The organism is Pseudomonas sp. Eqa60 (assembly GCF_018326405.1).
Taxonomy (GTDB): Bacteria; Pseudomonadota; Gammaproteobacteria; order Pseudomonadales; family Pseudomonadaceae; genus Aquipseudomonas; species Aquipseudomonas protegens.
In genome coordinates this window covers 1,710,327-1,766,603 of the sequence record NZ_AP024342.1, presented here as the reverse complement: position 1 = coordinate 1,766,603, position 56,277 = coordinate 1,710,327, and the positions used below count along the sequence as shown (strand labels likewise).

51 protein-coding genes and 1 pseudogene (2 of these 52 running past the window's edge) are annotated in these 56,277 nt (G+C 65.3%); 21 read left to right on the top strand and 31 right to left on the bottom strand.

Going from position 1 to position 56,277, the window contains the following annotated elements; genetic code table 11:
• Positions 1-977 carry the 3' portion of a VWA domain-containing protein gene (locus KI242_RS07945; RefSeq protein ID WP_011059854.1) on the top strand. Its footprint begins 202 nt before the window's first position, so 977 of the gene's 1,179 nt are visible here — the last part of the coding sequence; the start codon falls outside the window, past its left edge; the stop codon is at positions 975-977.
• A gap of 71 nt (positions 978-1,048) precedes the next feature.
• Here KI242_RS07945 and KI242_RS07940 read toward each other — a convergent pair whose 3' ends face one another.
• From KI242_RS07940 to KI242_RS07925, 4 genes are all read right to left on the bottom strand, one after another.
• Positions 1,049-1,966, bottom strand: a complete 918-nt coding sequence (locus KI242_RS07940; protein WP_212806041.1) for a biotin-dependent carboxyltransferase family protein — start codon at positions 1,964-1,966, stop codon at positions 1,049-1,051.
• Entirely contained in the window at positions 1,963-2,667 is a 705-nt protein-coding gene (gene pxpB / locus KI242_RS07935) for a 5-oxoprolinase subunit PxpB (RefSeq protein WP_077933550.1), read from the bottom strand. Before pxpB ends, KI242_RS07940 begins: the two co-directional genes overlap by 4 nt.
• Positions 2,664-3,416, bottom strand: coding sequence for a 5-oxoprolinase subunit PxpA (locus KI242_RS07930; RefSeq protein ID WP_015634555.1), 753 nt, complete (start codon positions 3,414-3,416; stop codon positions 2,664-2,666). The genes pxpB and KI242_RS07930 overlap by 4 nt, the downstream gene beginning before the upstream one ends.
• Before the next feature lie 72 nt (positions 3,417-3,488).
• Complete coding sequence (locus KI242_RS07925; RefSeq protein ID WP_011059850.1) at positions 3,489-4,772, bottom strand: MFS transporter; 1,284 nt, start codon at positions 4,770-4,772, stop codon at positions 3,489-3,491.
• Positions 4,773-4,909: 137 nt separating this feature from the next.
• Between KI242_RS07925 and KI242_RS07920 the strand changes: the two genes are divergently transcribed.
• Positions 4,910-5,830, top strand: a complete 921-nt coding sequence (locus tag KI242_RS07920) for a LysR family transcriptional regulator (protein WP_011059849.1) — start codon at positions 4,910-4,912, stop codon at positions 5,828-5,830.
• Positions 5,831-6,042: 212 nt separating this feature from the next.
• Here the strand turns inward: KI242_RS07920 and KI242_RS07915 are convergent, their stop codons facing one another.
• From KI242_RS07915 to KI242_RS07905, 3 genes are read right to left on the bottom strand one after another with little or no spacing between them, the layout of a single operon-like run.
• Positions 6,043-6,585, bottom strand: a complete 543-nt coding sequence (locus KI242_RS07915) for a DUF2937 family protein (RefSeq protein ID WP_011059848.1) — start codon at positions 6,583-6,585, stop codon at positions 6,043-6,045.
• 10 nt (positions 6,586-6,595) lie between these two features.
• Positions 6,596-7,372, bottom strand: coding sequence for a class II glutamine amidotransferase (locus KI242_RS07910; protein ID WP_011059847.1), 777 nt, complete (start codon positions 7,370-7,372; stop codon positions 6,596-6,598).
• Positions 7,373-7,405: 33 nt separating this feature from the next.
• Positions 7,406-7,903 (bottom strand): hypothetical protein, encoded by a 498-nt coding sequence (locus tag KI242_RS07905; protein WP_011059846.1) that lies wholly within the window; start codon positions 7,901-7,903, stop codon positions 7,406-7,408.
• A 100-nt stretch (positions 7,904-8,003) separates the two neighbouring features.
• Here KI242_RS07905 and KI242_RS07900 point away from each other — a divergent pair, with 100 nt between their 5' ends.
• Both KI242_RS07900 and KI242_RS07895 read left to right on the top strand, forming a co-directional pair.
• Complete coding sequence (locus KI242_RS07900; RefSeq protein WP_212806040.1) at positions 8,004-10,058, top strand: S9 family peptidase; 2,055 nt, start codon at positions 8,004-8,006, stop codon at positions 10,056-10,058.
• 102 nt (positions 10,059-10,160) lie between these two features.
• Complete coding sequence (locus KI242_RS07895; protein ID WP_041116532.1) at positions 10,161-10,634, top strand: cyclic nucleotide-binding domain-containing protein; 474 nt, start codon at positions 10,161-10,163, stop codon at positions 10,632-10,634.
• 38 nt (positions 10,635-10,672) lie between these two features.
• On the opposite strand, the gene KI242_RS07890 is transcribed toward KI242_RS07895, so the two are convergent.
• Positions 10,673-10,984, bottom strand: coding sequence for a hypothetical protein (locus tag KI242_RS07890; RefSeq protein ID WP_011059843.1), 312 nt, complete (start codon positions 10,982-10,984; stop codon positions 10,673-10,675).
• A 75-nt stretch (positions 10,985-11,059) separates the two neighbouring features.
• Between KI242_RS07890 and KI242_RS07885 the strand changes: the two genes are divergently transcribed.
• From KI242_RS07885 to KI242_RS07870, 4 genes are all read left to right on the top strand, one after another.
• Entirely contained in the window at positions 11,060-11,746 is a 687-nt protein-coding gene (locus KI242_RS07885) for a hypothetical protein (protein ID WP_015634551.1), read from the top strand.
• 49 nt (positions 11,747-11,795) lie between these two features.
• Entirely contained in the window at positions 11,796-12,173 is a 378-nt protein-coding gene (locus KI242_RS07880) for a YajD family HNH nuclease (RefSeq protein WP_011059841.1), read from the top strand.
• Positions 12,174-12,370: 197 nt separating this feature from the next.
• Complete coding sequence (locus tag KI242_RS07875) at positions 12,371-12,838, top strand: RNA methyltransferase (RefSeq protein ID WP_011059840.1); 468 nt, start codon at positions 12,371-12,373, stop codon at positions 12,836-12,838.
• 82 nt (positions 12,839-12,920) lie between these two features.
• Positions 12,921-13,292 carry a DUF2892 domain-containing protein gene (locus KI242_RS07870; RefSeq protein ID WP_011059839.1) on the top strand — a complete coding sequence of 124 codons (372 nt, stop codon included), beginning with the start codon at positions 12,921-12,923 and terminating at the stop codon, positions 13,290-13,292.
• 44 nt (positions 13,293-13,336) lie between these two features.
• Here the strand turns inward: KI242_RS07870 and KI242_RS07865 are convergent, their stop codons facing one another.
• On the bottom strand, positions 13,337-14,572 hold the full coding sequence (locus tag KI242_RS07865) for a hypothetical protein (RefSeq protein WP_015634550.1): 1,236 nt from the start codon (positions 14,570-14,572) through the stop codon (positions 13,337-13,339).
• 45 nt (positions 14,573-14,617) lie between these two features.
• Positions 14,618-15,067, bottom strand: coding sequence for a YcgN family cysteine cluster protein (locus tag KI242_RS07860; protein WP_015634549.1), 450 nt, complete (start codon positions 15,065-15,067; stop codon positions 14,618-14,620).
• Between the two features lie 274 nt (positions 15,068-15,341).
• On the opposite strand from KI242_RS07860, the gene KI242_RS07855 reads away from it, so the two are divergent.
• Positions 15,342-15,935, top strand: a complete 594-nt coding sequence (locus tag KI242_RS07855) for a nitroreductase family protein (protein ID WP_011059836.1) — start codon at positions 15,342-15,344, stop codon at positions 15,933-15,935.
• A 113-nt stretch (positions 15,936-16,048) separates the two neighbouring features.
• On the opposite strand, the pseudogene KI242_RS07850 reads toward KI242_RS07855, so the two are convergent.
• The 4 genes and pseudogenes from KI242_RS07850 to KI242_RS07835 all read right to left on the bottom strand — a co-directional run bounded on the left by KI242_RS07850 (position 16,049) and on the right by KI242_RS07835 (position 19,309).
• Positions 16,049-16,980: pseudogene (locus KI242_RS07850) on the bottom strand (D-2-hydroxyacid dehydrogenase).
• Between the two features lie 120 nt (positions 16,981-17,100).
• Positions 17,101-17,394 (bottom strand): YcgL domain-containing protein, encoded by a 294-nt coding sequence (locus KI242_RS07845; RefSeq protein WP_011059834.1) that lies wholly within the window; start codon positions 17,392-17,394, stop codon positions 17,101-17,103.
• A complete protein-coding gene (gene rnd / locus KI242_RS07840; RefSeq protein WP_011059833.1) occupies positions 17,391-18,524 on the bottom strand; it encodes a ribonuclease D in 1,134 nt (377 codons plus the stop codon). The genes KI242_RS07845 and rnd overlap by 4 nt, the downstream gene beginning before the upstream one ends.
• 122 nt (positions 18,525-18,646) lie before the next feature.
• Positions 18,647-19,309 (bottom strand): class I SAM-dependent methyltransferase, encoded by a 663-nt coding sequence (locus tag KI242_RS07835; RefSeq protein WP_011059832.1) that lies wholly within the window; start codon positions 19,307-19,309, stop codon positions 18,647-18,649.
• A gap of 163 nt (positions 19,310-19,472) precedes the next feature.
• On the opposite strand from KI242_RS07835, the gene KI242_RS07830 reads away from it, so the two are divergent.
• The gene (locus KI242_RS07830; RefSeq protein WP_011059831.1) at positions 19,473-20,261 is read left to right on the top strand and encodes a transporter substrate-binding domain-containing protein; all 789 of its coding nucleotides are present in this window, start codon (positions 19,473-19,475) and stop codon (positions 20,259-20,261) included.
• Here the strand turns inward: KI242_RS07830 and cynR are convergent.
• A complete protein-coding gene (gene cynR, locus KI242_RS07825) occupies positions 20,234-21,124 on the bottom strand; it encodes a transcriptional regulator CynR (protein WP_011059830.1) in 891 nt (296 codons plus the stop codon). The genes KI242_RS07830 and cynR overlap by 28 nt on opposite strands.
• Positions 21,125-21,233: 109 nt before the next feature.
• Between cynR and KI242_RS07820 the strand changes: the two genes are divergently transcribed.
• The 5 genes from KI242_RS07820 (at position 21,234) to KI242_RS07800 (ending at position 25,837) form a co-directional block, all read left to right on the top strand.
• Complete coding sequence (locus tag KI242_RS07820) at positions 21,234-21,893, top strand: carbonic anhydrase (protein ID WP_011059829.1); 660 nt, start codon at positions 21,234-21,236, stop codon at positions 21,891-21,893.
• Between the two features lie 36 nt (positions 21,894-21,929).
• Positions 21,930-22,400 carry a cyanase gene (cynS, locus tag KI242_RS07815; protein WP_123430218.1) on the top strand — a complete coding sequence of 157 codons (471 nt, stop codon included), beginning with the start codon at positions 21,930-21,932 and terminating at the stop codon, positions 22,398-22,400.
• Positions 22,401-22,608: 208 nt separating this feature from the next.
• A complete protein-coding gene (locus KI242_RS07810; protein WP_212806039.1) occupies positions 22,609-23,793 on the top strand; it encodes a cyanate transporter in 1,185 nt (394 codons plus the stop codon).
• 16 nt (positions 23,794-23,809) lie between these two features.
• A complete protein-coding gene (locus KI242_RS07805; protein ID WP_019093309.1) occupies positions 23,810-24,718 on the top strand; it encodes a DMT family transporter in 909 nt (302 codons plus the stop codon).
• Between the two features lie 180 nt (positions 24,719-24,898).
• Positions 24,899-25,837, top strand: coding sequence for a LysR family transcriptional regulator (locus KI242_RS07800; RefSeq protein ID WP_072451020.1), 939 nt, complete (start codon positions 24,899-24,901; stop codon positions 25,835-25,837).
• A gap of 3 nt (positions 25,838-25,840) precedes the next feature.
• Here the strand turns inward: KI242_RS07800 and KI242_RS07795 are convergent, their stop codons facing one another.
• The 7 genes from KI242_RS07795 to KI242_RS07765 all read right to left on the bottom strand — a co-directional run bounded on the left by KI242_RS07795 (position 25,841) and on the right by KI242_RS07765 (position 32,660).
• Positions 25,841-26,206 carry a 5-carboxymethyl-2-hydroxymuconate Delta-isomerase gene (locus KI242_RS07795; RefSeq protein ID WP_011059824.1) on the bottom strand — a complete coding sequence of 122 codons (366 nt, stop codon included), beginning with the start codon at positions 26,204-26,206 and terminating at the stop codon, positions 25,841-25,843.
• Between the two features lie 82 nt (positions 26,207-26,288).
• Positions 26,289-27,476, bottom strand: a complete 1,188-nt coding sequence (locus tag KI242_RS07790; protein WP_015634542.1) for a low temperature requirement protein A — start codon at positions 27,474-27,476, stop codon at positions 26,289-26,291.
• A gap of 229 nt (positions 27,477-27,705) precedes the next feature.
• On the bottom strand, positions 27,706-28,626 hold the full coding sequence (locus KI242_RS07785; RefSeq protein WP_011059822.1) for a LysR substrate-binding domain-containing protein: 921 nt from the start codon (positions 28,624-28,626) through the stop codon (positions 27,706-27,708).
• A gap of 99 nt (positions 28,627-28,725) precedes the next feature.
• Positions 28,726-30,060 carry an MFS transporter gene (locus KI242_RS07780; protein ID WP_041752004.1) on the bottom strand — a complete coding sequence of 445 codons (1,335 nt, stop codon included), beginning with the start codon at positions 30,058-30,060 and terminating at the stop codon, positions 28,726-28,728.
• A 66-nt stretch (positions 30,061-30,126) separates the two neighbouring features.
• The gene (locus tag KI242_RS07775; RefSeq protein ID WP_212806038.1) at positions 30,127-31,059 is read right to left on the bottom strand and encodes a 3-keto-5-aminohexanoate cleavage protein; all 933 of its coding nucleotides are present in this window, start codon (positions 31,057-31,059) and stop codon (positions 30,127-30,129) included.
• Between the two features lie 99 nt (positions 31,060-31,158).
• Positions 31,159-31,947 (bottom strand): SDR family oxidoreductase, encoded by a 789-nt coding sequence (locus tag KI242_RS07770; protein ID WP_011059819.1) that lies wholly within the window; start codon positions 31,945-31,947, stop codon positions 31,159-31,161.
• A complete protein-coding gene (locus KI242_RS07765; RefSeq protein WP_011059818.1) occupies positions 31,944-32,660 on the bottom strand; it encodes a GntR family transcriptional regulator in 717 nt (238 codons plus the stop codon). The genes KI242_RS07770 and KI242_RS07765 overlap by 4 nt, the downstream gene beginning before the upstream one ends.
• 297 nt (positions 32,661-32,957) lie before the next feature.
• On the opposite strand from KI242_RS07765, the gene KI242_RS07760 reads away from it, so the two are divergent.
• From KI242_RS07760 to KI242_RS07745, 4 genes are read left to right on the top strand one after another with little or no spacing between them, the layout of a single operon-like run.
• Complete coding sequence (locus tag KI242_RS07760; protein ID WP_212806037.1) at positions 32,958-35,078, top strand: 3-hydroxyacyl-CoA dehydrogenase NAD-binding domain-containing protein; 2,121 nt, start codon at positions 32,958-32,960, stop codon at positions 35,076-35,078.
• A gap of 17 nt (positions 35,079-35,095) precedes the next feature.
• Positions 35,096-36,277: an acetyl-CoA C-acyltransferase gene (locus KI242_RS07755; protein WP_015634539.1), complete on the top strand. Its 1,182-nt coding sequence runs from the start codon at positions 35,096-35,098 to the stop codon at positions 36,275-36,277.
• A 10-nt stretch (positions 36,278-36,287) separates the two neighbouring features.
• Positions 36,288-37,475 (top strand): acyl-CoA dehydrogenase family protein, encoded by a 1,188-nt coding sequence (locus KI242_RS07750; RefSeq protein ID WP_041116513.1) that lies wholly within the window; start codon positions 36,288-36,290, stop codon positions 37,473-37,475.
• 10 nt (positions 37,476-37,485) lie between these two features.
• Entirely contained in the window at positions 37,486-38,619 is a 1,134-nt protein-coding gene (locus tag KI242_RS07745; RefSeq protein WP_212806036.1) for an acyl-CoA dehydrogenase family protein, read from the top strand.
• A gap of 313 nt (positions 38,620-38,932) precedes the next feature.
• Here KI242_RS07745 and KI242_RS07740 read toward each other — a convergent pair whose 3' ends face one another.
• The 3 genes from KI242_RS07740 to KI242_RS07730 are packed head-to-tail and all read right to left on the bottom strand — an operon-like array spanning position 38,933 to position 43,040.
• Positions 38,933-39,901 carry a nitronate monooxygenase family protein gene (locus KI242_RS07740; RefSeq protein WP_212806035.1) on the bottom strand — a complete coding sequence of 323 codons (969 nt, stop codon included), beginning with the start codon at positions 39,899-39,901 and terminating at the stop codon, positions 38,933-38,935.
• A gap of 31 nt (positions 39,902-39,932) precedes the next feature.
• Positions 39,933-41,288, bottom strand: coding sequence for an MFS transporter (locus KI242_RS07735; protein WP_212806034.1), 1,356 nt, complete (start codon positions 41,286-41,288; stop codon positions 39,933-39,935).
• A gap of 48 nt (positions 41,289-41,336) precedes the next feature.
• The gene (locus tag KI242_RS07730; protein ID WP_212806033.1) at positions 41,337-43,040 is read right to left on the bottom strand and encodes a long-chain fatty acid--CoA ligase; all 1,704 of its coding nucleotides are present in this window, start codon (positions 43,038-43,040) and stop codon (positions 41,337-41,339) included.
• A gap of 322 nt (positions 43,041-43,362) precedes the next feature.
• Here KI242_RS07730 and KI242_RS07725 point away from each other — a divergent pair, with 322 nt between their 5' ends.
• Positions 43,363-43,812, top strand: a complete 450-nt coding sequence (locus tag KI242_RS07725; protein WP_019093300.1) for a PaaI family thioesterase — start codon at positions 43,363-43,365, stop codon at positions 43,810-43,812.
• A gap of 158 nt (positions 43,813-43,970) precedes the next feature.
• A complete protein-coding gene (locus tag KI242_RS07720) occupies positions 43,971-44,759 on the top strand; it encodes an IclR family transcriptional regulator (protein WP_015634531.1) in 789 nt (262 codons plus the stop codon).
• A 197-nt stretch (positions 44,760-44,956) separates the two neighbouring features.
• On the opposite strand, the gene KI242_RS07715 is transcribed toward KI242_RS07720, so the two are convergent.
• The 6 genes from KI242_RS07715 to KI242_RS07690 form a co-directional block, all read right to left on the bottom strand.
• Complete coding sequence (locus KI242_RS07715) at positions 44,957-47,944, bottom strand: GLUG motif-containing protein (protein WP_212806032.1); 2,988 nt, start codon at positions 47,942-47,944, stop codon at positions 44,957-44,959.
• 143 nt (positions 47,945-48,087) lie between these two features.
• Positions 48,088-49,230: a fimbrial protein gene (locus tag KI242_RS07710; protein WP_236202940.1), complete on the bottom strand. Its 1,143-nt coding sequence runs from the start codon at positions 49,228-49,230 to the stop codon at positions 48,088-48,090.
• 220 nt (positions 49,231-49,450) lie between these two features.
• Complete coding sequence (locus tag KI242_RS07705; RefSeq protein ID WP_212806031.1) at positions 49,451-52,486, bottom strand: GLUG motif-containing protein; 3,036 nt, start codon at positions 52,484-52,486, stop codon at positions 49,451-49,453.
• A 75-nt stretch (positions 52,487-52,561) separates the two neighbouring features.
• On the bottom strand, positions 52,562-54,313 hold the full coding sequence (locus KI242_RS07700; RefSeq protein WP_212806030.1) for a ShlB/FhaC/HecB family hemolysin secretion/activation protein: 1,752 nt from the start codon (positions 54,311-54,313) through the stop codon (positions 52,562-52,564).
• Positions 54,288-55,046 (bottom strand): fimbria/pilus periplasmic chaperone, encoded by a 759-nt coding sequence (locus KI242_RS07695; protein WP_212806029.1) that lies wholly within the window; start codon positions 55,044-55,046, stop codon positions 54,288-54,290. Before KI242_RS07695 ends, KI242_RS07700 begins: the two co-directional genes overlap by 26 nt.
• Positions 55,046-56,277: the final stretch of a fimbria/pilus outer membrane usher protein gene (locus tag KI242_RS07690; RefSeq protein ID WP_169892597.1), read on the bottom strand. 1,351 nt of this gene lie beyond the right edge of the window; 1,232 of the gene's 2,583 nt are visible here — the last part of the coding sequence; its start codon lies beyond the right edge, outside the window; the stop codon is at positions 55,046-55,048. Before KI242_RS07690 ends, KI242_RS07695 begins: the two co-directional genes overlap by 1 nt.

Here is a 56,277-nt window from a genome sequence, read left to right as displayed (position 1 = left end):
GCCTGGAAAAACTCGACGACCACCTGCAGGCGCTGATCCCCGAGGATTGGCTGCGCAAGGAGTTCGAGCGCTCGCTGACGGATGAAGAGCGGGCGCAGATCCAGTCCCTGGGCGGCCTGGACAAGCTCATCGAAGAGTTCAAGAAACGCCTGGAAGAACAGAAGGAACGCCATGCCGGCGGCAACAAGTGGATCGGCACCGGCGGCACCAGCCCGTTCGGCTCCGGTGGCTTCAACCCGGAAGGCATCCGCGTCGGCGATGCCGGCAAGCGCCAGGGCAAGGCGGTGAAAGTCTGGGACCAGCGCGAGTACAAGAACCTCGACGACTCGGTGGAACTGGGCACCCGCAACATCAAGGTGGCCCTGCGCCGGCTGCGCAAGTTCGCGCGCCAGGGTGCGGCGGAGGAGCTGGACATCGACGGCACCATCGACCACACCGCCCGGGATGCCGGGCTGCTGAACATCCAGATGCGCCCGGAACGGCGCAACAGCATCAAGTTGCTGTTGCTGTTCGACATCGGCGGTTCCATGGATGCCCACGTGAAGATCTGCGAGGAACTGTTCTCGGCCTGCAAGACCGAGTTCAAGCACCTGGAGTACTACTACTTCCACAACTTCATCTATGAGTCGGTGTGGAAGAACAACATGCGCCGCGGCTCCGAGCGCACCTCGACCCAGGACCTGCTGCACAAGTACGGCGCCGACTACAAAGTGATCTTCGTCGGCGATGCCGCCATGGCGCCCTATGAAATCACCCAGGCCGGCGGCAGCGTGGAGCACTGGAACGAAGAAGCCGGCTACGTGTGGATGCAGCGCTTCATGGAGAAGTACAAGAAGCTCATCTGGATCAACCCCTATCCCAAGGACACCTGGGGCTACACCGCTTCGACCAATATCGTTCGCGAGTTGATCGAAGACCAGATGTACCCCCTGACCCTGCGTGGCCTGGAAGAAGGCATGCGCTTCCTGTCCAAATAAACCCGTTCGCCAGCAAGCCGGCTCCTACAGGGCGATGTAGGAGCCGGCTTGCCGGCGAAGCTTTCAGCCCCTCACCCGAACCGGCGCAGGAACGCCACCTGCTGCCGATGCGCCGTCTCCTGTACCACCGGCGCCAGGCGCACTTCGCTGCCCGGCAGGCACTGCGCCAACCGCGCCAGTGATAGCGGCGTCAACGCTCCCAATCGCGGATAGCCGCCAATGGTCTGCCGGTCATTGAGCAGGATGATCGGCTGGCCGTCCGGCGGCACCTGGATCGCCCCCAGGGGAATGCCCTCGGAAATCATCGGCCGGCCCTGGTACTGCAAGACCGGCCCGAGCAAGCGCGCGCCCATGCGGTCGGCCCGGCTGTCCAGGCTCCAACTGCTATTGAAGGCATCGAACAGGCTCAAACCGCTGAACTGGCCGATTTGCGCCCCCAGGATCACCTCCAGCGGTGCAGCGGATTGCCAATCCGGCAGTTGCTCCGCCGACAGGCTCTTGAGCGCACCGCCAGCTCCCGAATAACTCAACACCCCACCCTCGCTCAGGGCGCGGCCATAACCATCGGGGCCACCCAGGGCTTCACGCAACACACTGGCGCAACTGCCCAACACCTTGGGCGCGTCGAAACCGCCAGGGGCGGCCAGATAGGCCCGGGCCCCAGAAAATGGCTGGGTGAATTGCAGCCGCTGGCCCTTTTGCAGGATGAAACTGCGCCCCGGGGTCAAAGGCCGCTCATCCACATAGGCCCCAAGATCAGCCCCGGCCAAAGCCAGCAGGCAATAGTCCTCGGCCTGCAGGGTGAAACCGCCCAGGGTGATTTCCACCACCGGCGCATCCAGGGCATTGCCCAGCAGCCAGTTGGCCCAGGACATCGACACCCAGTCCAGCGCCCCGCCCTGGGTCACGCCCAGGTGGCGCACGCCAAAGCGCCCGGCATCCTGCAGCAGGCACAGCGGGGTGCTGGCCTCGATCGTCAGTCGGCTCATGCAGGCACCTCCAGTGGCGTGTCATCGCCCCCCAGGCGCAGGAACTCGGCCCGCTCCACTGGGGCAAAGCGCACCCGGTCCCCCGGTTGCATCAGGCTGTAGCCGTCGCGCTCGCGGTCGAACAACCGGCTCGGGGTGCGGCCGATCAGGTTCCAGCCCCCGGGTGATACCACCGGGTAAGCCGCGGTCTGCCGTTCGGCGATCCCCACACTGCCCGCCGCCACCCGCTTGCGCGGGGTGTTCAGCCGCGGCGCCGCGAGTGCCTCCTCCACCAGCCCCATGAAGGCAAACCCGGGAGCGAAGCCCAGGGCAAACACTTGATATTCACGCTGGCTGTGACGCTCGATCACCTCGGCCACCGACAGCCCGCTGCGCCGGGACAACAGCACCAGTTCCGGCCCGACACTGAGGTCGTACCACACCGGCAGCACGTGCTCGCGCCCGGCCTGGGTGGTGCCGGGCGTCAGGTCGGTCAAGGCGACCTCGATCCGCTGCCGGGCCTCGGACGGGCTCAGGGCCAGCAAATCGTAATGCACCATCAGCGTGGTATAGGACGGCACCAGATCGACCAGAGACTCGCCGAAGGCCCGCCGCAGCCCTTCGGCGGCGGCCAGCATCCAGGGCATGTTGTCCTCGGCGATCACCTCGAACAGCCGCACCATCAGGCAGTCGATGGCAACTACTTCAACCTGTGGCTTCATAGGCCGGACTGCTGGTTCAGGGCCTCGCGAATGCGCTGCACCGCCGCCACCGAACTGGCGTTGTCGCCATGCACGCACAGTGTGTTGGCGTGCAGCAGCAAGGCGCTGCCGTCGCTGGCGGCCAGGGGCTCGCCGCGGGCGATGGTCAGGGCCTGCTGGAGGATGGTTTGCGCGTCATGGTGCACCGCCCCCGGCAACTGCCGCGACACCAGATGCCCGGCGTTGTCGTAGGCGCGATCGGCAAAGGCTTCGAACCACAGGGTCACGCCGTACTCATCGCCCAGGGCCTGGGCCGCGCTGTTGTCGCGGGTGGCCATGAGCATCAGCGGCAGTTGCGGGTCGTAGGCTGCCACGGCCTGGATCACCGCCCGCAGTTGCGCAGGCTTGGCCATCATGTCGTTGTACATCGCGCCATGGGGTTTGACGTACTCGACCCGGCCGCCCTGGGCTCGGCAGATGCCGTCCAGCGCACCGATCTGATAGTGCAGCAGGTCCTGGATTTCCTCGGGCGAGTAGCTCATGGAGCGGCGGCCAAAGCCGGCCAGGTCCTGGTACGCCGGATGGGCACCGATGCGCACGCCATTGGCCAGGGCCAGGGCCACGGTCTTGCGCATGATGCCCGGGTCACCGGCGTGGAAACCGCAGGCGATGTTGGCGCAGTCGATAAAGGGCATGACTTCGGCATCCAGGCCCAGGGTCCAGTTGCCAAAGCTTTCGCCGATGTCGCAATTCAATAACAGGCGGCTCATGGTCAGTGTTCCTGTGTTTTTTATAAGGGGTCAGCTGCGGGGCAGCGCTGGCAATGCCCGGCAGATTATCAGTTAGCGTGCCTCAAGTTCCTTGCCGCGGGTTTCCGGCAGGCTCAGCGCTGCCAGCACCACCACGCCGTAGGACACCGCGGCAAAGGTGCCGATGGCCGCGCCCAGCGGCACATGCTGGCTGAGCAGGCCGATCAGCAGGGGGAACAGCGCCGCCAGCGCCCGGCCGCTGTTGTAGCAGAAACCCTGGCCGGAACCGCGGATGCGGGTGGGGAACAGTTCGGTGAGGAACGCTCCCATGCCGCTGAAGATGCCCGAGGCGAAAAAGCCCAGGGGAAAGCCCAGCCAGAGCATCACCGCGTTGCTCACCGGCATTTGCGTATAGAGCAGGACGATGGTGAAAGAGCCGGCGGCGAACAGTACGAAGTTCTTCTTGCGCCCGAGAATATCGGTCAGGTAGGCGCTGATCACATAGCCCATGTAAGAGCCGAAGATCACCATGGCCAGGTAGCCGCCGGTGCTCAGCACGCTCAGGCCGCGCTCGGTCTTGAGGAAGGTCGGCAGCCAGAAAGTGATGGCGTAGTAGCCGCCCTGGGCCCCCGCCGCCAACAGCGATGCGCGCAGGGTGGTGCTGAGGATCCCCGGGGCGAAGATCTCGTAGAACCGGGCCGGGTTGCTGGGCTCTTCCCGGGCCCGGGTTTGGCGATAGACCTCAGGGTCCTTGACCAGGCGGCGGACGAAAATCACGAAGATCGCCGGCAGGATGCCCAGCAGGAACAGCCCGCGCCAGGCGTCTTCCGGCGGCAGCAGGGAGAACAGCAGCGCATATAGCAACGCCGTTATGCCCCAGCCCAGGGCCCAGCCGGACTGCACCATGCCCACCGCCTTGCCACGGTTCTTGGCACGGATCACCTCGCCGATCAGTACCGCCCCGGCGGTCCACTCGCCACCGAAGCCGAAGCCCATCAGGGTCCGGGCGATCAGCAACTGCTCGTAGTTCTGCGCCAGGCCACACAAAAAGGTAAAGAATGCGAACCACAGGACCGTGAGTTGCAACGTGCGCACCCGGCCAATGCGGTCGGAGAGGATCCCGGCGATCCAGCCCCCCAGGGCGGAGGCCAGCAAGGTACTGGTATGGATCAGCCCGGCTTCGGCGGAGGTGATGCCCCACAGTGCGATCAGGGTCGGGATCACGAAACTGAGCATCTGCGTGTCCATGCCATCCAGGCCATAACCGAGCTTGCAGCTCCAGAATGTCCGGCGCTCCTGCTGGTTGATGTCCCGGTACCAGTCAAACGGGCCGGCGCGGCGCGGGGCCTTGGCGGCCAGTGTTTCGGGCGCACTCATGGCGATCTCCAGGGTAATTTATTGGTGTTGTTCTGGGCCCCGACGACGCATATCGTGGGTTGGCGCATTCTTCGGCTCGAGCGCCAACTGCGTCCAACTAATAAAAACTGCCCTTATGCATAAGAAAAGTTGATCCCATGAACCTCAAGTTCCTCGAAACCTTCGTCTGGGTCGCGCGGCTGAAGAGCTTCAGCCACACCGCGGAAAAACTCTTTACCACCCAGGCGGCGATCTCCAGCCGCATCGCGGTGCTGGAGGGCGAACTGGGCGTGAAGCTGTTCCTGCGCGACTCCCGGGGCGTCAGCCTGACCCCGGAAGGCGTCAAGGTGCTGGAGCACGCCGAGCAGATGCTCGACACCCTGCAGGTGCTGAAACAGTCCATCCAAGCGCCGTCGAGCAAGGTCGGGCGGGTTCGCATCGGGGTCATGGATACGGTGATCCACACCTGGCTCAGCCCCCTGGTGGCAGAGATGATGGACCACTACCCGCAAGTGGAAATCGAGCTGGTGGCCGACACCTCACTGAACCTGTGCGACCAGCTGCAAAAAGGCTTTCTCGACCTGGTGCTGCAAACCGACCTGCTGCGCCAGGAAAGCATCCGCAGCCTGGAACTGGCCAGCTATCCCATGGGCTGGATCGCCGCCAGCAACTCGATCTACAACCGCGACTACGCCAACGTCGCCGAGCTGGCCCGGGAACGGATCGTCACCTACTCGAAGAACTCCCTGCCCCACCAGCAGGTGCTGAGCCTGATGCAGGCCAACGGCGTGCTGGCGCCGCGGCTCAACTGCGTCAACTCGGTGTCGGCCATCACCCGCCTGCTGCGGGACGGCTTCGGCATCGGCGCCCTGCCGCCGGTGCTGGTGCGCGAGGAACTGGCCCGGGGCGAACTGACCCTGCTGGCCATCGAACAGCGCCCGCCGAACCTGCAAGTGGTGGTGTCGTGGAGGGTGGGAGTGGAATTGGTGGAGGACATAGTCGAGCTGTGCCAGCGCGTGGTGCAGCGCTATGGGCAGAAGGTCGGCGCGGATTACCTGGTGCTCAGCGAACCCCAGTGAACATCACCATCGCCCCCCTCGTAGGAGCTGGCTTGCCAGCGACCCGCGCGCTGCGGTGTGTCAGGCACGCCGCTTTCGCCGGCAAGCCGGCTCCTACACAGAAAACAAAATCGATACGGCTCCCGTAGGAGCTGGCTTGCCAGCGAAGGCGATCTTCAGTCAGGCGCAAGCCACGCGGCCCCCTTCGCCGGCAAGCCGGCTCCTACAGGGGGTCAGAGGCCTTTGAGGTCGCGCTCTTCAATCGGGCGGCTCTGGCGCAGGCGCTTGCCGCCCAGCACTACCCAGTCGATCAGCCGGTACAGGCATTCCAGGCCGAAGGACAGCAGCAAGGCGCCACTGATACCCCAGATCATGGCTTCCGGGGTCAGCAGGATCTGGTAGCTGTAGCCGTCCCAGGTTTCCTTGCGGATTTCCGGGTCGGGGGCCAGGGCCACTTGCAGCAGGCGGATGTACCAGGGCCCCTGCATCGCCTGGTATTGCTTGTCCAGGGCCAGCTGGCGGCTGAGCAAGCCGCTCAGGCTCTCGGCATCGCTGCGAAACACCGGATCGTCGCTGGCCCGGTAATGGGCCACCAGGGCGTTCATGTCGCCCTTGAAGAATTGCTGCGCGGTGCCCTGGAAGCCCTGCAGGCTGTGCTGCGACTCGATCAGATGCGCCTCGACGCGCTTGGCGTAATCACTGATGAAACCCGGCACTTGCACACCGATCAACAGGCCGGCGGCGAACAGCACCAGCCGCAGATAACTGAGCAACATAGGGATGTCCTTATTCGGTCTGGCCATGGCTGACGCATTCACCGCGCCGCCACAGGCTCCACTGGCCCGGCTGGTAGCGGGTCCAGGTTTCGTTTTCGGTCAAGGGTTCAGTGGCGATCACCGTGACCACGTCGTTGGGCGTGGTTTCGGCCTGGAAGTCGACGATCACATCCACATCCTTCAGCCGCGCCGGGCCGAATGGGGCGCGCCGGGTGATCTGCGCCAGTTTGGTCGAGCAATAGCAGAACAGCCAGTCACCGTCGCTGAGCAGGCCATTGAACACGCCCTTGCTGCGGTATTCGCTGCAGGCCTGGATCAGGGTCGGCAGCAGTTCCTCGATTTCCACCGGCTCGGGAAAGGCGGCCCGCACCCGGTTCAGCAGGTCACAGAAAGCCGCTTCGCTGTCGGTATCGCCCACCGGGCGGTAGAAGCTGGCCTGGGGCTGGAAATCCGCCAACTGGCCATTGTGCGCAAAGCACCAGTTGCGGCCCCACAGCTCGCGGACAAAAGGATGAGTATTGGCCAGGCAGACCTTGCCGACGTTGGCCTGGCGGATATGGCCGATCACCACTTCGCTCTTGATCGGGTAACGCTGAACCAGGTTGGCCACTTCCGACTCGCTGCTGGCCGCCGGGTCCTGGAACAGGCGCAGGCCGCGGCCTTCATAGAAAGCGATGCCCCAGCCGTCGCGATGGGGGCCGGTGCGGCCGCCGCGCTGCATCAGCCCGGTAAAGCTGAAGACGATATCGGTCGGTACATTGGCGCTCATGCCCAACAACTCACACATGCTCGGACTCTCGCTTCAATGCCGGGGGCAGCGTTACAAACGCGGTTCGACCCGCGTATTCAGGGGGGTGCCGGCTGCAGGCTGGCGGCCGTAACGGTCATTGCCGGCGCCACCGAAGGGCTGGTCATCCTCCACTTCGGCAGCCTTGGCGGCAGCTTTCGCCGCTTCGTTGCGTTCCCGGCGCTCCCTGGCCGCGCGCTCGATGGGCCAGCGGATCAGCACGAACAGCAGGTAGACGCCAAAGGCGATCATGCCGTACATGAACAGGTCGGATACCGCACGCCAGGCGTTGTTGCCGACCTTGAAGGCTATATCCAGGGCGGTGATGGCCACGGCCGGGGCAAATTTTTCCTTGACCGGGTCGATGATGGTCGGGCTGAACAGCAGCACCGCCACCAGCACTCGCAGCGGTTCGCGCAGCCAGCGCCACATCCAGCGGGTCAGGCGCATCCACACCAGCAGGCAGCCCAAGGCGGCGAAGGCATAGAGCCCCCAGGCGATCAGATAGTCGTTCTCGGTCATGGTGTCCATGGCAAGGCAGGCAAAGAGGCGCTTATGATAACGACTTTTGCCGTGTCAGGCTGCACCGCCGTCTGCCCAGCCCTCATTTGTCATCGCCCGAGAGCCACCCATGCCCTTAACCGCCAACGACAGCAGCGCCCCGATTGCCCACAAGGCCGAAGGCGCTGACCCGTATGCCTGGCTGCAGGAACGCGACACCGACGCGGTGCTCGATTACCTGAAGGCTGAAAACAGCTACCTGGACGCCCAGTTGGCGCATCAGGGGCCCCTGCGTGAAACGCTGTTCCAGGAGATCAAGGGGCGGATCCTCGAAACCGACCTGTCCCTGCCCTCGCCCTGGGGCCCGTACCTGTACTACACCCGCACCACCGCCGGCGACGAATACGCCCGCCACTACCGCTGCCCGCGCCCGGCGGACGACAGCCTGACGGTGGACGAAAGCCGCGAGCAACTGCTGCTGGACCCCAACGCCCTGGCCAATGGCGGCTTCTTCTCCCTCGGGGCCTTCAGTATCAGCCCCGACCACCAGCGCCTGGCCTACAGCCTCGACACCACTGGGGAGGAAATCTACACCCTGTTCGTCAAGGAGCTGGCCAGCGACAAAGTCAGCGAGCTGTCCTTCGACAACTGCGACGGCAGCATGACCTGGGCCAACGACAGCCTGACCCTGTTCTTCGGCGAGCTGGACGATACCCACCGCCCGCACAAGCTGTTGCGCTACCGGCTGGATGGCACCGCCGCCGAGGAAGTGTTCCACGAGCCGGACGGACGCTTCTTCCTGCATTGCTACCGTTCCAGCTCCGAACGCCAACTGCTGCTGTCCCTGGGCAGCAAGACCACCGGCGAGACCTGGGCCCTGGACGCCACGCAGCCACAGCTGCCGTTCACTTGCCTGGCGCCGCGGGTCGAAGGCCATGAATACGATGTCGACCACGGCCTGCTGGACGGCCAATGGACCTGGTTCATCCGCAGCAACCGCGACGGCATCAACTTCGCCCTCTACCAGGCAGAAGACAACGGCGCGATCCCCGAGCAGGACGACTGGCAACTGCTGGTGCCGCACAACCCCGAAGTGATGCTCGACGGCGTGACCCTCAACGCCGGCGCCATGACCCTGAGCCTGCGCGAAGGCGGCCTGCCGATCATCGAAGTGCACCCCCGGGACCTGCCGGTATACCGCGTGCAACTGCCGGATGCGGCCTACAGCCTGCACGTGCAGAACAGCCTGGAGTTTTCCAGCGAGCGCATCCGCCTGCGCTACGAGGCCCTGAACCGCCCGGCCCAGGTGCGCCAGTTGCAACTGGCCGACGGCCAGCAGCAGGTGCTGAAGGAAACCCCAGTACTGGGCCCGTTCGACCCCGATGCCTACGTCAGCCAGCGCCTCTGGGCCACCGCCGCCGACGGCACCCAAGTGCCCATCAGCCTGGTGGTCAAGCGCGACTGCCTGGGCCAGCCGACGCCGCTGTACCTCTACGGCTACGGTGCCTACGGCGAAAGCCTCGACCCCTGGTTCTCCCACGCCCGCCTGAGCCTGCTCGATCGCGGCGTGGCCTTTGCCATTGCCCACGTGCGTGGCGGCGGCGAGCTGGGTGAGGCCTGGTACCGCGCCGGCAAGCAGGAACACAAGCAGAACACCTTCAGCGATTTCATCGCCTGCGCCGAACACCTGGTCGCCCAGGGCCTGACCAGCGCCCAGCAGTTGGCCATCAGCGGCGGCAGCGCCGGCGGCCTGCTGATCGGCGCGGTACTCAACCAGCGCCCCGAGCTGTTCAAGGTCGCTATCGCCGAAGTGCCCTTCGTCGATGTGCTCAACACCATGCTCGACCCGGAGCTGCCGCTGACCGTCACCGAATATGACGAATGGGGCAATCCCGAAGAACCCGAGGTCTACGCACGGATCAAGGCCTACGCGCCCTACGAGAACGTGCGCGCCCAGGCCTACCCTGCGCTCCTGGTGATCGCTGGCTACAACGACAGCCGCGTGCAGTACTGGGAAGCGGCCAAATGGGTGGCCAGGCTGCGGGCCACCAAGACCGACGACAACCCGCTGCTGCTCAAGACCGAGCTGGGGGCCGGCCATGGCGGCATGAGCGGGCGTTACCAGGGATTACGTGATGTAGCCCTCGAATACGCCTTTATCCTGAACATTCTGGGCCTGGCCTGAGGAACTCCCGGCGGCGTACCTGTCTTAACCCAGAACGCCGCCGGCAACCGCCGGACCGGGCCTGCGCCCGTGCAACAGACACAAGAAAAAGACCGTGATCCCATGTCCGAACCCACCTTACTGAACAACGAGATCCGCGACTGGCTGATGGACTGCGGCCTGTTCGACCAGTTGTTGCCCGCCGACTTCAACGCTGCGGCCGGCTACTTCAGCATCAGCAGCATCGCCGAGGGCGAAGCGATCTTTCATGAGGGCGATGCCGGCAGCTTCATGTGCATCATCCACAGCGGCCAGGTGGCGGTGCAAAAGCGCAACCACGACGGCCAGCTGCTGACCATCGCTACCCTGCGCAGCGGCCGGGCCTTTGGCGAAATGGCGGTGCTCGATGGCGAGCGACGTTCGGCTACCTGCGTGGCCGCCAGCCAATGCCAGTTGCTCAACCTGGGCAAGGACTCCCTGGAGAAGATGCTCAACGATGCGCCAAAGATCGCCGCCAAGATCATCCGCGCCCTGGCCGTGTCGCTGTCAAAGCGGCTGCGCATGGCCGACGGCCAGTTGCTCGCGCAGCAGATCTGAGCCCCGGGGTACCCTCGCCACATCACCCGCTACCTCCATCAACCCTGAACCTTGGGTTTGCTGTCGTTCTGCTCCAGCCCTGGCAGGGTCTGGTCCTTGGGCGGCTTGGGCATGTCGATCGGCGGCAGCAGGGGCGCGCTGCCACTGCTGCCGGCTTTCGGCGTGCTGGGCGGGGTGACTTGCGGATAAGGCGTAGGGGTCGCGGTGCCCGGGGTGCCGAGGGTCGGCGCCGGGGTCACCACCGGGGCGCTTTGCGGCTCGTCGGCCAAAGCCGGGCCGGCACCAAGCGCCAGGGCTGCGGTGAGGGCGAGCGCCGCTTGGGCAATCACCGTTAGAATAGTGCGCTTCATCAATGGCTCCATTGCTATTGTCTGGCGTCAGGCTACTCCCAACCGGGGCGTTTTGCCTTCCTCAATGAGATCTCCATGAAACGTTTCGTACTGCTGGACACTACTGCGATTCCTGAAAACGGCGGTGCCTTGTGCCTGTTCGAATACGGTGAGGATTTCGTCATCAAGATCCAGGGCGGCGACGGCGGCCAGTTGATGAACACACGCATGCACGGTTCCGAGGACGCCCTGGCGCAGATCCCTTGCAGCAAGGTCGCCGGGCGCCCGAACTCACGGGTGCTGATCGGCGGCCTGGGCATGGGCTTCACCCTGGCCGCGGCTCTCAAGCACCTGGGCAAGAGCGCCGAGGTGGTGGTCGCCGAGCTGGTGCCCGGGGTGGTGGAATGGAACCGTGGCCCGCTCGGCGAAAAGTCCGGCCGGCCGCTGCTGGACCCGCGCACGGTGATCCGCCTGGAAGACGTGGCCAAGGTCCTGCAGGCCGAGCCCCAGGGCTTCGACGCGATCATGCTCGACGTCGACAACGGCCCCGAAGGCCTGACCCAGAAAGCCAACAGCTGGCTCTACTCCAGCGCCGGCCTGGCCGCCTGCGCCCGGGCCCTGCGGCCCAAGGGCATTCTTGCGGTGTGGTCGGCCAGCGCCGACCGGCAGTTCTCCGAGCGCCTGCGCAAGGCCGGCTTCAAGGCCGAGGAAGTACAGGTCTTCGCCCATGGCAATCGCGGCACCCGGCACACCATCTGGATTGCCGAGAAGCTCAAGGCCTGAGCTAAACTTTGTCCATTACCGTCATTAGTCCTTCTACAAAGGTGAACCCATGAGTTCGTCCACTCCCCCGTCCAACACCGCCAAGCTGGACCGTATCCTTGCCGACGCCCAGCGCGACCGGGAAATGGGCTACCGCGACAAGGCGCTGAAAATGTACCCCCATGTCTGCGGCCGCTGCGCCCGGGAGTTCTCCGGCAAGCGCCTGAGCGAGTTGACCGTGCACCACCGCGATCACAACCACGACAACAACCCCCAGGACGGTTCCAACTGGGAACTCTTGTGCCTGTACTGCCACGACAACGAGCACTCGCGCTACACCGACCAGCAGTACTTCGGCGAAGGCTCCCTGAGCACCCCGAAAGTCGCCAAGGCGACCCACAACCCGTTCGCCGCCCTGGCCGGGTTGATGAAGAAAGACCCGGAGTAAGCACCAGCCGCCGGGCATATTGTGGCGAGCGAGCGTGCTCCCGTTCGGCGGCAAGGCAGCCGTAAACCCTGTGTCCCCGGCCGGCCTGCTATACCGCATTGGCCGGCGTCGGGAGCAAGCTCCCTCGCCACAACAAGCCACCGAGCCGTGGGCAATCCCCGTATAATCGCGCTCTTTTCCCCCAAGGCGCTTTGTTCGTGGCAAACAAAAGGTACAGTTGCATCGGTTTGTATAACCCCAAGTCACCGGAGAACGTCGGTTCGGTGATGCGCGCCGCCGGCTGCTATGGCGTCGCCTCGGTGTTCTACACCGGCAAGCGCTATGAGCGGGCCCGCGACTTCGTCACCGACACCAAGAAGGTCCACCAGGACATTCCGCTGATCGGCATCGACGACCTGAAGAAAATCCTCCCCCTGGGCTGCATACCGGTGGCCGTGGAACTGGTCGAGGGTGCCCGCCCACTGCCCGAATACACCCACCCGGATCGCGCCCTGTACATCTTCGGCCCGGAAGACGGCTCCCTCGACAAGGAAATCCGCGACTGGTGCGAGGACGTGGTCTACATCCCCACCACCGGTTGCATGAACCTGGCAGCGACAGTCAACGTGGTGCTCTACGATCGCCTGGCCAAGGGCAACAACACCCGCTCCGGTCCCAAGTTCTGAGCACACGCCGGTCATTGCCCGGGAACCTGTGACGCCTTCGTGCAGTCAGCCTTGTATCCCTTACCGCCCTTGGAGACAGATCATGAGCGAGCGCAAACAGCTGCAAACCATCGAGTCGACCCCGTTCCAGAGCCAGCCCACCCAGAATGTCCAGGGCTGGGAGCGCATCGGCTCGCTGGCCGGCGGCGTGGTGATGATGGGCAAGGGCCTGCGCCGTGGCGGCGTATTCGGCCTGATCCAGGTAGCCATCGGCGGCGTGGCCCTGGCCCGGGGCATCACCGGGCACAGCTCGGCGAAAAGCCTGCTGGAGAAAAGCCGCCAGGACATGAACAACGTGCGCAACAAGATCGAACGCGCTGCAGAAGAGCTGCGCAACCTGAAAGCCGATGCCGAAGCCGCCGGCCGCAACGCCAAGGCCGCCAGCAATGATGAAGTGAAGGTGCCCAAGGCCTGAGGCCGGGGCGTCCTCATGGACGCCTGGGCCCCAGCCGCGCCGGGTCAGCGCAGCAGGCTGGTGTCGAGGACCCTGGAGGGCTCGCCCAGCACGCTTTCACTGAGCTGGATGAATTCGGCGGTGCTGACGCTTTCCAGGCGCATCGCCGCTTGCAGGACATCGTCCAGGGAGCGCTTGTTGCGGGTCTTGAGGCGAATCTCCCGATCCAGCTCCTGCAATAGCAACACCGCCTTGGCCACTGTGGCGCTGTCCACCTGTTCGCCGCGCAGGCTGGTGACCTTGTGGCCGTCCCGGGCCAGGCGCTTCCCCAGCACCTGGTAACGTTCATCGCTGATGCCACCGGCACGGCGCAGCAGCTCGATGGCGTAGTACTGCGCCAGCCCTTCACTGATCCAGTCGCTGCGCTGGCTGTCGTTGATCCGTGCCAGAGATTGCACCAGCTCCCGCAGCAAGGGGCTGGCGCCGCTCTCGCTGACCAGCGGCAGGCGGCTGTGCAGGAACAGTGAATCGCGCCCGGCCAGGCTGCCGCGCCACATCGGATCGGCCGCGCCGACGATCAACAGCTTGCTCGGCTGGCGGGGAAACACCGCCTGCACCTGCGGCCAGACAAAGGTCAGCAGGGTCAGCACATCCATGCGCCGCATGCCCTGGCCCAGTGGCGAGACCACGCTGACGTCGGTTTCCCCCAGGCGCGTGCGGCGGCTGCCCAGGGTGCCGGCGAGCATCCAGCCGGCGGGACGGTCGAACAGCCGCGAGGGGTTGTCGATGCGAAAACGGTGCTTGCCGATCCGCGGCCAGGCGGTCTCGATGCTCTTCCAGCCGGCGGGCAGTTCGAAATCCAGGCGCGCCACCAGCTCGATGCCGTCCTGCTGGTCCAGGTGCGCCGGCGGCACCAGGGTTTCGCCGCGCAGCAGGGCCCAGTTGGCAGTACTGCGGCTGTCATAGCTGCCCTTCTTGATGCTGTGGTTCAGGCGTACCCGGTAGCTCAGGCTGGCCTTGCCGCTGGCCGGACGCCAGACCCCACGCTGACCGCCGGCACCGGCGGGGGCGGCCTGCCATTGGCCGTCGGCCTTGAAGTCGCTGTAGTCGCCGGTCGAGCCCAGATCGAAATCCAGGCTGCGCAGCGCCGCGCCGTCGGCCAGGGTCAGGCGCACTTCGGCCTGATCGCTCTGGGGCAGGAAGCGCACGTGATAATCCAGATCGACCTTCTTCGCCGCAAACGCCGATGCGCTCAATGCCAGCATCGCAGCGGCCAGCGCCAGCTTCGCCCCCACCCTCATACCCTCTCCTTGCTATTGAAACCTTGAAGCCGGCGCGGCGAACCCTCAGCCTGCGCGGAAAATCAGATGATCCTCCCAATCCTCTTCCGCCACGCTGCCTTCGGCGAGCATGCGGCCGGACTGGGAAATACGTTCGTGGTGCACCGCATCGCGGTCGCCGCACACCAGGTGGTGCCACAGGGGCAGGTCCTTGCCCTCGCTCACCAGGCGGTAGCCGCAGGTGGGGGGCAGCCACTTGAATTCGTCGGCCTTGCCCGGGGTCAGCTGGATGCAGTCGGGCACCGAGTCGCGGCGGTTGGGGTAATCGCTGCACTGGCAGGTCTTGAGGTCCAAAAGCTTGCAGGCGATGCGCGTGTAATAGACGCTGTTGTCGTCCTCGTCTTCAAGCTTTTGCAGGCAGCACAGACCGCAGCCATCGCACAACGACTCCCATTCGTCCTGGTCGAGTTGTTCGAGGGTTTTGCGTATCCAGAAAGGTTCGACTTTGGCGGCCATGGCTCAAGCATCAATATCCGAGGGTGAAAAGGCCGCCAGTCTAGTGCCGAAGAACCGGCGGGCCAAGCGCTGGCGACTGTCGGTAGGCCGGGACTTGTCAGCGGGCCATGGGCACAGTAGCTTTGCCCCTCGGACCGACCCGCGTCCGTGTGCCATTAACGCTTGACCGCGTTGCACCCGGCAAACCGCACGGGGTCAGGAATACCCCTTCGCTCAGCTCATCTGCGCTTGCCGGTTTATTCCACTCATCTCACATGCTGCCAGGAGTTTTTCCATGAGCGCCAACACTCGCGTTGCCGACTACGCCATCCACCCGCAGTTCACCCAGCGCTGGTCGCCCCGGGCCTTCACCGGCGAAAGCATCCCCGAAGAAACCCTGCTGAGCTTCTTCGAAGCCGCACGCTGGGCGCCTTCGGCCTACAACTCGCAGCCCTGGCGCTTCCTCTATGCCCGCCGCGACACGCCGAACTGGGAACGCTTCCTCGGCCTGCTCAACGAATTCAACCGTGGCTGGGCGCAACACGCTTCGGCCCTGGTGATCGTGATTTCCAAGACCACCTTCACCGTGCCCGGCGCCAGCGAGGAAACCCCGGCCCTGTGGCACACCTTCGACACCGGTTCGGCCTGGGGCCACCTGGCCCTGCAAGCCAGCCTCAGTGGCTGGCACACCCACGGCATGGCCGGTTTCGACCAGGAACTGACCCGCAAGGAACTGAAGATCCCCGAAGGCTATGCCGTGCACGCCGCCGTGGCCGTGGGCAAGCTGGGAGACAAGTCGACCCTGGCCGACTACCTCCAGGCCCGGGAAGAGCCAAGCCCGCGTCGCCCCCTGAGCGAAACCGTGGCCGAAGGCGATTTCAGCCTCTAAAGCCGCGATCGCCTCTGTAGGAGCGAGCTTGCTCGCGAAGCCCTGAAGGGCGCCGCGCTTGCCTGGCAAGCACGGCTTTCGCGAGCAAGCTCGCTCCTGCGATCAGGTCCGTTTCAATAGCCCCGGGCGAAATCCACTTCGCCGCGCAGGGCCTGCCCAGCCTGATAAGCCCGCAGGTTGTCGGCGAACAACTGCACCATCAATTCCGGCGAGGTCGGCGCCGAACTGTGGCCCGTCAGCAGCAAGCCCCAGGCGGTCCAGAACGGATGCCGTTGCGGCAAGGGCTCCTGGCGGCAGACATCGATCACCGCCCCCGCCAGATGCCCATCCTTGAGGGCCTGCACCAGGTCCGCATCGACCACCGCCACGCCCCGGCCAACATTGATGAACAACCCCGTGGGCTTGAACTGCTTGAACAGCGCCGCGTCGTACAGGTCGTGAGTGCTCGGGGTGTTGGGCAGCAGGTTGACCACGTAGTCCACCTCCCCACCAGGCGCCCCAGGTCTTGCAGGCCGGCCACTTCGATAAAGGGCGCCTGCTCCCGGGGCTGGCTGGCGATGCCGTACAGCTTCACGCCAAACGGCAGGAGGAACTGCGCCACGCTCTGGCCGATGTCGCCGGTGCCGACGATCAGCACCTTGCGCCCCACCAGGCTCTGGCCCAGGCGGTTGTCCCACTTGCGCTCGACCTGGCTCACCAGGCGCGCCAGCACCTCGCGCTCATGGCCCAGGATGTAGGTCAGCACGTACTCGGCCATCACCTGGCCGAAGATGCCCACGGCCCGGGTCAGGCGGTAGTGCCGCGGCAGGCCGTCGGCCAGCAGCGGGGTAATGCCGGCCCAGGTGGATTGCAGCCACTGGGGCTGGTGCCCCTGGCGCAGCAGGGTGGCCAGCAGGTCCGGCTGCCCCAGCCAGACCGGACAATCCGCCGCCAACCGTGCCAGCTCGGCGGAGTCGCCACTGGTCAGCACTTCCAGCTCCGGGGTCGCCTGACGCAACAGGCGGGCATAAACAGCGTGATCGTGTTCGGCAATCAGAACGCGCATGGCTCAAACCTTAAAAAACGGTGCAGGCAGCCGCCGACGGAGAATCGCTCCATCGATCAAGGCGGCTGCCAGGTCAGTCAGTTGCACTTACAAGGAGGCCCGGGACCGGGCGCCTACAGGTCAGACCGGATCATTGCGACGCAGCAGCTCTTCGGGCAAGTGCTCGATGTACTCGTCTTCTGCCGGTGGCATCTGCAGGTGGTAGCCCTGCTTGTCGAGGTTTTCCAGCACCTGGTGGATGTCCTCGCGGGACAGCTTGCGCTCCGGGCTCAGCACCAGGTCGAAGGCATGTTGCGGCTTGCCGAAGGCCAGCAGCAGGTTTTCCGGCACGCGTTCCAGAGCCTCGCTTTTGAGCACGTAGAGGTACATCTCGTTCTTGCGCGGGCTTTTGTAGATGGAGCAGATACGTTTCAAGGCTGTTCTCCGGCGGTGGCCAGGCTGTCCAGCAGCGCCTGGCCCATCAATTCGCGGCGCCAGCCACGCAACGAATCAGGCAATTGGTAAGGCCCGTTGGGGAAGCCGCTCTTGAGCAGGCTCTCCAGGGTTTTCTTGCGCAGCATCACTTCCGGGGCGATCCCCAGGCGCTCGGCCTGGGCCTGGCCCACGGCCTTGAGGCGCTTGAGCAGGGCCGCGGCTTCGATCGGCAGGGGTTCGGGCACGGCCGGCGGCCATTGATCCGGGCCGACGCTGGCGGTGCGCTTGATCAGGTCGAGGAGGAACTCGCCGTCCTGGCGCACGGTACGCGGGTGCATGTCTTCGATCTTGGCCAGCGCCGACAGGTTGTCCGGCTGGGTCTTGGCCAGGGGCCACAGGGCATGCTCGCGCACGATACGGTTGCGCGGCAGGTTGCGGGCACGGGCCTCGCGCTCGCGCCAGGCACACAGTTCACGCAAGACCGCCAGCTGGGCGCGGGACAGTTTCCAGGCCAGCTTGGCTTCGCGGTAGACCTCGTAGGGGTCCACTTCGCGGCGCAGGTTGGCCACCAGCTCGGCGCCGTCTTCCAGCACCCAGCGGTACTTGTCCTCGGACAACCTGGGCCGCAGTTCGGTGAACACCTGGGCCAGGTGCACGGCGTCTTCGGCGGCGTAGCTGACCTGGGTTTCCGACAGCGGGCGCTGCAGCCAGTCGGAACGGGTCTCGCCCTTGGGCAGGTCGATGCCCAGGACTTCCTGCACCAGGCGCGAATAGCCCATGGAGAAACCCAGGTTCAGGTAGGCGGCCGCCAGTTGCGTGTCGAACAACGGCGCCGGCAGGCTGCCAGTCAGGCGCAGCAGGACTTCAAGGTCCTCGCTGCAGGCGTGCACCACCTTGACCACTGCCGGATTCTCCAGCAGGGCCGCCAGTGGCTGCCAGTTGTCGATGGTCAAAGGGTCAATCAGGTAGGCGCGCTGCCCATCGCCAATCTGCAACAGGGCGGCAATGGGATAGAAAGTGTCGACCCGCATGAATTCGGTGTCGAGGGCGACGAATGGCAACTGCTGCCACTGGGCGCAAAGCTGACCGAGGCTATCGTTGTCGCGAATCCAATGTATATCGATGGCCACACGGCTCTCCCTTGAAGAATGGCGCGCAGTATATATCGCCTCCGGCGATTTCCGAGCATTCACCCGACAAGAGCAAGTGAGAAACCATCTGCCGGAGGGCAAGAATAGTCCGAGACTCTGGGCTAACCCTGTTTTCTCAGCACATAGACCCGCGAAGGCGCCCAACCGGGCAGCAGGTCCCGATGGTCGAGCACTTCAAAACCGGCTTCGCGGAACTCCGCTTCCAGCTGCACCTTGCTGGCCAGCGGCAGCATGCCGGAGCTGGCAGAAGCGGGTCGGGCGATCTGCAACAGCGGTTCGATCCGCGTGGCCAGGATCACCGTGTCCCGGCTGACCCGGTAGAACTCGCGCAGCAGGGCCAGGCGATCCTCGCCCCGGGTCACGTGGGCAAAGAGTTGCATGCAGATGATGCAGTCCACCGCATTGGCCGACAGGCCGATATTGAACGCCGAGCTGTGAAAGGTCTTGACCCGCTTCAGCAGGCTGGCCGGGTGGTGGGTCTGGGCATGGTTCAACATGTCCTGGGAAGGGTCCGCCGCCAGAATCACCCGGTTGCCGTGCTCGCCCAGCACCGGCCAGTAGCGCCCGGCGCCACAGGCCACATCCAGGATCAGCCCCGGCTCGCCGGCTTCCTTCAGGGCGTGACGTACCAGGCGCGCCGTGCGCCAGACGGCCAGGCGTGCGCCGATCCCGGCTGGCCGGGGCTCGCGGCAGACGCGCGCGTGCTCCTGGTCGTAGCGCCGAGCGAACTCCAGTTCGATGGACGGTGGGGGATGGGACGACATGAACGGCGAACTCTTTTTGGAATCCAGGGGCCACAGGTTAACGTGCCATTCGTGAAAAAAAGGTCGAAAGCCCGCATCGCCTTCCGGCACCGGTACTTGCCTTGCCTGGCCGGCGGCTGGCGCCAATAATGCTCCGCCCCCCTGCCCCTCAAGGAACGATTCCATGCTCCCGCGCCTGCTGTTGTGTACCCTGCTGGGCCTCAGCGCCCCAGCCCTGAGCTTCGCCCAGGAGCCCTCCTCGCACCTGGACCAGGTGATCGAGCGCGGCCACCTGACGGTCTGCACCACCGGCGACTACAAGCCCTACAGCTACCTGCGCGACGACGGCCACTACGAAGGCATCGACATCAGCCTGGCCGAATCCCTGGCCGAGAGCCTCGGGGTGCGGGTGAAGTGGGTCAACACCACCTGGAAAGGCCTGATGGCGGACTTCCAGAGCCAACAGTGCGACATCGCCGTCGGCGGTATTTCGGTGTCACTGGAGCGGCAGAAAAAAGCCTTCTTCAGCCAGCCCCTGGGCATCGACGGCAAGATCCCCCTGGTGCGCTGCCAGGATCTCAAGCGCTACCAGACCCTGGAACAGATCAACCAGCCCGAGGTGCGCCTGATCGAGCCACCGGGCGGCACCAACGAAATCTTCGCCCGGGCCCACCTGCCCAAGGCCAGCCTGACCCTGTTCGCCGACAACGTGACGATCTTCGATCAGTTGCTGACCCACCGCGCCGACGTGATGATCACCGACGCCTCGGAGGCGCGCTTCCAGCAACGGCACAAGCCGGGGCTGTGCGCAGTCAACCCCGAGCGCTATCTGCAATACAGCGAGAAGGCCTTTCTCCTGCCCCGGGACGATGTGGCCTGGAAAAGCTACGTCGACCAATGGCTGCACCTGAGCAAGGCCACCGGCGCCTACGACCGGGTGGTCAATCAGTGGCTGGCCGCGCCCTCGTCCTGATCCAGCAGCAGCTGCCGGAAAGCCTGGCAGGCGGCGCTGCGATAGGCGCCCTTGCGCCCCAGCAGCACCACGCTGCGCGGCGCCGGTGGTGACTGCAAGGCCAGGGTGCGCAGCCCCGGCTGCTCCCGGGCAATGGAGCTGGGCAGGATGGTCGCCAGTTGCCCGCGCCGGACCATCTCGACAATCGCACTGACCGAATTGGCCTCGGCGGCGATCGGCGGGGCAATGCCCTGCTGCCGGCAATACAGGTCGATGTGCCGGCGGGTGGCGAAGTCGGCGCTGAGCAGCACCAGGGGCTGGCGGCCCAGGGCCTCGGCACTCAAGGGCAGGCGCTCGGGCTGCGGATACTGCGGGCCGACCATCAGGCTCAGGGTCTCGATGAACAGCGCCTGACTCTCGATCTCCGCCAGGTGCTCGCCGGCGAAGGCGATACCCAGGTCCAGGCGGTCTTCGGCCAGGGCCGCCTCCAGGCGGTCCTGGGTCATTTCCTCGATGCTCAGGCCGATTCCCGGGTGCTGCCGGTAAAAGCGGCTGAGCAAGGGCCCGGCCAGGTAGGCGGTAAAGGTCGGGGTCAGTGCCAGGCGCAGCGAGCCGCGGCTCAGGTCCTGCACATCGTGGATCGCCCGCCTGGCCGCCTCCAGGTCCTGCAGGGCGCGGCGGGCATAGGCGACATAGGCCTGGCCGGCATCGGTGAGGCGCACGCTGCGCCCGGAACGGTCGAACAGCGGCGCCCCCAGGCCCTCCTCCAACTGCTTGATCTGTTGCGACAGGGTCGGCTGGGACACATGCAGCGCCTCGGCAGCCCGGGTGAAGTTGCAATGCTCGGCCACGGCCAGCAGGTAACGGATGTGACGCAACAGCATGGGGAATTCCAACTATAGGCTGTACTTATGGAAAGCATAATAAGCCGGTCTTGGACGCTATAGCTGAAAACTTCCATCCTTGCCCCATCAGCGACGCAAGGAGAACCCCATGCAGAACATCATCGACGGCTTCCTCAAGTTCCAGCGCGAAGCCTTTCCCCAACGCAGTGAACTGTTCAAGCAACTGGCCAGCACCCAGAACCCCGGCACCCTGTTCGTCACCTGCTCCGACAGCCGGGTGGTGCCCGAACTGCTGACCCAGCAAGAGCCCGGCGACCTGTTCGTGATCCGCAACGCCGGCAACATCGTGCCCAGCTACGGCCCCGAGCCGGGCGGCGTATCGGCCACCGTGGAATACGCGGTGGCAGTGCTGGGGGTGAGCGACATCGTCATCTGCGGCCACTCCGACTGCGGCGCGATGACCGCCATTTCCACCTGCAAGTGCCTCGACCACCTGCCCGCCGTGGCCAACTGGCTGCGCCATGCCGAGTCGGCCAAGGTGATCAATGCCGCCCGCCAGCACGCCTCGCCCGCCGAGCACCTGGACGCCCTGGTGCGCGACAACGTGATCGCCCAACTGGCCAACCTCAAGACCCATCCTTCGGTGGCCCTGGCCCTGGAGCAGGGCCGGCTCAACCTGCATGGCTGGGTCTATGACATCGAGAGCGGCGCCATCGTCGCCCTCGACGGCAACACCCAGCGTTTCGTCTCCCTGGCCGAGTACCCGCACACCTGTGCCCTGGCCAGCCAAGCTTCCAGCGCTGCCTGAGCAGCCCCCGTTTCGTCACTCAAGAGGAGTCACCCCATGCTGCAATCCCAATTCGCCCAAGCTCCACGCCTGGCCCTGGCCGACACCATCATCGACGCCAAGGCGCGCAAGAACCTGTCGTGGCAGGACCTCACCGACGGCACCGGGCTGAGCCTGGCTTTCGTCACCGCCGCTCTGCTGGGCCAGCACGCCCTGCCGCCCACCGCCGCCGACCTGGTGTGCGACAAGCTGGGCCTGGACCAGGACGCCAGCCGCCTGCTGCAGAGCATTCCCCTGCGCGGCAGCATCGCCGGCGGCATCCCCACCGACCCGACCGTGTATCGCTTCTATGAAATGCTCCAGGTCTACGGTTCGACCCTCAAGGCCCTGGTCCACGAGCAGTTCGGCGACGGCATCATCAGCGCCATCAACTTCAAGCTGGACATCAAGAAGGTCGAAGATCCGGAAGGCGGTTCCCGCGCAGTGATCACCCTGGACGGCAAGTACCTGCCGACCAAGCCGTTCTGATCCCGGGTTGCAGGTTGCTCCAGCGGTAGGTACCTGCCGGGCGTGCGTATCGTCCGGTTTGCGGCCCTGCGGCCCGGATCGCGGCCTGCGGCAGCGGCTACAGGTCCGCGGTGTTATTTAGTTTTTAAATAACACCGCGGACTTTCTGATTTGCCCCCACTCCAGACCGAGCCGCCTAATCGGGTCCTTGTTTGTTGAAGGTCCGACCATGGAAAACGTTCGTGCAACTTCCCGCCCCGCACTCTGGCTGATGGTCAGTGTGATTCTGGTGGCGCTCAATCTGCGTCCGTCGATGGCCGCCGTCGGCCCGCTGCTGTCGGGCATTCGCGGCGATATCCCCTTGAGCTTCAGCCTGGCTTCCCTGCTGACCATGCTGCCGGTCATGGCCATGGGCCTGGCGATGTTCTTCGGCATGGGCATCAGCCAGCGCCTGGGCGAGCACCGCACTGTGGTCCTGTCGCTGCTGGTCATCGGCCTGGCCACGGTCTCGCGGCTGTTCATGGATTCGGCAGCCGAGCTGATTCTCAGCGCGGTGCTGGCCGGCATCGGCATCGCCCTGATCCAGGCACTGCTGCCGGCGCTGATCAAGTCGCGCTTTGCCGACAATGTCTCGTTGTTCATGGGCCTGTACGTCACCTCGATCATGGGCGGTGCAGCGCTGGCCGCGTCGTTCTCGCCCCTGGTGATGAACCACAGTGGCAGTTGGCGCCTGGCCCTGGCGATCTGGGCCGCCCTGGCGCTGCTGGCCCTGGTGTTCTGGTACGCCCAGCGCGCGGCCCTGCCCAGGCTGCCAGGCAAAGGTGGAGCACGGGAATCCTTTGCCGGTAATCGCCGGGCCTGGCTGCTGGCGGTGTTCTTCGGCCTCGGCACCGCTTCCTACACCTGCGTGCTGGCATGGCTGGCGCCCTACTACGTGGAGAACGGCTGGAGCGAGCAGAACGCGGGCCTGTTGCTGGGCTTTCTCACCGCCATGGAAGTGATTTCCGGGCTGGTCACCCCGGCCATCGCCAACCGCAGCCAGGACCGGCGCCTGGTGCTGGTGGCCCTGCTGGTACTGATCATCGCCGGCTTCTGCGGCCTGATCCTCAGCCCCAAACACCTCAGCCTGCTGTGGCCGTGCCTGCTGGGCCTGGGAATCGGCGGGCTGTTTCCCATGAGCCTGATCGTCTCCCTGGACCACCTCAGCGACCCGCGCCGCGCCGGTGGCCTGACCGCTTTCGTGCAGGGCATCGGCTACCTGATTGCCGGGCTGTCGCCGTTGCTGGCGGGCATGATCCGCGACCAGCTGGGCAGCTTCGAGTGGGCCTGGTGGTCACTGGCCGCGGTGATGCTGGTGATGATCCTCATGGCGCTGCGCTTCAATCCGAAGCATTACCGCCAGCACATCCGCTGAGCCGGGGGAGGCCATCATGAACCCGGCGAACTTCACCCAGGCCAACCTTGGCATGCTGCTGTGGGCGGTGCTGATTGCCGCTTCGTTCTTTGCCGCCGCCGAGGTCAGCCAGGCCATCGACCCGGTACTGCTGACCGCCCTGCGCCTGTTGTTCTCGGCGCTGATGTTCGTGCCTCTGTTGTGGCTCAAGGGTTCGGCGCCCATGACCCTGGCCGGCTTGCGCGCCCATGGGCTGCTGGGCCTGCTGCTGGCGCTGTATTTCGGTTCGCTGTTCGAAGCCCTGCGCTATACCTCGGCGGTCAACACCGGGACCCTGTTCACCCTGGTGCCGCTCCTGACCCTGGTGTTCGAAGCCTGGCTGCTGCCTGGAAGCGGCCAGCGGCGCCGCCTGCTGCCGATGCTGGTGGCGGGGGCCGGGGCGCTGCTGCTGATCCTCAAGGGCGGCGCGCCAGGGCAATTGCCGTCGCTGTACGCCATGGGTATCTACGCCCTGGGCTGCCTGGCCATGGCCGCCTACTCGCCGCTGAGCCAGCGCTTCAAGGCCGGCAGCCTGCAAGGGCGCAGCCCGGCGGCCATGACCTTCTGGAACATGCTGTTCGGATCGCTGTTCCTGTTTGTCGCCAGCCTGGCCAGTGGCGGCTGGCGCAGTGCCGCGCTACTGCGCGGCAACGACCTGCTGTGGCTGCTGTACCTGGCGCTGTTCGCCACCCTGGCAACCTTCTGGCTGCTGCATCGGGCCATCGGCGTCATCGCCCCGTCCACGGTGATTTCCTACATCTACCTGAGCACCCTGTTCCTCACGCTGTTCCACTGGTTGTGGCTGGGCCAGGGGCCACAGTTGACAGAAATGCTCGGCGCCCTGCTGGTGGCCCTGGGCATGCTCGGCCTGGTGCGCGGCAGCCGCCCGACAGCCGCGGCGGCCTGAAATTTCCCCGGGACAAGCACCATTGCAGTGCGCGAAACTGCGCAGGTCGTGTTATCGGACATTTATGTCCCGATGCTGTCCGCGAATCCCCGCCCCGGGCATTTAATTAGGACGATCGTTCCGCTAGCATCGATCCGGTTTGCGCGCCACCGGCGCCAGGTGCTCAGCGGGATGGAACGGATGCTCATCAGCAATGTGCTCAGAAAACTCGACATGCAGGACCTCATGGTCTTTATCGCGGTGTACGAGCAAAGCAGTGTCACCGGGGTTTCGGAAACCCTCTGCGTCAGCCAGTCGACCGTCAGCTACTGCCTGAAGAAACTGCGCAACGGCTTCGAGGACGAACTGTTCATCAACACCCGCACCGGCATGCGCCCGACCTACAAGGCCACCAGCATGTACAACCACGTGCTGAGGATCCTGGAGAGCATCAACCTGTGCCACAGCGGTGTGCCGGCCTTCGACCCGACCCGCCAGGCCGTGACCTTCAACCTCTGTGCCCCGGAATACTTCGAGCTGCTGATCCTGCCGCGCCTGCTCAAGGGCTTCGACTACGCCGACCTGCCGGTGACAGTCAACGTGCAGAAGCTGGAAAGTGATATTCCCGCCGAGGACCTGCGCGATGGCAGCGTCGACCTGGTGATCTGTTTCGGGCCCGACTTCCATCGCGGCCACGCCGACTTCAAATCGCAGATGCTGCTGGAGGACGACCTGGTGTGTGTCTTCGACAAGCGTGCGACCCCGCCCAGGGAACCGCGCTTCAGCCTGCAGTCGTTCGTCGAGCGGCGGCACGTGTTTCCCACGCCCTGGACGTCGGACAGCAACATGGTGGACGGCTGGCTGGCGCGCCAGGCCCACAAGCGGCAGATCGTCGCCCGCTCCAACAGCTACAGCGCAGCGCTGAAGATGATCACCGGCACCGACTTCCTCCTCACCCTGCCCCGGCGCATCCAGGCACTGCTGGCCAACGAGGCAGTGTTCAACCATTGCGAGGCCCCCAGCGGCCTGCCGGGATTCAGCCTGGACATGCAGTGGAGCCAGCACACCGATCAGGACAGCGCGCAGACCTGGTTCCGTGAACAGATAGTCAAGGTCTGCGCCGAGCAGGGGCTGGCCTGATCCTCAGCGGCCGACGGCGGCCTTGCTGTAGGACGCGCGGTCGATATCGACGATCTCCACGCACAGTTGCACCTGGACATCCGCCGGCCATGGCGCCAGATCCTGCAACACCGCCAGCAGGCTCTCGGACAACTGCTTCTTGACCTCTGGCGAACGGCCGCTGAGCAAGGCCAGCTTGACGTGGACAAAGCCGCGCTCGCCAATCCCGGTGCCGACCCGGAACGCTTCGACCTTGACTGCACGGCTCTTGATGTCGAACTCGTCGGAGAACTGCCCGGACGCCACCAGCCCATGATTGAGTCGCAGCAGCGCCTTGTCGACGTCCAGTTGCGGCAGGTTAGCGGTGTATTCCATATGCAGGTGCGGCATGGCAAAGCTCCCGGTCAGTCAGGGGTAAAAAGGCGCTCCATACTACACAACCCGCCCCACGCCGCCGCAGTAGCCGTTAGCCTCATTGCCTGGACGCCGCCCTTTCCCGCAGGGCCAGGGTTTCCCAGGCCGCCACCAGCAGCATCACCAGGGTGGTCAGGCTGCCCAGCGCCAGGGCGGAAAACCACTGGTTCCAGGCCGCGGGCAACAACAGCAGCAAGGCCGCGAGCCCGGCCAGGTGCGACAGCGGCGGCAACGGCCGCTCGTTCATCACCCACTTGAACAGCGCGCAACCGAGCAGGAACAGCCAGGGCCCGCCGACGATCACCAGCACCGCGGCCTGGCTGGCATGCTGCGGGTGCACCAGCACCAGTTCGTCGGCCACCGCACTGACGATGATCCCGGCGACGATCAGCACATGCAGGTAGGTGTAGGCAATACGCGCCTGGCGCCCCGGGTCGCTGGAGTGGGCGATGCGGTGGTGGGCACGCTCGGCGCCGCTGTCGAAATACACCCACCACATGGCAATGCTGCCCAGCACCGCCACCACGAAAGCCAGTACCCCTTCGGCACTGGTGGCCAGCTCGGCGAAGGTGGCGCCGGTGACCAGCAGGGATTCACCCAGGGCGATGATCACGAACAGAGCGCAGCGCTCGGCCATGTGGTTGCCTTCGACATTCCAGTCTTCCAGGGTCGAGCGGCCGAGCCCCGGCACCCAGAAATACAGCGACGGCGACAGCACCTCGATGGCCAGGGCCAGCCCCCAGCACGCCAGGCGCTGCGGGCCTTCGAGCAGGCCACCGGTGATCCAGAAAACGCCCGAGAACATCAGCCACAAGAGGATCCGCTGGAAGTTGCGGGTCATGTTCAGCGGCTCGCCGCGCACTGCCCACAGCGAATAGGCGGTGCGCCCCACCTGCATGAACACATAGGCGCCGGCGAACAGCAGCCCACGCTCGCCGAAGGCCTGGGGAATCGACGAGGACAGCAGCAACCCGGCCACCATCAGCACGAACAGGCCGAGGCGGATCGGCAGGGCTTCCGGGTCCAGCCAGTTGGTGATCCACGAGGTGAAGATCCACACCCACCACACCGCCACCATCAGCAACGCCACCTGCAGCGCTCCGCCCAGGGACAGATGAGCCAGCAGGGAGTGGGACAGTTGGGTCACGGCAAACACGAACACCAGGTCGAAGAACAGCTCGACCATGCCAACCTTGCCGCTGTCGTGGCTGCCACGCCCACGCAACAGGGAACGGGAACGACTCATGGGCAAACTCCACCGATCAATGTTTCAACAGACGATCCACACAGCAAAGCAGCCGCCTGTGCCTATGCCAAGCTGGCGGCCTCCGTTCACTGCGCCGCTGTAGCAGGCTGCGACCAGGTCCGCAGGACTGGCAAGGCCGCCCACCCGATCCGCCAGGCATACCGCATGGGCAGGTTTGGGGCCCGCTGCGCGGTCCATCGCAGCCTGCGGCAGCGGCTACCAGGCGCGATTAGCTCGCGAGGGGCGCCCGCTCGCTCATGAAGGCTTCCAGCCGCGAGCGCAGCCAGCGTTCGGCGGGGTCGGTGTCCACATGGCTGAGCCAGACCATGGACAGGTCCAGGGTCGGGGTCTTGAACGGAAACGGCTCGCAGTACAGCTGCCCCGAGGCGGCCATGGCGGCGGCGGCATAGTCGGGCAGGCTGGCGATCAGCTTGGTGCCGGCGAGCAGGGCCGGCAGCGAGCTGTACTGGGGCACCGACAACACGACCTGGCGGGTGCGGCCGATCTCCGCCAGCCACTCATCGGCGAAGCCGGCGACATTGGCGGTGTGGGACACCAGCACATGGGGCCGCGCGCAGTACTCATCGAGGGTCAGCGGTGTGTCGCTGGCATCGGCCCGCAGCACGCTGGGCTGGATATGCCGCAGCAGCTTGCGCTTGGCGTTGGCCGGCAGGCCGCGGGTCTGGCTGATGCCCACGGTGATATCGCCGGACGCCAGCAGGTCGGGAATCCGCCAGTAGTCCACGTGCTGCACCACGACCACCACTTGCGGCGCTTCCTGGCGCAGGGCCCGCAGCAGGGGGGGCAGCAGGCCGAACTCGACGTCGTCGGACAGGCCGATGCGAAAGGTCATGGTGCTGCTGGCGGGATCGAAATCGTGGGTCAGGCTCAGGGCCGAGGACAGTGCGTCCAGGGCCGGCGACAGGTGCTGGATGATCTGCTCGGCACGAGCCGTGGGCTCCATGCGATGGCCGACGCGAATGAACAGCGGGTCGTTGAACATCGCCCGCAGGCGGTTGAGCGCGGAACTGATGGTGGGCTGGCCGAGGAACAGCTTCTCCGCCACCCGGGTGACATTGCGCTCGAGCATCAGCGCCTCGAACACCACCATCAGGTTGATATCGGCCTTGCGCAGTTCATTGCGATTCATTGATGTTGCCCCCGGTCCCCAGACGGGAAGCAGTGTAGAAAGGCCGGAGGGCTGGCGTCCAGGCAAGATCTGCCAAGCGACGCCAACCCCGGGCAGACCTCAGGCGGAGTTTCTCGCCAGCCCACTCGCCCTTTGCTCACAGCGGTCCTCCTGGCCCTGGCGCAAACGCAGTGCCGCCAATGCCGCCACCAGCAGCACCAGGGCAATCACCTTGAGGCCATTCATGGCATTGCCGGTGCTCATCTCGATCGCGCCCATCACCGAAGGGCCGACAAAACCGCCCAGCAGCCCGCAGGAATTGACGAAGCCCAGGCCACCCGCCAACGCCGCGCCTTTGAGCCGTGAAGCCGGGTACAGGAAGATGATCGACTGCACCACGAAGAACATCAGCGCCGCCACGCAGAACCCCAGCAGGCTGAACACCGGCCCGGAAAACGCCGCGATCGACAGCCCCGCCGCCATCACCAGCAAGCCACAGACCAGCAGGCGCCGCGAGCGTTGCGGGCTGTTGGCCAGCCGGGGCAAGGCGATAGCCCCGACGGCTGCGGCGATCCAGGGCAGCGAGGTCAAAAGGCCAACGCTCATGATGCTCAGGTTGCCGTACTTGCCGATGATGCTGGGGAGGAAAAAGATCACGGTGTAGATGGTGATCTGATGGCAGAAGTAGACAAAGATCGCCAGCAGGATCTGTGGCGTGAAGCATTGCCGGAACGAGTGCCCGCCCTGCCCCGCGCCCTCGTCGGCTTCCCGGGCCAGGCGCTGTTCGATGGCCGCCGCTTCCTCGGCGCTCAGCCAGGGAGCACGGCTCGGGCGGTCCGGCAGGCGCCGCCATACCACCCAGGCGAAGAACACCGCCGGCAGGCCTTCGAGCAGGAACATCCACTGCCAGCCGTGCCAGCCCAAAAGGCCGTCCATCTTCATCAGCGCCGCGCCCAGCGGGCCGCCAATGATATTGGCCAGGCACACCCCCAGCAGGAAATAGCCGGTGGCCCGGGCCCGCTGCTGGCGGTCGAACCAGTAGGTCAGGTACAGCATGACCCCGGGAAACAGCCCGGCCTCGGCGATCCCCAGCAGCAGGCGCAGCACATAGAAGGAGGTCTCGCCCTGGACGAAAGCCATGGCAGCGGAGATCAGCCCCCAGGTCACCATGATCCGGGCGATCCAGAAGCGCGCGCCGACCTTGTGCATGATCAGGTTGCTCGGCACTTCGGACAGCGCATAGGTGAGGAAGAACAGTCCGGCCCCCAGCCCGTAGGCCGCGGCGGAAATCCCCAGGTCCACATCCAGCTGATGCTTGGCCAGGGCGATATTGGTGCGGTCGAGAAAACTCAGGACATAGGCCGCGATCAGCAGCGGCATCAGCTTGAGGAACATCAGCCGGGTCAGTTGTTGCGGGTCCCGGGGCGGCGCGGCGGTTGCAGTGTTCATGGGCATATCCCTTTGTAATTGTTATGCGGGATCGCCAGCGCCCGGAAGGCGCCGGCAGCGGGCCTGCGGGGCTTAGAACGCGACCTGGTCGCGTCCCTTGAGCCCGAGCAGGGTGCGGGCTTCGTCCGCCGTCGCCACCCGGCCGCCCAGGGCCTCGATGACGCTGCGGATGCGTCGTACCTGGTCGGCGTTGCTCGCCGCCAGCTTGCCGGGGCCGTCCCACAGCGAGTCCTCCAGGCCGACCCGGGCATGGCTGCCCATGGCCAGGCCCATGGTCGCCAGGGGAATCTGGTTGCGCCCGGCGCCGAGGATCGACCAGTGATAGGCATCGCCGAACAGCCGGTCAGCGGTGCGGCGCATGTGTGCCAGGTCCTCGGGGTGGCCGCCGATGCCGCCCCGCAGGCCGAACACCGACTGGATGAACAGCGGCGCCTTGAGCAGGCCGCGCTCCAGGAAATGCGCAGCGGTGTAGAGGTGGCCGATGTCGTAGCACTCGATCTCGAAGCGCGTGCGGTTCTCGGCACAGGCACTGAGGATATGGGCGATATCGCGGAAGGTATTGCGGAAAATCCGGTCGTCGCTTTCCTTCAGGTACGGCCGCTCCCAGTCGTGCTTGAACTCGGTGAAGCGGTTGAGCATTTCGTACAGGCCGAAGTTCATCGAGCCCATGTTCAGCGAGGCCAGTTCCGGCTTGAACTCCAGCACCGGTTGCAGGCGCTCCTCGACACCCATGGTCGGCGCGCCGCCGGTGGTGAGGTTGATCACCACGTCGCAGGCGGCCTTGATCTGCGGCAGGAAGCGCCGGAACAGCTCGGGGTCCTGGCTCGGCCGGCCGTCCTCCGGGTCCCGGGCGTGCAGGTGGACGATGGCCGCCCCGGCCTCCGCGGCGGCGATGGCCTCGGCGGCGATCTCCCCGGCCGTGACCGGCAGGTGGGGCGACATGGACGGGGTATGAATGGCACCGGTAACGGCGCAAGTGATGATGACGGGTGTTTTTCCAGGCATGACGGTACTCCGACTTTTATTCTTGATGAAAAAAATCCCAGGGTGTCGCTACAGGTTTCAGCGCCGGCGGTCCTCGCCGGCGCGGCCAGCCGGCGGGAGCTAGAGGTATTCGACGTTGCCGTCGACGCTGATCGCCTGGCCGGTGACGTTGCATGCCGCCGGCGAACAGAGGAACAGCGCCATGGCCGCCACGTCTTCGGCACTGACCATGCGCTTGAGGGAGATCTTCTCCAGGTACTGCTCGCGCATCTGCGCCACCGGTACCCCGGTCTGTTCGGCCCGGGCCTGGATCACCGCCTCCATCCGCGGCCCCTCGACTATCCCCGGCAACAGCGCGTTGACCCGGATATCGCTGGCACCCAGCTCCGCCGCCAAAGACTTCATCAACCCGACAATCGCCCATTTGGTAGCGGCATAAGGCGTGCGCCAGGCGTAGCCCAGGCGCCCGGCCACGGAGGCGATGTGCAGCAGGTGGGCCTTGTCCGAGGCCTTGAGCAGGGGCACCGCGTGGTGGGCGAAGCGGTATTGCGCGGTCAGGTTGATATCGATGGTGCGCTGCCAGTCGGCATCGCTGACGGCATCGATGCCCGCGGTCGGCCCGGCAATGCCGGCGTTGTTGACCAGCACATCGAGGCCACCGAAGTGCTGCACCTGAAGCTTGAACAAGGCTTCGATCTGCGCCGGGTCGGCGACATCGGTACGGGTTGCCAGGGCCTCGGGGTAGCGATCGCGAAAGGCCGCCAGGGCCGCTTCGCTGACATCGCACACATGCACCTGGGCGCCGGCTTCAAGGTAGGCAGCGGCCAGCACTTCACCGATGCCCGCCGCGCCACCGGAAATCATCACCCGCAAGCCCGGATAAGGCTGCAAACGCTGAAGGATGCTCATGCCCGGCCTCCTTTACGCTGTGCTGCACCGTCGCTCTTGGCCAGCAGGCGGCCCAGGGAATCCGCCGCCTGCATGATGTCGTCGGTGACCGCTGCTCGCGCCGCCGGGCCATCGCCGGCGACCAGGGCCTCGACGATTCGGTTGTGGGCCTCCATGGAACGTTGCAGGTGGGCCTTGTCCGGCGCCACCAGGGCGAAGCAGGGGCCCATGTGCAGCCAGAAGTTCTCCACGGCGGCCATGGTCAGTTCGGCCCGGGCCACTGCATAGATGCGCCGGTGGAAAGCGAAGTTGGTCCACAGGTAGCGGGAGACATCCACCTCGTCGGCGGCCTTCTGCATCTGCCGGCAGAGATCGGCGATCTCCTGCATATCGGCCTTGTGCAGATGCTGCACGGCCTTTTCCGCCAGCAGCCCCTCCAGGGCCACCCGTGCATCACGGATTTCCCGCAGGCGCTCCACCGTCATCATGCGTACCCGCAGGCGGGAGGTTTCCGTGACCTCGAAGGCATTTTCCGCACTCAAGCGCTGCAGGGCTTCGCGCACCGGCATCGGGCTGGAACCCAGGGCTTCGGCCAGGCCACGAATGGTCAGTTTCTGGCCGGGCTGGAATCGGCCACTCATCAAGGCTTCGCGAATCTGTCGATACACCTGTTCCTGCAAGGTATCGCGAGAAACCTGACGCAAGGTAGGCAGGGGGATAGGACCTTCGGACATGGGGGTGACACCTGTGTTGTGATTCTTGTGGGCAGCAATATGTGATCACAAATCAAATATGTCAAATATTCATCCTCACGTCTCTGAAGCAATCAAGGGCTTAAATCAAGTAAAAAGAATCTTTTTATTCCGCACTGCGAAACACTATTCCGTATTGACCCAATAATTTATTGATGACAGGATTATTTTCACCAGCCGATTCAAACAGCGGAATCCAATCCTGATTTCCGTTCAGCGCCCGGAGCCCCCTGGGCAACCATCGGCCTCACGCTGCCCTTTCCTCCGGAGACTGCTGCAATGAGTCGCGACACCGCCCAGCCCTCTGTGGCATCCGCCCTGCACGGCAACATCCTGGTCCTGACCCTCGACAACCCGCCGGTGAACGCCCTTGGCGTGGAGGTCAGGCGCGGGCTGCTGGCCGCCCTGGACAGCGCCGCCGACGATCCGACGGTGGCCGCCATCCTGCTGGTCGGCGCCGGGCGCCACTTCTGTGGCGGCGCCGATATTCGCGAATTCGGCCAGGCGCCCCAGGCCCCGGCATTGCCAGCGGTGGTCAAGCGCATCGAGGACAGCGCCAAACCGGTGGTGGCGGCCATCCAGGGCGTGGCGCTGGGAGGCGGCCTGGAAGTGGCCCTGGCGGCCCACTACCGCCTGGCCCTGGGCAGCGCCCGCCTCGGCCTGCCGGAAGTGCTGCTCGGCCTGCTGCCCGGGGCCGGTGGCACTCAGCGCCTGCCACGCCTGATCGGTGCCCGGGCGGCCCTGGAACTGATGCTCAGCGGCCGTCACCTGAATGCCCGGGAGGCCCTCGACCTGGGGGTGGTGGACCGCCTGGCGGAGGGTGAGGATGCCCTGGCTGCCGGCCTGGCCTATGCCCGCGAGCTGGTGGACAGCCATGCCGGCGTGCGGCGCACCCGGGACGCCCGGGCCCTGGGCGATCAGCATCGGCAACGCGAACAGATCAACGCCGCCCGCGAACAGATCACGCACAAGGCCAAGGGCCTGCTGTCGCCGCAGAACATCATTCGTGCGGTCGAGGCGGCCCTTGACCGGCCCTTCGATCAAGGCCTGGAGGAAGAACGCCGGCTGTTCCAGGAATGCCTCGACAGCCCGCAGCGTGCCGGGCTGGTACACGCCTTTTTCGCCGAGCGCGAAGTGCTCAAGGCCCCGGAAACCCGCATCGCCCAGCCTCGCCCCATCGAACAGGTGGCCGTGGTCGGCGGCGGCACCATGGGCGCCGGCATCGCTGTCTCGGCCCTCGACGCCGGCCTGCAGGTCACCATGATCGAGCGCGACCAGCAGGCCCTGGACCGCGGCCGGGGCAACGTCGAGAAGGTCTATGACGGGCTGATCGAAAAAGGCCGCCTGGATGCCGCCGGCAAGGCCGCGACCCTGGCCCGCTTCCGCGCCAGCCTGGACTACCAGGACCTGGCCCGGGCCGACCTGGTGATCGAAGCGGTGTTCGAGGACATGGCCGCCAAGCAGGCGGTGTTCAAGGAACTGGACCGGGTGTGCAAACCTGGCGCGGTACTGGCCAGCAACACCTCCTACCTGGACCTCAACGCCATCGCCGACAGCGTCTCGCGGCCTGCCGATGTCATCGGGCTGCACTTCTTCTCCCCCGCCAACATCATGAAGCTGCTGGAGATCGTGGTCCCGGCCAAGGTCGCACCGGACGTGGTGGCCACGGCCTTCGAACTGGCGAAGAAACTGCGCAAGGTGCCGGTGCGTGCCGGGGTCTGCGATGGTTTCATCGGCAACCGGATCCTCGCGGTCTACCGCCAGGCGGCGGACTACATGATGGAGGACGGCGCTTCGCCCTATCAGATCGACCAGGCCCTGCGCGACTTCGGCTTCCCCATGGGGCCCTTCCAGGTGGCCGACCTGGCCGGCGGCGACATCGGCTGGGCGACGCGCAAACGCAAGGCCGCCACCCGCAATCCCAACGCGCGCTACGTGCAGATTGCCGACCGCCTGTGCGAACGCGGCTGGTTCGGACACAAGACCGGCCGTGGCTACTACCTCTATGCCCAGGGCCCGCGCAGCGCCACCCAGGACCCGGAAGTCCTGGCCATCATCGACGCCGAGCGGGCCCGGGCCGGCATCACGCCCCGCACCTTCGGCAACCCGGAGATCCTGCGGCGCTACATGGCGGCGATGATCAACGAAGGCGCCAACGTGGTGCACGAAGGCATCGCCCTGCGCCCCCTGGATGTGGACATCACCTTTATCCATGGCTACGGCTTCCCGCGCTATCGCGGTGGCCCGCTCAAGTACGCCGACCAGTACGGCCTGCCCCAGGTGCTGGCGGACATCCGCGAATTCGCCGAACAAGACCCGCTGTTCTGGAAAGCCTCGCCACTGCTGGAGCAGTTGGTGGAGCGCGGCGAGAACTTCGACAGCCTCAACCACAGCCATTGACTCAAGGAGCACGCGCCATGCGCGAAGCCGTCATCGTATCCACCGCACGCACGCCCCTGACCAAGGCCCACCGCGGCGAATTCAACATCACTCCCGGCCCGACCCTCGCCGCTTTCGCGGTACGCGCCGCCGTGGAACGGGCCGGCATCGACCCGGGGCTGATCGAGGACGCCATCCTCGGTTGTGGCTACGGCGAAGGCACCACCGGGCGCAACGTCGCGCGCCTGGCGGTGGTCCGCGCCGGCCTGCCCATCGGCATCGCCGGCACCACGGTGAACCGCTTCTGCGCCTCCGGCTTGCAGGCCATCGCCATGGCCGCCGGGCGTATCGTGGTCGATGGCGCCCCCGCCATCATTGCCGGTGGCGTGGAAAGCATCTCGCAGATCCGCGGCCGCGGCAGCGACGACCCGGACCTCGATCCCTGGCTCGTGCAGCACAAACCGGAGCTGTTCCTGCCGATGATCGAGACCGCGGACATCGTCGCCGCGCGCTACGGCATCAGCCGCGAGGCCCAGGACCGTTTCTCGCTGCGCAGCCAGCACAAGACCGAAGCGGCGCAACGGGCCGGGCACTACCGCGAGGAAATCATTCCCTGCACCACCACCATGGCCGTGACCGACAAGCAGAGCGGCGAGGTCAGCCAGCACCAGGTCACGGTGGACGCCGACACCTGCAACCGCCCGGGGAGCACTTACGAGGCCCTGGCCAAACTGGAACCGGTGCTGGGCCCACAGCGCTTCATCAGCGCCGGCAACGCCTCGCAACTGTCCGACGGCGCCTCGGCCTGCGTACTGATGGAGGCCCGTGAAGCGGCCCGCGCCAACCTGCAACCGCTGGGCGTGTTCCGTGGCATGGCGGTGGCCGGTTGCGAACCCGACGAAATGGGCATCGGCCCGGTGTTCGCCGTACCCCGGCTGCTGGCCCGGCACGGCCTCAAGGTGGACGACATCGGCCTCTGGGAACTCAACGAAGCCTTCGCCTCCCAGGCGCTCTATTGCCAGCAGCGGCTGGGCATCGCCGATGAATGCCTGAACGTCAACGGTGGGGCCATCGCCCTCGGCCACCCGTTCGGCATGACCGGTGCGCGCCTGGCCGGCCATGTGCTGCTCGAAGGTCGGCGCCGCGGGGTCAAGTACGCCGTGGTCAGCATGTGCATTGCCGGCGGCATGGGCGCCGCCGCGCTGTTCGAAATCTATTGAGGACGCCGACATGGACCTGAGTTTCACCCCCCAAGAAGAAGCCTTCCGCAATCAGGTGCAGGCCTTCCTCGCCGAACACTTGCCCAGCGAACTGAGTGACAAGGTGGCCAATGGCGAACGCCTGTCCAAGGCCGACATGGAGCACTGGCATTCGACCCTCAACACCCGCGGCTGGCTGGCCAACCACTGGCCCGAGGCCTTTGGCGGGCCGGGCTGGAGCGCCGTGGAGAAATTCATCTTCGAACTCGAATGCGGCCTGGCCAACGCGCCGCGCATCGTGCCGTTCGGGGTCAACATGCTGGGCCCGGTGCTGATCAAGTACGGCACCCCACAGCAGCAGGACTACTGGCTGCCGCGCATCCTCGACGGCCGCCACTGGTGGTGCCAGGGCTATTCGGAACCCGGCGCCGGCTCGGACCTGGCGGCGGTCAAGACCACGGCGGTGCGCGACGGCGATCACTATGTGGTCAACGGCCAGAAGACCTGGACCACCCTGGGCCAGCACGCCAACATGATTTTCTGCCTGGTGCGCACCGACCGCGAGGCCAAGCCCCAGGAAGGCATCAGCTTCCTGCTGATCGACATGGCCAGCCCCGGGGTCGAGGTGCGTCCGATCATCACCCTGGAAGGCGACCACGAGATCAACGAGGTGTTTTTCACCGACGTGCGGGTGCCGGTGGCCAACCTGGTGGGCGAGGAAAACAAGGGCTGGACCTGTGCCAAGTACCTGCTGACCTACGAGCGCACCAACATTGCCGGGGTCGGCTTGTCCATGGCCGCGCTGCAACGCCTCAAGCGCGTGGCAGCACAGCGCACCCGCAATGGCCGGCCACTGCTGGAAGACCCGCAGTTCGCTGCACGCCTGGCCCGGGTCGAGATCGACCTTGAGAACATGAAGACCACCAACCTGCGGGTGATCGCAGCGGTGGCCGGTGGCGGCGCGCCCGGCGCGGAAAGCTCGATGCTGAAGATCTGCGGCACGGAAATCCGCCAGGAGCTCACCGCTCTGCTGCGCCGGGCCATGGGCCCCGCCGCCCGGGTCATGCAGGACGAAGGCGACACCGGGGCGATGGACCTGGGCCCGGCCTTCGCCAGCAGCGCGGCGGCGCAGTACTTCAACAATCGCAAGCTGTCGATCTTCGGCGGCTCCAATGAAATCCAGAAAAACATCATTTCGAAAATGATTCTCGGGCTCTGAGGGTGCGCACATGAACTTCGAACACAGCGCAGAACGGCGCATGCTCGGCGACAGCTTGAACCGCTTTATCGCCCAGCACTACAACCTGGAAAAACGCCAGCAGAGCCTGCAGTCAGGCCAGGGTTTCAACTCCGGGATCTGGCAGCAGCTGGCAGAGATGGGGGTGATCGGCGCCCTGTTCAGCGAAGCCGACGGTGGCTACGGCGGCGGTGGCTTCGACCTGGCCCTGGTCTTCGAGGCCGTGGGCCGCGGGCGGCTGGTGGAACCGCTGCTGGGCAGCGCGGTGCTGGCCGGGGACGCCATCGCCAGCGCCGGTAGCGAAACGCAGAAGATCGAGCTGGCGCAGATCATCGACGGCAGCCTGATCGCCGCCCTGGCCCATGACGAACCCGACAGCCACTACGAACTCAACCGGGTCGCCTGCCGCGCCGAACCCCAGGCCGACGGCTGGCGCCTGGATGGCACCAAGAGCCTGGTGCTGCACGGCGAGCAGGCCGGGTTGCTGGTGGTGTCGGCCCGCACCGCCGGGGCCATTGACGACAGCCAGGGCATTTCGCTGTTCCTGGTGCCCAGGGAGACCCCGGGCCTGGAGATCCGCGGCAGCGCCACCCTCGATGGCGGCCCCGTGGCGCAGGTGCGCCTGAACCAGCTGCTTGTGCCGGGCTCCGCCCTGCTGGGCACCCTGCACCAGGGCCATGCCACCCTGGAGCGGGCCATTGGCCGCGGCGTGCTGGCGTTGTGCGCCGAAGCCCTGGGCGCCATGGAGGTGGCCAAAGTGGCGACCCTGGATTACCTGCGCACCCGCCAGCAGTTCGGCCGCCCGATCGGCAGTTTCCAGGCACTGCAACATCGCATGGCGGTGCTGCTGCTGGAGATCGAACAAGCGCGCTCGGCGGTGATCAATGCCGCCTCGGCCCTGGAGGCCGATCGCCTGGACCGCGAGCGCGCGCTGTCAGCGGCCAAGGTCAGCATCGGCCGCATCGGCACCCTGGTGGCGCAAGAATGCATCCAGTTGCACGGCGGCATCGGCATGACCTGGGAGCTGCCCCTGGCCCATTACGCCAAGCGGCTGGTGATGATCGACCATCAGTTGGGGGACGAGGATCACCACCTGCAACGCTACATCGCCCTCGGCAAGCAATAGGCCCCATGAATCGCGGCCCGGGCGGCCACCTGAGCCTGTCGCAAGGGCAGCAGGTGTCGCCGCCTTCCTTGCCCGGTGCGCAGCGCGCTGCCCGACGCTGCGCTCAATCCCCCTGCTGAACCCAAGCAAAGCCTGGCGCCGCATCAGCGCTGCGCCCGGCAAGGGCGTGTCCGAGGTCGACAACCGCTACCTGGAGGTCATGGAGACCCTGGCCTACCGCGGCCACGCCCTGAGCCTCATCCACAAGATCTGGTAGATCGCGAAAACGACGCTGCCGGCCATTGCCGGCAGCCTCCCCTTCCCCACTTGTGCGTTACAGCAACCGGGTGCGCAGCTCCTGGCAGGCCTGCTGATACTCCCTGCCCAGGCGCGCCACCAAGTCTCCGGCGCTCGGTACGCCGTCAACCACGCCAATCCCCTGGCCGCAGCCCCAGATCTCCTTCCAGGCCTTGGGCTTGTGCCTGTCTGCGCCGAAGTTCATCTGCGAGGGATCGCTGCTGGGCAGGTCATCGGGGTCCAGCCCCGCAGCCACCAGCGAGGCCTTCAGGTAATTACCGTGCACGCCGGTGATCAGGTTGGTGTAGACGATATCCTCGGCCGTCGACTGGCTGATCATCTGCTTGTAGCCCGCCACCGCGTTGGCCTCCTGGGTGGCGATAAAGGCCGAGCCGATGTAGCCCAGGTCCGCCCCCAGGGCCTGGGCCGCGAGGATCGAACGCCCCGAGGCAATGGCCCCGGAAAGCAGCAGCGGGCCATCGAACCATTGGCGGATTTCCTGCACCAGGGCAAACGGCGACTGGGTACCCGCATGCCCTCCGGCGCCGGCCGCCACGGCAATCAGGCCGTCGGCGCCCTTGTCGACGGCCTTGCGCGCAAAACGGTTGTTGATCACGTCGTGCAGCACGATGCCGCCGTAGCTGTGCACCGCCTGGTTGATCTCGGGGCGCGCGCCCAGGGAGGTGATGATGATCGGCACCTTGTGCTGCACGCAGACCGCCATGTCCTGCTCCAGCCGGTCATTGGAGCGGTGGACGATCTGGTTCACCGCAAACGGCGCGGCGGGCCGCTGCGGGTGCAGCCGGTCGTGCTCGGCCAGGGCCTGGGTGATCTGCTCGATCCACTCCCCCAGGCGCTCGGCCGGCCGTGCGTTCAACGCCGGAAAGGAACCGACGATCCCGGCCTTGCACTGGGCGATCACCAGCTCGGGAGTGGAAATGATGAACAGCGGCGCGGCCACCACTGGCAGGCGCAAATGCTGGGTGAGAATCTTCGGCAGGCTCATGTTCGGGCTCCTGGGCAATCCAATGGGTAGTTCATGATTCGGCGACGACCGCAGCGACCTTGGGCACCCGGGCGATGCGCGCGGTCACCAGTACCAGCCCGCCCGCCAGCAGGTACATGACAATCCCCAGGTACATGCTCGACACGTGGCCGCCGGTATGGCTGTTGATCACCCCGTTGAGCCAGGGTGTGACCGCCGGGCCGAGGTTGCCCAGGCTGCTGATGAAGGCAATGCCCCCGGCGGTGGCCGCCACCGACAGGTACTCGCTGACCAGGGCGAAGAAGATCGGCGTGCCGGCCTTGATCCCCACGTAGGCAAAACCCAGGGCCGTAACCGACAGCAGCAGGTGGCCGTTGAGCAAGGTGGTGACCGCCAGGCCGAACACCGCGATGGCCATGCAGCCGACGAAGTGCCAGCGCCGCTCCCGGTGCTTGTCGGAGTGCTGCCCGATCAGCACCATGCCGACGATCCCGACGATATTGGGGATCGCGGTGATCAGCCCGACCTGCAACAGGTCCTTGCTGCCCCAGCCCTGGATCAGGCTCGGCATCCAGAACACCAGCATGTAGGTGGCGCCCAGGAACATGAAATAGGCCGTGGACAGCAGGTAGATCCTGGGGTCGCGAAACATCTGCGCCAGGCTGTCCTGGGATTTGTCCCGGGCGTTCGCCAGATCCTGGGCCATGTCGGCGTCCAGCAGGCGCTTTTCCCCGGCGCTGAGCCAGCGGGCCCGGGCCGGGCTGTCCTGCAGATAGAAAAAAGCCACTACCCCCAGGACACTGGCCGGCAGCCCCTGGATCATGAACATCCATTGCCAGCCGTGCAGGCCGACCGCGCCGTCCAGGTACTTGAGGATGCTGCCCGAGACCGGCCCGGCAATCAGCCCGGCGACCGCGGCGGCGGTCATGAAGATGGCGATCACCTGCCCCCGGCGCGGCGCCGGGAACCAGTAGGTGAAATACAGGATCACCCCGGGGAAGAACCCGGCCTCGAAGGCCCCCAAAAGAAAACGCAGAACGTAGAACTGCATCGGGGTGCTGACGAACATCATCGCCGCGGCCACCAGGCCCCAGCAGAACATGATCCGCAACAGGGTCTTGCGCACGCCGCTGCGCTTGAGCATCAGGTTGCTGGGCACCTCGAAGATGAAGTAGCCGATGAAGAAGATCCCCGCCCCCAGGCCATACACCGCATCGCCGAACGGCAGGGTCTGCTTCATCTGCAACTGGGCGTAGCCGATGTTCACCCGGTCCAGAAAGGCCACCATGTAGCACAGCATCAACAGCGGCAGCAGGCGCCAGCGGATCCTGGCGTACAGCGTGTCGAGCTGCCGGGCATGCTCGGGTGAGGCGTGGGGATCCTGGACCGTTATTGTTGTTGTAGTCATTGTCGTCTCCGACGCAGTCGCGGGTTGGCCCGCCTGGGAAATCACTCTTCAGCTATGGGTCGCCTCGCGATCCTGGAGCACGCGCCACATCACCTTGCCGGAGCCGGACTTGGGCAGGCTGTCGACGAACTCGAGCACACGCGGCACCTTGTAGGCGGCCATGTGCTCGCGCGCCCAGGCGATGATCTCTTCGCTGGCGGTGTGGCCCCGGGCCTCGCTGCGCAGCACCACCAGGGCCTTGACGCTTTCCCCGCGGTAGGCGTCCCGGGTGGCGATGACACAGGCTTCGTGCACCGCCGGGTGCTTGAACAGCAGCGCCTCCACTTCCGCCGGCCAGACCTTGAAGCCGCTGCTGTTGATCATTCGCTTGAGGCGGTCGGTGAGAAAGAAATAGCCCTCCTCATCCATGTGCCCCAGATCGCCGGTGCGCAGGAAACGCTTGCCCTCGAACTCGACGAACGCCGCCTCGGTAGCTTCAGGGTTGCGCCAGTAGCCTTTGAACAGCATCGGGCCAAAGGTGATGATTTCCCCCACCTCGCCGGGTGCAAGTTCCTCCAGGGTGCGCGGGTCCACGACCCGTGAATCGACGCCAAAGAACGGCATGCCCAGGCATTGCAGCTTGGCCCGCTCAGGGGGGTTGCCATGGCTGGCGGCGGCGGTTTCGGTGAGGCCGTAGCCTTCGAGAAAAGTCAGGCCGAACTCCTGGCGCAGGCGCTGCGCCACCGCCTCGGGCATCGCCGCCCCGCCACCGTTGATATGCACCAGGCTCGACAGTTCGAAGTCCTGGTAATGGGGGCTGGCGAACAGGTCGATGACCATGGTCGGGATGCAGGTCCAGTGGGTCACCCGGTACCGCGAGATCAGCCGCCCGGCCAGCTCCCGATCCCAGCGCGGCATGATCACCGTACTGGTGGCATCGAACACCGCCCGCAGGACAAAGCACACCAGGCCGGTGATGTGGAAGAACGGCACGACCCCAAGGCCCACCGACTCCACGGTGGATTGGGTCCAGCTGCCGCTGACCGCGTTGCTCATCAGGCTGCGATGGGTGTGCATGCAGCCCTTGGGATGGCCGGTGGTGCCCGAGGTGTATTGCAGCAGCGCCAGGTCATCGGCCTGGGCAGTGTGCGGGCCGGGGCAGCAGGCCTGTGCCAGGGCCTCGTTCCAGCGCTGGTAGCCCTCGGGCAGCGGTGGCTCGCTGCGCAGCCAGGCATCGATCTCGGCGCTGGCGACCTCCGCCGGGTGCATGTCCGCCGGCGCCGGCATGGCATCGCTGTAGCGGGTCACCAGGACCCGGTGCAGTCGCTGCTCGGGTTCGAGGCTGGCATTCGCCGCCTGGGCGATGGGCGCCAGGTCCGCGGCGCAGATCAGTACCCGCGCCTGGGCATCGCCGAGCTGGTAGCTCAGCTCTTGCACCTTGTTCATCGGGTTGATCGGCACCAGCACCGCATTGGCCCGCAGGATGGCGTAGCAGGCGATGATGAATTGCGGGCAGTTCTGCAGGTACAGCGCCACCCGGTCACCGGGCTCGACCCCTTCGCCCTGCAACCAGCCGGCCAGCGCCAGGGCCTCGGCCTGCAACTGGGCAAAGCTCAGCGTGTGGCCGAAAAACCGGTAGGCGACCTTGTCCGGGTAACGCCGGGCCGCCACCTCCAGGTTGAACCAGAGCGAGGTGGCCGGCACCGACAAGGCCAGGGGCAGGCGCTTGGGCCAGACACGGTGATGGGGGCGCTGGGTACGAGCGGTGGACATGGAAGACTCCTTCAAGCCCGGGAATGATCGAGGGAACAGCCATGGACAGCGTCATCCGGTGCCGGCTGGCCAGCCAGGCCGCACGTTGATGGGCCACCGCCCCGGATCGATCCTGCCCCATGCGGGGCGTGATTTTCAACCACTTATATTCCGCTGTGCGAAATAACATTCCATATTGACCAGTAGAATATTCGCTGACATCCTGCATTTCAACGAACTATCTGCCCTGCGAAACACAATCAGAACAATCACTGCTGCCTGGCCACGGGGAACACCTGCCCTCCAGGAAACCCGACCGGGACTGACCCAAGAGCCATCGCCCATGAGTGCCGTACCCGAAGTTTCGATGCTGCAAGGCCTGTTCAGCGGATTCGCGGCCCATCTCGGGTTGAACCTGCGGGAATACCAGCAGGCGCAAACCGTCATCGCGGTCACCGTCCAACCTCATCACCTCAACCAGGCCGGCAATCTGCACGGCGGTGTCATCGCCTCCCTGGCCGACACCGCCATGGGCATGAGCGGCACCTGGCATGCCGACCCCGCCCAGTGGCGGCTGGCCCTGACCCTGTCCCTGAACATCAACTACATGGCCGCGATCCCACCGGCCACCGAGGTCCGGGCCGTGGCCCGCCTGCGCGGCGGCGGGGCCAAGATCTTCATGGCCAGCTGCGACCTGCTGGATGCCCAGGACCGCCTGCTGGCCAGCGCCGAAGGGGTGTTCAAGCGCGGCCGCCTGCGCGCGGCAGCCACTGAGGTTATGGCGTGCCCTTGATTGGCCGGTGATGGCGTCAGGAACGGAATCGGGTTTCGTCAGGGAATCGCAGATTTCAATTGCGGCGGTTCCGGGATAACATTTTTCCTTTGTTTCCACGAATCCGCTGCGTGGTCAACCGGCATTGCGCCCGGCACCAGCCCCTACCGGAAGACCCCATGCAAGACCCGAACGACTCCCCGGAACAAGCGCCCAAAGACCGTAAGTTCGTCGAAGCCCTGGCCCGAGGCCTGGAAGTCCTGCGGGCCTTTACCCACGGTCACGCGGTACGCGGCAACCAGGACATCGCGCGCATCACCGGCCTGCCCAAGCCCACGGTGTCGCGCCTGACCTACACCCTGACGCAGCTGGGCTACCTCAAGTACAACCAGGACCTGGAGAAGTACCAGCTGGATTCAGCGGTACTGGCCCTGGGCTACGCCTACTCCGCCAGCCTGCGGGTGCGCCAGCTGGGCAAGCCGTTCATGGACGAGTTCTCGCGCCGCACCAACACCACCGTCAGCCTGACTTGCCGCGATCGCCTGTCGATGATCCACGTCGACAGCAGCCGCCCGCCGGAAGTTGCCAGCCTGCGCATGGAGCCCGGGCTGCGCCTGCCCCTGGCCACCAGCGCCGCCGGGCGCGCCTACCTGGCCGCCACGCCGAAAATCGAGCGTGACCATCTGTTGGGGGAAGTGGCGAAAAAGCTCGGTGATGAATGGCCTGCCCTGGAAAAATCCCTGGAAGACTCCTTCCGTGAATACGAAGAGTTCGGCTTCTGCCTGTCGCTGGGCGAGTGGGACCGCAACGTCAACGGTGCCGGCGTGCCACTGCGCCTGGCCGACGGCAGCATCATGGCCCTGACCTGCGGCGCCCCGAGCTTCCAGCTGTCCAGCGAAAAACTCGAAAGCTCCCTGGCCCACCAACTGGTGATGCTGGCACGGGACCTGGAAAGCCTGGGCGTCTGAGGCAGGCCATAAAAAACCCCTGATCCGCGATGGATGCAGGGGTTGGTTTCAAGGTTGCCCAAACGCCAGCCAATCGAAAGTGCCCAAGGGCAGGACACTCCATCGATGCTGAAGCAGGCAGCCGATTCCGGACACGCCCTGGGTTGCCAGGGCATATCCGAAGTGGGCAAGCGCCTCTATCGACGGCCGGGTGCGATTCAGTTGCCCATCACCCCCTGGTTGAAGTCGGCCGCCTGACTGAACGGGCGGTCGTAACCCAGGCTTGCGTAGTTGGGCGCAATCACCTGGATATTGCCGAAGGATGCAGACTGGCGAATGTCACCCAGGTCCACCCCCGCCAAGCCGCCCAGTTGAGCATCCCGGCTACCGGTGACGGTACCGCTGGCAAGCGCGTTGACGATCCGCGCATTGTTCTGCCCCACCAGGCCACCGACCACGCTGTAACTGCCCCCGGAGACATTGCCCTTGGCCGAAGCGGTGTCGATAAGGCTGTCACCCTTGAGAACGCCATGCGTACCCACCAGGCCGCCCACCGCGCTCTTGGCGCCAGCACTGGCATCACCACGGGCTTCCACCGCCTTCAGGTCCCCGGCGTTGTAGCCGATGAGCCCGCCGACATGGCTTTGGTCCTTGCCCACGACGTTGCCCCAGGCCGTTGAGTTGGCAACCAGCCCGCCCACGTTGTAGCCGACCAGCCCGCCCACGTTGCTGTTGCTCGCGCCCTGGACCAGGCCGAAGGCCTCGGCAAGGCTGATGTGGCCGTCGATGTTCTGCCCCACCAGACCACCGATGTGCAGGCTGCTGCCGCCATTGACCGAACCACTGGCCGTGACGTTGTGCAACGTGCTGTCCTGGTTCAGGCCCACCAGGCCACCGGCCGTGGCAAAGTTCTTGCCCAGCAACCCGCCACTGGCGACAGAGTCACTGATGCGGCCCGACTCGTTGCGCCCCACCAGGCCGCCGGCATGGCTCGCGCCATTGCCCGAGACCGCCGTCGAAGACTGGGAACCCTCGATGCGGCCGCCCTGGTTGTAACCCACCAGGCCACCCAGGTTGGTGCCCTTGTAGCTGTAGCTGTCACCACTGGAAACCGTTCCAGAACTGGAGGATGCGGCAATCAGCCCTTGATGATTGACGCCCACCAACCCGCCCACACCGCCCTCGGCGTTGCTGGCGATGCTGGCGGTGAGCCGGACATCGGCGCTGCTGTTGGTCACGGTGCCGCCACTGCCCGCCACCTGACGGTTCTCGCCCACCAGGCCACCGGCCGCCGAGGTAAAGCTATTGCCCAATACCACACCGGCCACCGACGACGCGTCGATGGAGCCACCGGCGTTGCTGCCCACCAGGCCGCCGACCAGGTTGTCCTGCCGGCCCTTGGCATTCACCCGCAGTTTGCTGGCACTGACGTTGGCGATTTTCCCGCTGTTGCGCCCCACCAGGCCACCGACGGCACTGCTACCGGTGGTGGACGTGGCGCCGTTGATGGTCATCGAGGCCAACTTGAGGTTGCCGATGCTGCCGGACGAACTGGCGAACAGCCCGCCGTCGGTGCCGTTGCTGTTGACCGTCAAACCGCTGAGGGTGTTGCCCAGGCCCTCGAAGACGCCGCTGAAGGTTTGCTGCCCACCGATGGAGGTCAGGCGTGCACTGCTGTCGATGGAGTTGCCCAGCACGTAGCGGCCCGCCAGATCCTGGTCGATCGCCTGCAACTGCGTGGCGTTTTGAATGACGCTGTAGGCTTCGCCGTTGGCATCGAAGCGGGCGCCGTTGCCGGACAGGGTGACGCCGCCATTCTGGCCCAGCGCAAAGTTGCCGCCATGGTTCAGCCCGAGGCTGCTGTTGCTGCCGCTCAGCGTCAGCTGACGATTGAGCTTGATGTCCCCCTGGGCGTTGAGTTCCACCCGAGCATTGGCGCCACCGGCAAACAGGCTGTCATCCAGGCGGATGTCCTTGGCCGAAGAGAGGGTCAACTGGTTGCCACTGAACCAGAAGAGCCCGTTTTCCACCGCCACGTCGCCCTTGCCACTGGCCAGTTCGATATGAGTGGTTGCCAGGTTGCGCGACAAGGTGTCGGCATGGGCAGTGTTGCTCTTGGCGGTGAGGAAGGAGCCCACCTTGACTTCGTTGCTGGCGATCTTCCAGGTGCCCGTCTGGCCATCCCTGGCCTGGGTGTCGACCTTGGTCGTCAGTTGCACCCGAGTATTGGCACCCCGGGTCTCGATCACCCCACCATCGCCCTTGCCGTCCAGCGCACTGGCGCGCAGCGAGCCATCGACGCTGACCACGCCCACGTCGCCGCCATCCAGGGTAATGCGCCCGGCCCTCTGCGACAGGGTGTTGGCTTCGACGGTGCCCTGGTTGTTGACCACCGTCTGCAGCATGGAGCCCGCGCTCTTGGCGGTCATCAGCACCTGCCCGCCATCGGCCTTGAGCAGGCCGGTGCCGGTGTTGTGCACCAGCGCGTCGAGCGCTGCGCTGTCGACATGCAGGTCCAGCAGTTGGTTGTCATCGAAGCTGACGGTGAAGCCATCGCCTGCGGCCAACGCCACACGGCCGTTCTGCGCCTTGATGGTGCCCTGGTTGGTCACCCTGGCCCCGAGCAGCGCCACGCCACCGCCGTCAGCGGCAGTGATGGAGCCCAGGTTGACCACCTCGGCTGCCGAGGTGCCGGCGAACTTGTAGTTGCCGGCCTTGAAATCGGCATCGCTGATATCCCGGGTCGAAGCCACCAGGCCACCGACATTCACCTGAGCGCCCTGGCCGAACACCACGCCGTTGGGGTTGATCAGGAACACCCGGCCATTGGCGTTGATCTGCCCGTGAATCTGGCTGCCATTGACACCCACGACCCGGTTCAGGGCGATCGAAGTGCTGGTGGGCTGGTTGAAGGTCACCGACTGACCGTTCTGCACGTTGAAATCCTTCCACTGAGTGACCAGCTTGTCCGTCTGCTGATTGATGGACATGTGCTGGCCCTGGGTATGGAAATCGGCACTGCCGGACACCACCTCCCCTCCCGTGGGCAAGGCAAACGCCGAAGGCAACCCGGTCAATGCCAACAGACTGGCAACTGCTACCACCAGGCCCTTGCCGGAGCCGGCACGCCGACGCCGGGCGCCTTCGTGAGTGACGTTCCAGCAGCCCTGGGCCTGGTTCCATACCAATGCATAGATCTTGTTCATGAAAACTCCATATCGATTTATCTACGTACTGCAAACCTTTGCAGCACGGCACTGCCGCTGAAGCGCTCGCTAGGCCTTCAAACTGGACGACGGTGTTGGGTAGAACTTGCCCACGGACGGCCCGGCTCAATGAGCGGTCGCGATCATGGGAAGGTAAAAGTGAACTCTGCAGCCCCGTTGGCAGGCCCTCCGGCGTGAACCTCCTGGTCATTGCCGATGCGGATGTAGCTGGCTCGCAGGGGAATGCTTGCGCCATCGCCGATGCGCTGCATCTCGTAGCTCTGGCCGCTGTACTCGATGCGTTCCGAGGTCAGCCCATTGGTCATGACAATGCCGAACCCGCGGGTGGTGGAATCGATCAGGCCCAGCACGCCCTTGACCGCAGAGCCCCCTGACTTGTCGATAAAGCTGATGCGAGGCCGGGCCTGCATCGAACAGCGGCTCAACCCGATGCTGAAGGGAACCTCGGGCGAGGTGGCATTGACCTGGGGAAAGTCCGCCAGGGAGAAGCGCCCCAGGCGCACGGCGATCTCCTTGTAGGCTTCCACCACACAGGTCTTGGGTAGCTCGATGTCCATGTTGAAGTCCAGGCCGCCCATGACCAGGCTCTTGCGGCAGCTGTAGGTCAGCGGCGGGCTGAGCTTGCCCAATTGGGATCCCAGGGTTGATTCGTTTTTTTCCAGGTCGTACGCATACAACTGCAGGTAGGACGAGCCTGTTACCTGGGTCACTTTGAGGGTGCCCGTGGGCAACTGATCCGGCGGTACGGTCAGGATCAGCGATTGAATAATCTGGGTGACCATGGTCTGAGCGGGTAAACCGTTCTCGTAGATCAGGTCGTCGTTTTTTTCCAGGGCAATGGGAGAAGTGACCTGGGTCACCCGTATTCTCTCCCGCCCTTGCGGAGCGGCGTCCAGTCGCAGGCCAATGCCGGCGACATCGGTAGGCGCGGCGTCATCGGTCTGCGGCGTACCGGGGCTCCAATGTCCGGCGGTCACCAGCTCCCGCGGTTTCCCGGAGATCGCCAGGTTGAAACTGGTATGCAAGGTCACCGTACGCTCCCACAACACGGTTCCCACCGGGGTATTGGTGTTCAACGGGTTGACCAGCCTCCAGGGGGAACCGGCCTTGCTGCTGAGGTTGCAGTCCCTGGCATAACCGTTCAACGAGGCCGCTTGCACCTCTGCGCCGCCCCAGCCGCAAAGCACCCCTGCGAGCATGACGCCATGAACCCACAGGGGCAGCGGTCTGCAATCGGCTACAAGCCTCAGCCATTGGCGAATCATCTGTCTTTCTCCCTGTCTGCGCCTTGGTGATACCGCCCATGACAAGGGCAGCGTTCTGCACAAACGAGATGGATTGCCCAACAGTGGCCGGCTGCTCGCGGCCACCCTTAAAAAAGATCATCAAGGAACGAGACAAGCAGGTACCCGCCAGCAGCCGGAACCCGGTGCGCCAGGCGCACCGGGGGCAACTGCCATTCCTCGGATCAGTGGTTGTGGATCATCAGTTGCGAATGTCGCCCTGGTTCAGGCCGACCGCGGGTACCTGAGTCGCCAGGCCCAGCGCCGTGTTGTAGCGCATGTCGCCGTAGTTGACCCCGACCAGGCCGCCGTAGGTCTGGGCGTAGTTCGACACGAACTTGACGTTGCCGTAGGCCACGGAGTTGCGCAGATCGCCCATGTTCAAGCCGACCAGGCCACCCAGGCGGGCATAGGTGCCGCCGCTCACCTGACCATTGGCCAGGGAGTTGGTGATGAACGAATTGTTCTGGCCGACCAGGCCACCCACCGAACTCTGGCTACCGCCCACCACATTGCCTTTGGCCGAGGCACTGTTGATCCGGTGATCGACAAAGTCGCCGTTGGTCCCCACCAGCCCGCCGACAAAGCTGTTGGCGCCGCCGCTGACGTCACCGCTGGCCTCGGCCGAACTCAGGTCACCGTCGTTGTAGCCCACCAGGCCGCCGACGTAGCTGAGGTTGCCGCCGCTGACCTTGCCACGGGCCACGACATATTCGGTGTTGCCACCAAAGTTGTGCCCGATCAGGCCACCGATGTTGCCGCTGGCTCCGCCGACCACATCACCTGTCACTTCAGCCGTGTGGATCCGACTGTTGTCGTTCTTGCCCACCAGCCCGCCGACGTTGGCACCGGTCGAATCGCTGACCTTGCCTGTGGCCTTGACGTTATTGAGCTCGCTGTTCTGGTTCCAGCCCACCAGGCCACCGGCAGCCACGGAGCCCGCACCGACCACCGCGCCACTGGCGCTGGAGTCGACGATAGCGCCGTTGTTGTTGAAGCCCACCAGGCCGCCGATACGGCTGGCGGTGTACCCCCAGACGCCGACCGAGGAGCTGGCGCGTTCGATCCTGCCACCCTGGTTGTAACCCACCAGGCCACCCAGGTTCGGGTCCTGGACGTAACGGTTAAACCCGGTACCGACGGTGCCAGCACTCGAAGAGTCGCTAATCAGGCCGCCCTTGTTGACGCCTACCAGGCCGCCCATGCCGCCATTGGTGGTGACCTGCATGGTGCCCAGCACCCGCACGTCGGTGGTGCTGTTGGTAATGGTGCCGACGCCAGTCGAAGCGACGTTGTTTTCCCCCGCCAACCCACCGACGGCGGAGGTGTTGGCATTACCGGTTACCGTACCGGCCATCGAGCCACGATCGATGGTGCCGCCGGCGTTGACACCGACCAGGCCACCGACAATGTTGTTCTGGTTGCTGTTGGCGAAGACGTTGAGGTTGGTGCCACTGACGTTTTCGATGCGGCCGGTGTTTACGCCGACCAAACCACCGATTTTGCCGAAGCCTGCGTTGGAGGTGGCACCGTAGATGTTCATCGACGCCAGCTTGAGGTTGCTGATGGTGCCGGACGAGCGACCGAACAGACCGCCGTAAGGGCCGTCGGTATTGACCGTGAAACCACTGATGGTATTGCCCAGGCCGTCGAAGACCCCGTTGAACTCTCGACTGCCACCAATGGACTTGATGCTGCCGGTGCCCTTGATGTCGTTGCCCAGCACATACAGGCCGTCGAGGCTGGTACCGATCGCCTGCAATTGCGCGGCGTTCTGGATCACCTTGTACAGGTCGCCATTGGCGTCGAACCAGGCGCCACTGCCGGACAGGGTGACCTGGCCCTTCGGCCCCAGCGCGTAGCTGTTGCCGTAGTCCAGGCCCAGGCTGCTGTTGACCCCGGTCAGCGCTACTGCACCATTGATCTTGATGTCCCGATTGGCATTGAGTTCGATACGGGCGCCCGCACCGCTGCTCTTGAGGTTCTTGTTGAGGCTGATGTCCTGGGCCGAGGCCACGCTCAATTGATTGCCGCTGGCCCAGGCGATATCACCATCGATCGACACGTTGCCGGCCTTGCTGTTCAACTCGATGTTGGTGGTAGCCAGGTTGTGCGACAGGGTATCGGCATACACGGTGGTTTCACCGGGCGTGGAGGTCGGATTGACCGTGACGTCCGAAGAGCTGATCTTCCAGGTCCCGGCCCGGCCATTGTTGGCCAGGGTGTTGACCCGGGCGGCCAGTTGCACCTTGGTGGTGGCGCCCTTGGTTTCCACCACGCCGCCATCGCCGATGGCAGTCAGTGCGTTGGCGCTCAGCGAGCCGCCGACGTTGACCACGCCGACGTCACCGCCGTCCAGGGTGATCTTGCCGGCCTTGCGCGACAGGGTGTTGGCTTCGATGGCGCCCTGGTTGTTGACCACGGTCTGCAGCATCGAGCCTGCGCTCTTGGCGGTCATCAATACCTGCCCGCCGTCGGCCTTGAGCAGCCCGCCGTTGCTGACCAGCGCATCGATCGCCGCGGCATCGACTTTCAGGTCCAGCAGGTTGTTGCTGTCGAAGCTGACGGTGAACTCGTTGCCGCCACCCAGGGCCACGCTGCCCTTCTGCGCCTTGATGTCACCTTCGTTGCGCACGGTCTTGCCGATCAGCGCCACGCTGCCGCCATCGGTGGCGGTAATCATGCCGTTGTTGACGACTTCAGCCTGCGAGGTCCCGGCGAACTTGTAGTTGCCGGCGGTGAAGTTGGCATCGGTGATGTTCTGGGTCGAGGCCACCAGGCCACCGACGTTGACCTGGGCGTTGTTGCCGAATACCACCCCGTTGGGGTTGATCAGGAACACCTGGCCGTTGGCATTGATCTGCCCCTGGATGTTACTGCCATTGACGCCAATCACCCGGTTCAGGGCCACCGAGGTCTTGGTCGGCTGGCTGAAGGTCACCGTCTGGCCACGGTTCACGCTGAAGTCGTTCCAGTTGGTGATCAGCTTGTCGGAGTGCTGGTTGATCGACATCTGCTTGCCATTGTCGAACGTCAGGATATCCGCCGTGCCGGAGACCACCGTGCCTCCCGTCGGCAACGCGAAGGCCACAGGCAGAACACCAATGCCCAGCAGCCCGGCCACCATCACCACCAGGCCCTTGCGTGTTCCGGAGCGGCGACGACGGCGTGCGCCCTCGTCGGTCACACTCCAGCAGCCCTGGGCCTGATTCCACACCAATGCATAAACCTTATTCACGTTGACTCCTTATCTACTTATTAACGCCCTGCAACCTATGCAGGACGGCACCACCTCCGAAGCACACGCCGGCCTTCAGAAATACTGTGTCGCGCTGGCCCAGATCCGCGGCGTGCGCTCGGGCCCGCTGCCTTCCTGGTTGTTGTCCAGGGCCCAGGCACTGGTCACGCTGATCTGTTGCGAAGGACCGCTCCAACTGGCACCCACACCGGCGCCCGACAACTGGCGGCGGTTCTCGTCGTGGATCCAGGGGCTCTTGTTGACCTGCACCGCGCCGTGATCGACAAACGCCTTGAGCTGCCAGCGCGGGGCCAGGAGAAAGCGCAGTTCCAGGCTGGCCTGCCAGCCCTGGTCGCCACTGCTGGTCCCCTGGGGATAGGCGCGCACATCGAAGGGGCCGCCGATGCCGAATTTTTCCGAGCTGTCCAGGTTGGTCGAGGACCATTGGCCGTTGAACTGGCCATAGAGCTGAAAGCGCGGGCTCAGGTACTGCAGGCGCGCGGCATTGAGGTTAAGCTTCTGAAAGCCACCGTTGGTGCCGGCCGTGAAATGGTCGCGCCACTGGTCCATCGGGTCGTCGATGCTCAACCGGCCACTGCCGTAGGTGAGGTAGAAGAAGTTCTGCCCGCCGCCGAGCAGGCTGTCCTGGGAGTTGCCGTTGAGGCTCAGGCTCCACAGTTCCACATGCTTCTGGCTGCTGACTTCGAACAGGTCGATGTCGTCGCGCAGGCGCTTGTCCTCGTACTGCAACTGGGCGCTGAGATCGAAGGTGCGGCTGCGGATCAGCGGCTGAGTGATGAAGACACTGCCGATGCTCGCCTGGCCGTGGGCCTCCAGCACCTCGAAGTCCCGGCTCAACTCGTAGTTCATCCGCGAATAGGCCACGCCCACACTGGTGGACCAGGGGCCCAGGGGAAGCTTGTAGGCGGCGCGGTAGTAACGCTGGTCCTCATCGCTGCCGAGCAGGCGCAGGTTGAACTGATCGCCCAGGCGCAAGGGGTTGTTGAGGTTGAGGCTGCCCCCGAGGCGGTATTCGCCGGTGTAGTAGCCGCCGAAGTTGTCGGCTTCCAGGGTGCCGCTGGCCCAGGGCCCGGGCTGCGCATTGACCAGCAGGTCGGTGGTGCCGCGCTGCTCGCCGGCACTGAGAGTGCCCTTGACCCGGACCCCGGGAAGGTCGCTCAACAGCAGCAGGCTGCGTTCAAGATCTTCACTGCGGACCGCGGTATCGCTGTGCAGTGACGACAGCGGGCCTGTGATCACCGAATTCAGGGCCCGGGACTGGTTGTTCACTTGAATACGACCGTAGCGACCTTCCATGACCTCGATACGCACCACGCCGTCCTCGATGTCCTGGGCCGGCAGGAAGGCCCGGGCCAGCATGTAGCCCTGGTTCTGGTAATAGGTCGTCAGGCGCTCGGCGGCCGCGCGCAGCTGGTTCAGGTCCAGCTCCTGGCCCTTGAGGTTCGCCAGCAGGGCTTGCAGCGTCTCGTTGCTGAACACCTGGTTGCCGACGATCACGAAGTCGTTGACCTGCAAGCGGATGCCGGAGGTGTCCGGAGCCTGGGCAGGGGCGCTCGGCGGCTTCGCCGGCAGGTCCAGCTCCGGTGCCGGCTGCTCCGGCAAGGCCGGTTGCGTGGCCTGGATGTCGCGCATCGCCTGCCCGGCGTTGGGCACATACACCGCGGCAGCCGCCACTGCGGGCAACATCAGCAACAAGCCCAGGCAGCCCCCGGACAATCGCTGCCAGCGCCGTTCAAGGCCCCCCGCAAGCAGGCTGTTCGATGACTTGCCCAAGGCAACTTCAGTCTTGTATCCGCGCACTTCCACTCAGCGTCTCCCCGCTGTCAGTTGCCACTTGGTAATGAACCACCGCCTGATCCGGGGTAATTCCCTGCATATCGGGCAGGGCGATCCGCGCCGAGCCGAAGGGCTCCACGGTGATCCCCTGCAATGTGATTGATCGATTGCCGCTGCCCAGCGCCACCTCAGCGAAGGACACGTAGTACGGGGTCGGGTTGCCGGCCAGCAGCGCAGCGCCAGCCTGCCCCGGCGCCACAAGGCTCCAGCGCAACTGGCGGACCGCTTCGTCAGCCTTGCCGGACAAGCCCTGGGGGCGGTACAGCAGCTTCATGCGCATGCGCGATGCCAGCCGCAGCAAGTCGTCCTTCGCGGCCGCCAGGGGCGGTACTTCGAGAAAGTTGATCCAGAACACCGACTCCCGATCGCCGGGCAATGGCTCGCCGCTGTAGCGCAGGACCAGGGCTGCGTTCTGCCTTGGCTCGAGCCGGGAGATGGGTGGCGACAGCACGAACGGCACCACCAGGGCGCTGGGGTCGACCTCGGCGTCGCCCTTGTCCAGCCAGGCCTGCAACAGGATCGGCGCACGGCCGCTATTACCGACCCGGATGCTGATGACCGGCTTGCCGGCGGGATAGATGAACCGTGTGCCGACAATCGACAGGTCGGCCTGGGCCCAGCCGCTGGACAAGGCCAGCAGCCCCAGCAGCCACCGGCAACCACGCAGGGAGCAAAGACGGCGATATCCGCCTTGATGGCCCATCAAGGCCGCTCCTCTACGGAACCTGCCGGCATCGCCCGGCAGGGGCGCTGAAGCACCACATAGCCCGTGGCGGAGGCCGTATCGCGGGGCGGCAACTGGTAGTCGATCAGGCACTGCTGATCCGGCTCCTGGCCCCATTCCACGCGAATCGTGCCCTGGTCCTGCTCGGTACGCAGCACCAGGCGGCTGCCCTGGCCCACCGCCCCCAGCTCGGCACCGTCCTGGGCATCGACGGCCACGGCAGCAAACGGCAACTGCTGGCCATCGGGTTGCTGGCTGTCGATCAGCACCGCACGCGCCCTGCGGGTCGGGTACGAAAGCATCACCACCGCCCCCGCCACCGGCGCCACATGGCGTGAGCTGAGCAGCAGCTCGACGTCGTCGGCAACGCCAGTGGGGTCGATATCCACGGTGTTCAATTGATAGGGGCTCAGGCTGGAGACCACGGCATAGCCGCTTCCATCCACCCGCGTATCGGCATAGCCGACCCGGGCGCCCTTGGCATCGGGAGCATGCACCAGGCCCGTGGTTTCACTCAGGGTCTGGGCGAAGGTCAAGCCACCCGAATGCAGCACCATGCCCCCGGAAGCCCCCAGAGACTGCTGGCGATAGTCGCGGCCCTGGGAAAAGCTCGAACTCAGGGAAACCTCGGGCAGGAAATAGTTGAGGCTGGCGTTGGTCGAGGTTTCGCCCTGGCGCTGGTCATGGGCGGCGGACAACGCATAGGTGGCGTCGCCATCCTTGTCCAGTACGCCGGAAATGCCGCTGGTGTAGTGCGCGCCAGAACGCTTGTCATGGCTGGCGTAGCTGTTGATCGTGGTACCCCGGCGCCCTTCCCGCCCCAGGGGAATCGACAGGCTGAAGCTGAAAAACGTGTTGTCCGCCCCCGCGCCTGCCCGTGAACCACTGCTGGAAGCACGCATGCGCTGAGCCATGAAGGAGTAGCTGTTACCGCGCCACTGGTTGCTGTAGCCCATGGCGAAGTTCAGGGTCTGGCCCTGGCGATTCCAGTACTGGAGGCTGGAGCCCGTGGCATAGAGCTGCCCTGCGCCGTCGCCCAGTTGCTGGTTGATGTTGATATCCAGGCGGTCACGGACCCGGGCGAACGAGTCGACACTCTCGCCCTGGTTGACGTGGTCCTGCAGGGTGATGGCGTCCTGCAGGCCCAGGTAACCGCTGGTGGAATAGCGGTAGGCCAGCAATGAGAAGTTGGTCCCGCTGTTGGGCAGGT

What these genes read in the sequence shown, in the direction of transcription:
- KI242_RS07895 (WP_041116532.1), top strand. Translation starts at nt 10,161, where the DNA reads ATGTCCGAACCCACCTTACTGAACAACGAGATCCGCGACTGGCTGATG.
- KI242_RS07890 (WP_011059843.1), bottom strand. Translation starts at nt 10,984, where the DNA reads ATGAAGCGCACTATTCTAACGGTGATTGCCCAAGCGGCGCTCGCCCTC.
- KI242_RS07695 (WP_212806029.1), bottom strand. Translation starts at nt 55,046, where the DNA reads ATGGGCCATCAAGGCGGATATCGCCGTCTTTGCTCCCTGCGTGGTTGC.
- cynS (WP_123430218.1), top strand. Translation starts at nt 21,930, where the DNA reads ATGCTGCAATCCCAATTCGCCCAAGCTCCACGCCTGGCCCTGGCCGAC.
- cynR (WP_011059830.1), bottom strand. Translation starts at nt 21,124, where the DNA reads ATGCTGTTGCGTCACATCCGTTACCTGCTGGCCGTGGCCGAGCATTGC.
- KI242_RS07790 (WP_015634542.1), bottom strand. Translation starts at nt 27,476, where the DNA reads ATGAGTCGTTCCCGTTCCCTGTTGCGTGGGCGTGGCAGCCACGACAGC.
- KI242_RS07735 (WP_212806034.1), bottom strand. Translation starts at nt 41,288, where the DNA reads ATGACTACAACAACAATAACGGTCCAGGATCCCCACGCCTCACCCGAG.
- KI242_RS07835 (WP_011059832.1), bottom strand. Translation starts at nt 19,309, where the DNA reads ATGTCGTCCCATCCCCCACCGTCCATCGAACTGGAGTTCGCTCGGCGC.
- KI242_RS07830 (WP_011059831.1), top strand. Translation starts at nt 19,473, where the DNA reads ATGCTCCCGCGCCTGCTGTTGTGTACCCTGCTGGGCCTCAGCGCCCCA.
- KI242_RS07880 (WP_011059841.1), top strand. Translation starts at nt 11,796, where the DNA reads ATGAGTTCGTCCACTCCCCCGTCCAACACCGCCAAGCTGGACCGTATC.
- KI242_RS07865 (WP_015634550.1), bottom strand. Translation starts at nt 14,572, where the DNA reads ATGAGGGTGGGGGCGAAGCTGGCGCTGGCCGCTGCGATGCTGGCATTG.
- KI242_RS07885 (WP_015634551.1), top strand. Translation starts at nt 11,060, where the DNA reads ATGAAACGTTTCGTACTGCTGGACACTACTGCGATTCCTGAAAACGGC.
- KI242_RS07800 (WP_072451020.1), top strand. Translation starts at nt 24,899, where the DNA reads ATGCTCATCAGCAATGTGCTCAGAAAACTCGACATGCAGGACCTCATG.
- KI242_RS07910 (WP_011059847.1), bottom strand. Translation starts at nt 7,372, where the DNA reads ATGTGTGAGTTGTTGGGCATGAGCGCCAATGTACCGACCGATATCGTC.
- KI242_RS07725 (WP_019093300.1), top strand. Translation starts at nt 43,363, where the DNA reads ATGAGTGCCGTACCCGAAGTTTCGATGCTGCAAGGCCTGTTCAGCGGA.
- pxpB (WP_077933550.1), bottom strand. Translation starts at nt 2,667, where the DNA reads ATGAAGCCACAGGTTGAAGTAGTTGCCATCGACTGCCTGATGGTGCGG.
- KI242_RS07860 (WP_015634549.1), bottom strand. Translation starts at nt 15,067, where the DNA reads ATGGCCGCCAAAGTCGAACCTTTCTGGATACGCAAAACCCTCGAACAA.
- KI242_RS07805 (WP_019093309.1), top strand. Translation starts at nt 23,810, where the DNA reads ATGAACCCGGCGAACTTCACCCAGGCCAACCTTGGCATGCTGCTGTGG.
- KI242_RS07780 (WP_041752004.1), bottom strand. Translation starts at nt 30,060, where the DNA reads ATGCCCATGAACACTGCAACCGCCGCGCCGCCCCGGGACCCGCAACAA.
- KI242_RS07940 (WP_212806041.1), bottom strand. Translation starts at nt 1,966, where the DNA reads ATGAGCCGACTGACGATCGAGGCCAGCACCCCGCTGTGCCTGCTGCAG.
- KI242_RS07745 (WP_212806036.1), top strand. Translation starts at nt 37,486, where the DNA reads ATGAACTTCGAACACAGCGCAGAACGGCGCATGCTCGGCGACAGCTTG.
- KI242_RS07755 (WP_015634539.1), top strand. Translation starts at nt 35,096, where the DNA reads ATGCGCGAAGCCGTCATCGTATCCACCGCACGCACGCCCCTGACCAAG.
- KI242_RS07915 (WP_011059848.1), bottom strand. Translation starts at nt 6,585, where the DNA reads ATGTTGCTCAGTTATCTGCGGCTGGTGCTGTTCGCCGCCGGCCTGTTG.
- KI242_RS07920 (WP_011059849.1), top strand. Translation starts at nt 4,910, where the DNA reads ATGAACCTCAAGTTCCTCGAAACCTTCGTCTGGGTCGCGCGGCTGAAG.
- KI242_RS07925 (WP_011059850.1), bottom strand. Translation starts at nt 4,772, where the DNA reads ATGAGTGCGCCCGAAACACTGGCCGCCAAGGCCCCGCGCCGCGCCGGC.
- KI242_RS07720 (WP_015634531.1), top strand. Translation starts at nt 43,971, where the DNA reads ATGCAAGACCCGAACGACTCCCCGGAACAAGCGCCCAAAGACCGTAAG.
- KI242_RS07905 (WP_011059846.1), bottom strand. Translation starts at nt 7,903, where the DNA reads ATGGACACCATGACCGAGAACGACTATCTGATCGCCTGGGGGCTCTAT.
- KI242_RS07710 (WP_236202940.1), bottom strand. Translation starts at nt 49,230, where the DNA reads ATGATTCGCCAATGGCTGAGGCTTGTAGCCGATTGCAGACCGCTGCCC.
- KI242_RS07810 (WP_212806039.1), top strand. Translation starts at nt 22,609, where the DNA reads ATGGAAAACGTTCGTGCAACTTCCCGCCCCGCACTCTGGCTGATGGTC.
- KI242_RS07930 (WP_015634555.1), bottom strand. Translation starts at nt 3,416, where the DNA reads ATGAGCCGCCTGTTATTGAATTGCGACATCGGCGAAAGCTTTGGCAAC.
- KI242_RS07740 (WP_212806035.1), bottom strand. Translation starts at nt 39,901, where the DNA reads ATGAGCCTGCCGAAGATTCTCACCCAGCATTTGCGCCTGCCAGTGGTG.
- KI242_RS07750 (WP_041116513.1), top strand. Translation starts at nt 36,288, where the DNA reads ATGGACCTGAGTTTCACCCCCCAAGAAGAAGCCTTCCGCAATCAGGTG.
- KI242_RS07870 (WP_011059839.1), top strand. Translation starts at nt 12,921, where the DNA reads ATGAGCGAGCGCAAACAGCTGCAAACCATCGAGTCGACCCCGTTCCAG.
- KI242_RS07765 (WP_011059818.1), bottom strand. Translation starts at nt 32,660, where the DNA reads ATGTCCGAAGGTCCTATCCCCCTGCCTACCTTGCGTCAGGTTTCTCGC.
- KI242_RS07775 (WP_212806038.1), bottom strand. Translation starts at nt 31,059, where the DNA reads ATGCCTGGAAAAACACCCGTCATCATCACTTGCGCCGTTACCGGTGCC.
- KI242_RS07760 (WP_212806037.1), top strand. Translation starts at nt 32,958, where the DNA reads ATGAGTCGCGACACCGCCCAGCCCTCTGTGGCATCCGCCCTGCACGGC.
- KI242_RS07785 (WP_011059822.1), bottom strand. Translation starts at nt 28,626, where the DNA reads ATGAATCGCAATGAACTGCGCAAGGCCGATATCAACCTGATGGTGGTG.
- KI242_RS07900 (WP_212806040.1), top strand. Translation starts at nt 8,004, where the DNA reads ATGCCCTTAACCGCCAACGACAGCAGCGCCCCGATTGCCCACAAGGCC.
- KI242_RS07770 (WP_011059819.1), bottom strand. Translation starts at nt 31,947, where the DNA reads ATGAGCATCCTTCAGCGTTTGCAGCCTTATCCGGGCTTGCGGGTGATG.
- KI242_RS07820 (WP_011059829.1), top strand. Translation starts at nt 21,234, where the DNA reads ATGCAGAACATCATCGACGGCTTCCTCAAGTTCCAGCGCGAAGCCTTT.
- KI242_RS07855 (WP_011059836.1), top strand. Translation starts at nt 15,342, where the DNA reads ATGAGCGCCAACACTCGCGTTGCCGACTACGCCATCCACCCGCAGTTC.
- KI242_RS07795 (WP_011059824.1), bottom strand. Translation starts at nt 26,206, where the DNA reads ATGCCGCACCTGCATATGGAATACACCGCTAACCTGCCGCAACTGGAC.
- KI242_RS07730 (WP_212806033.1), bottom strand. Translation starts at nt 43,040, where the DNA reads ATGTCCACCGCTCGTACCCAGCGCCCCCATCACCGTGTCTGGCCCAAG.
- KI242_RS07715 (WP_212806032.1), bottom strand. Translation starts at nt 47,944, where the DNA reads ATGAACAAGATCTATGCATTGGTATGGAACCAGGCCCAGGGCTGCTGG.